This is a genomic window from Streptomyces aurantiacus JA 4570 (genome assembly GCF_000414115.1).
GTDB lineage: Bacteria > Actinomycetota > Actinomycetes > Streptomycetales > Streptomycetaceae > Streptomyces > Streptomyces aurantiacus_A.
In genome coordinates this window covers 1-45,469 of sequence record NZ_AOPZ01000055.1, presented here as the reverse complement: position 1 = coordinate 45,469, position 45,469 = coordinate 1, and the positions used below count along the sequence as shown (strand labels likewise).

Below are 45,469 nucleotides of genomic sequence, written 5' to 3'. Positions count from 1 at the left end.
GCGACGGCGGCGCCCAGGCCCTCCGGGCGGGCCGCGGGGACGCCCGTGCGGGCGGCGAGGGTGAGGGCGAGGCGGGCCGTGGCGGCGGCGAGCACGGTGGCGGTGGCGCCGCCCGTCCGGCTCTCGTCGTACAGCTCGGCGAGGGCCGCCACCTGGGCGAACAGCACGAGCACGAGGGTGATCACGCCGAACGGCCCGATGTCGGACTGCTTCATGACGCGCAGGGCGCCCTCGGCGTCCTTGCCGCTGCCGAGGCCGTCGGCGATGTCGGCGAGACCGTCCAGGTGGAGGCCGCGGGTGCCCGCGGCCGGCAGGGCGACCGCGGCGACGGCGGCGAGCAGGGGGCTCGCGCCGAGGGCGAGGAGGGCCGAGCCCGCCGCGGCGGCGGCCAGGCCCACGGCGAGCCCCGCGAGCGGGGCACACAGCATGCCCGCGCGGGCGGCCTCCCGGTCCCACCTGCGGACCCGGGCCGGGACCACGGTCAGCGTCCCGAAGGCGAACCGGAGGCCGTCGGCGGGGGTGGGTCTGGGCATCCGGTGAGGTTACCCGGGGGCCGGGGCACGGCCGCGGCCCGCCCTGCGAAAGCCCGCGGCGAAACGGAGGATGGCCTCATGAACGACTGGACGGGCCCATGACGAAGGACGGGACGGGCCCATGAACGACTGGTGGCACCGCGAAATCGTGGAGCCGGGGAAGCTGCCGCTGCTGCTCGCCCTTGCCGCCTTCGTGGGGTCCTTCCTGGTCACCCGGACCATCACGCGCCTCATCCGCGCCGGGAAGGGCCCGTTCCGCAACATCTCGACGGGCGACGTCCACATCCACCACGTCGTGCCGGGCATCTTCCTGATGCTGGTCGGCGGCTTCTGGGCGGTCGCCGCGGGACGGCACAGCTTCGGGTCGATGTGCGCGGCGGTCATCTTCGGCCTGGGCGCGGGCCTGGTCCTGGACGAGTTCGCCCTGATCCTGCACCTGGACGACGTCTACTGGAGCGAGCAGGGCCGCAAGAGCGTGGAGGTCGTCGTCCTCACGACGGCCCTGGTCGTGCTGATCCTCACCGGCTTCAGCCCGCTCGGCGTCAACGAACTCACCGCGGACGACCGCCACGACCGCGTCGCGTTCGCCCTGAACATCACCCTGAACTGCGGCTTCGCCGTGATCGCGCTGGCCAAGGGCAAGCTGCGCACGGCCCTGATCGGGATGGTCGTGCCGTTCGTCGCGCTGGTCGGCGCGGTCCGCCTTGCCCGGCCAGGCTCGGCGTGGGCGCGGAAGTTCTACCGCAACCGCCCCCGCGCGCGGGCCCGCGCCGGCCTGCGCGCGTTCCGCCACGACCGCCGCTGGACGGGGCCGCGGCGCAGGTTTCAGGACCTGATCGGCGGCAAACCGGACCCGGCGGTGCCCGAGCGGCCGGAACCGGAACGTCCGCCGCGCCCCCGGTGACGTACGTCGGAAATCACGCACACCACCAGCACCGCCGCGATGGCCGCCAGGTGCTCCTTGCCCGCGAGGTTGTTCTTGAACAGCACCTCGACGACCATCAGCACGACCACCAGCGCCGCCGTGAAGTACGCCCGGTAGCGCCAGCACACGAACACCGCGAGCCCGACCACTGCCGCCGACGGGCCGGTGTCGGCGACCTGCGCGTCCGACGCGGGCAGCCCGAACCAGTTGTCGTAGCCCAACGCGATGCCCACGCGCGCGTACAGCGTGCCCGCCAGCGTCGCCACGTACCCGATGACGAGCGTGCGCCACCAGCCGAGGCAGATCTCCGCGATGCCGAAGACCAGCAGGATCTGCGCCAGCGCGCCCCACACCGGCAGGTCGAGCGCGGGCACGAAGAGCGACAGCGGGGTGCGAAGCAGCGCGAGCCACAGCGGGTCCTCGGCCCGTACGCAGCCGATGTTCTGCACGAACTGGTAGCCCCAGGACTGGTTCTGCACGAACTGGAACGCCGCCGTGAGGCAGACGGCCGCCAGCGTCAGCGGGATCGCGCGCCATCGTCGGGCGACGAGCGCGCCCCGCACGGTGGCGTACAGCGGACCCCACTCGGCACGGGCCAGCCGGGTCAGGGTGCTCATCGTCGGGACTCCAGATGTGTGCGGTGCAGCCACTTCGGCAGACCCGGCGCCTCGAGAAAGCCCTCGGCGCGGGCGGCGGCGATGCCGATGCGCAGCAGGTCGCCGCTCTTCTCGAAGAGGAGGAAGCGGGGTTCCCAGATGGGCCGGTACTTGGCGTTGGCGCGGTACAGCGACTCGATCTGCCACCACCGGGAGAAGAAGCTGAGCAGCGAGCGCCACAGTCGAAGGACCGGGCCCGCGCCGAGCCGCGAGCCACGCTCGAAGACCGACCTGAACATCGCGAAGTTCAGTGACACCTGCGTGATCTGGATCTCCGCGGCGCGCTGGAGCAGCTCGATGACCATGAACTCCATCAGGCCGTTCTCGGAGTCGCGGTCGCGCCGCATCAGGTCGAGCGACAGGCCGTTCGGCCCCCACGGCACGAAGGAGAGCACCGCCCGCAGCGCCCCGTCGCCGTCCCGGCACTCCAGCATCACGCACTCCCCGTCCGCCGGGTCGCCGAGCCGGCCGAGCGCCATGGAGAAGCCGCGCTCGGTGGCGCCGTCGCGCCAGTCGTCGGCACGCTCCAAGAGGTACGCCATCTCGTCGGCGGGGATGTCGTGGTGGCGGCGGATGCGGACCTCGTACCCGGCGCGTTTCACCCGGTTGTACGCCTGCCGGACGGTCCGCATGGCCCGGCCCTCCAGGGTGAAGTCGCTGATCTCGACGATCGCTTCGTCACCCAGCTCCAGGGCGTCGAGGCCGTGCCGGGCGTAGATGGTGCCGGCCTCCTCGCTCGCGCCCATCACGGCCGGGGTCCAGCCGTGTTCGCGGGCCTCGGCCAGCCACGGCTCGATGGCGCCGGGCCATGCCTCCGGGTCGCCGATGGGATCGCCGGAGGCGAGGGACACCCCGCTCACCACCCGGTACGCGACCGCCGCCTTGCCCGTCGGCGACCACACCACGCTCTTCTCGCGGCGCAGCGCGAAGTACCCGAGGGAGTCGCGCTCGCCGTGCCGGTCGAGCAGCGCGCGCAGCCGGGCCTCGTCGTCCTCCGACAGCGGGTCGACGGCCCTGCGGGAGCGGAACGCGGCGTACAGGACGGCGCAGAGCAGCACCGTGCTCAGTACGTTGATGGTGACGTTGACCCAGCCAGGCGTGGCGATCCCGGCGAACCGGGAGTCGTCGGCGGCCAGCGACACGAGCCGCATCGTGCCGTAGCGCCAGCGGTCGAGGAACGTCGAGCGGTAGTCGTCGTGGGCGTGGTTGGTGACGGTCACCAGGAACGCGGCGAGCAGGGACGTCACCAGGAGCCCGCCGGCCGCGACGGCCGCCGCGAGCTTGGGGTTCGAGCGGTCGCCCTTCGCGTAGAACTCGCGGCGGCCCACCAGGAGCGCGGCCACGAAGAGCGCCGTGAGGCCGAGCGAGACCCAGTTCTGCGCGTACTGCCTGATCTCCGCGAAGCACATCGCGAAGGCGAAGAGCAGCAGGAAGAGGCCGCTGAGCACGAGGTTGAGGATCCAGGCGGCCCGTTTCCGGCGCCGCATGGTGATCGCCAGGAACATCGTGAAGACGCCGGAGGCGAAACCCGCGGTGAGCAGGTACGGGGTGAAGAAGTTCTCCGTGTTGTGGCGCCGCAGGTCCTGGCCGAGGGAGACCCACACGGCGCTGAGGAAGTTCACGAACGTGACGGCACGCAGATACCAGACGGCCACGGCCGCCCCCCGCCGCGAGGCCACCGTGGATGCCCGAACCCGCTCTTCCCCTACCCGCACATCTCCCATGAAACGGATCTTATGGGGCTGTCTGGTGTGATATGCGGCGACGGAACTCGCTTTCGCTAGCTCTGCTCGGCCTGTTCGGTCTGCTCGGCCTGTCCGGTCTGCTCGCCCTGTTCAGTCTGCTCGGCCTGCTCGGTCTCCTCGACGGGGAGCTCCGCGGACAGGGCGGCAGCGGCCCGCACCAACGGCACGGCCAGCAGCGCCCCCACCCCTTCGCCGATCTTCACGCCGTGCGTGAGCAGGGGCTCGAGGGCCATCCGGTCGAGCGCCTTCGCCTGCGCCGGCTCCCCGCTGTCGTGCCCCGCGAGCCACCAGTCCGGCGCCCGGAACGCGACCCGCTGGGCCACCAGCGCCGCGGCCGCCGACACCACCCCGTCGAGGATCACCGGCGTACGCCGCACCGCGCACTGCAGCAGGAACCCGGTCATGGCGGCCACGTCGGCCCCGCCCACCGCCGCGAGCAGCTGCATCTGGTCGCCGAGCACCGGCCGCGCCCGCCGCAGCGCGTCCCGTACGGCCGCGCACTTGCGCATCCACGCCAGGTCGTCGATCGGCTCCCCGCCCCGCCCGGTGACGACAGAGGCGTCCGTCCCGCACAGCGCCGCGATCAGGGTCGCCGCCGGTGTCGTACCCCCGACGCTGACGTCGCCGAGCACGATCAGGTCCGTGCCGGAGTCGGCCTCCTCGTCGGCGAGCGCGACGCCCGCCCGCACCGCCCGCTCGGCCTCCTCCTCCGACATGGCGTCCTCGATGTCGATGCGCCCGGAGCCGCGCCGCACCCGGTGCCCGGCGACCTCGGCGGGCAGCTCGTCCGCGTCGCAGTCAAGGGCCATGTCGACGACCCGCACGGGCACGTCGAGCCGCCGCGCGAGCACGGCCGCGGGGCTCGCGCCGGCCAGCACGGCGCGTACGAGCTCGGCCGCGCCGCCCGCCGCCCGCGCGGAGACACCGAGCTCGGCCACTCCGTGATCGCCCGCGAACAGCACGGCCTTCGGCCGCTCGACCGGCTTGACCGGGACCGCGGCCTGCGCCGCCGACAGCCATTCGGCGAGGTCGTCGAGGCGGCCGAGCGATCCGGGCGGCACGGCCTGGCGCTCCCTGCGCTCTTCGGCGTCACGGCGCACCCCGCCGTCGGGCCGCTCGATCAGGTCGGTGAAGTCGTCGAGAATCAGCGAGCTCATTCGGCGAACAGTACCGGCGGGGCGTGACGTTCGCGCGAACGGCCCCACGTGCCCGGGCCATGCGCGGCAGGCGCGCCGCGACGTCCTCGAACGTCATTGAATCGGCGTGGGGCATCCCTTACGGTCCGTACAGTCTGTTTGTCCAGAATTGCCGGTATCGCTTTTACGTACCGCGTCGTCGTATCGCTGGTTTACGTACCGCGTCGTCGTATCGCTGGCCGCAAGCATCCAGGAGTACGTCATGGACCTCGCGCGGCAGACCGCCGAACGCCGCCCGAGCTGCCTCGCCCGGCTCGCCTGCGGAACCGGCCCCTTCCACGCGCCGCGCCGCGCCGACTGCCCCTGGTGCGGCTCGCCCCGGCTGCGCGTGCGGCTGCGCACCGCCGACCTGATCCAGCGCAAGCCGGGCACCTTCACGCTGGAGCGGTGCGCGGACTGCGCCCACACCTTCCAGAACCCCCTGCTCAGCGCCGAGGGCCTGGACTTCTACCGTCTTGGCTCCGGCCGCCAGGACCTCGGCCACCGGGACTTCTGGCGGCAGGACCTGTGCCACGGGCTCGGCGGCGGCGCGGCCGCGCTGCTCGCCCGCGCCGGGGCGGGCCGTTCCCGGCGCCTCGCCGGCGTCCGCGCGCTGAGCCGGTTCGACGAGCCCGAGAGCTGGCTGGACGTGGGCACCGGCCGCGCCCGGTTTCCGGCGGAGGCCAGGGAGGTGCTGCCGTACACGGCCTTCGACGGGCTCGACAGCGACCCCGACCTGGTGGAGGGGGTGCGGCACGGCCGCATCGAGGAGGCCCACCGCGGCCGCCTCACCGACCTCGCCAGACACCTCGCGGGGCGCTACGACGCGCTCAGCATGGTCCACTACCTGCAACGCCGGCCGGATCCGCGCGGGGAACTGCGGGCGGCCGCCACCGTGCTGCGGCCCGGCGGGCATCTGCTGATCGAGGCGCCGGACCCGGAGAGCCGTTCCGCCCGGCTCCTCGGCAAGTGGTGGGCGTCCTACCGCCAGCCGCGCCATCTGCACTTCGTGCCGCTCGCCAACCTCTGCCGGGAGCTGGACGAGCTCGGCTTCACCGTCGTCGACGTCGACCGCCGCGCCCCGCACGTGCCGGCCGACCTGAGCACGGCCTGCGCCCTGCTCCTCAACCGGCTGCTGCCCGAGGCGGACGTGCCCTGGCGGGCGGAGCCGCCGAGCGGGCCGCGGCTAGCGCTGCGGCGCGCGGCCTCGTGGGCGGCCGCCCCGCTCCTCGCGCTGGCGTACGCGGCCGACGTACTGCTCGCCCCGCTGCTCACCCGCACCGGCTTCGCCAACGCGTACCGCGTGATCGCCCGCAAGGAGCCCGGCGCCTGAGACCGCGGGCCGTCAGCCGCGCAGGGCCAGCGCCTGCCCCGCCACCACGAGGAGCACATGCTCGCACTCGGCGGCGAACGCGGCGTTGAGGCGGCCGAGTTCGTCGCGGTAGCGGCGGCCCGACGCGGTCGCGGGCACGATGCCCGAGCCGACCTCGTTGGACACGGCGACGACAGTGCGCCGGGTGGCGCGCACCGCGTCCGTCAGCTCCGTGACCCGCTTGCGCAGCGACCGCTCCCCGCCGCCCGCCCACTCGGCGTCGTCCCACGCGTTCACCTCGTCCATCACATGCGTGAGCCACAGCGACAGACAGTCCACGAGCAGCGGCGGCCCGGGCTCCGCGAGCAGGGGCACGAGGTCGCAGGTCTCCGTGGTCCGCCAGGAACCGGGACGCCGCTCGCGGTGCGCCCGCACCCGCTCCGCCCACTCGGAGTCGCCGTTGCGGCTGCCGCCCGTGGCGACGTACAGCACGTCGGGGAACGCCTCCAGGCGCCGCTCGGCCTCCATCGACTTGCCGGAGCGGGCGCCGCCCAGGATGAGGGTGCGGCGCGGCAGGTCCGGTACGTCCTCGTAGGCGCCGACGATCAGCGTCGTACCGTCCGGGACCGCCCGTGCGCCGGCCGCGGCGAGCCGGCGCGTCAGCTCGGGCCCGGCGGGCGCCTCGTGCCCGATGTGGACGGCCAGGACGTCCGTCGTCGGGGTCACGCCGCCGGCCGCCCGCAGCCGGGCCAGGCCGTCCGGGCGCCCGACGACGTCGGCGACGACCATCTCGTACGGAGCCTGCTCCTCGGGGAAACCGGCGGGCGCGGCACCCGGCGGCAGATACATACAGCAGCCGGTCGCCGTCGGGCCCCGTCACCTCGTAGCCGGTGCCGGGCGCGTCCGTCGCGACCGCGCGCACCCGGTGGCCGGTCAGGAGCGCCAGCTCCCGGCCGTCGGGCACGCGACCGGGCTGCGGAAGGCCGGCCGGCACCTCCACGGCGGGGCCGTCGTGCGGGTGCGAGAGCAGCACCTGGCGCACCCCGCCGAGGGAGTGCCCGGCGCGCGCGGCGGCGAAGGCGGCGCCGGGCGTCAGGTCGAGCAGCAGCACGCCGTCGAGCAGCAGCGCGGTCGCGGCCCGCGCGGAGTCGCCGAGCGCGGTCGCGCACACGGCGCAGGGGCAGCCGGGAAGCGGCAGCCCTTCGGGGGCTCCGGTGCCGAGCAGAGTCAGTTCCACAGGAAGATCCTCCCGCGTCGCCCCCGGCGCCGCGCGCCCGGCTAGGCTTCAAGCGGCTCCGGCTCCCGCTCCGGGCGGCTGCCGGGACACCCACTGGACCTCGGGAGGCTGACATGGCGGCATGGACGTGGCGGTTCGAGAAGGCGGACGGGACGGAGGTCCAGCCTGCCGTGCAGCCCGAGGAGTTCACCACCCAGGGAGACGCGGAATCCTGGATCGGCGAACACTGGAAGGACCTCGCGGAGGGCGGCGCGGACCAGGTGGCGCTCTTCGAGGACACCACGAAGATCTACGGCCCGATGAGCCTGCACGCCGAGGGTGCCCTGTAAGGGGCACGGGGCTGTGTAGGACATGCGGCTCCGCCGCGTGGGCCGGGGCGTGATCAGCCCAGGAAATCGCGATCAGCCCAGGAAATGCCGCAGACGCGTCTGCCGAGACAGCGAGCAGACGCGTCTGCGGCTTGCTTGTGGTTGCTCGCGCAGTTCCCCGCGCCCCTTACGGGGCTTACGGCACATCCCGCGCCCCTTGGGGCCTACATCTCGCCGAGGGTGACCTCGGCCTTCCGCTCGTCGCCGTCGCGTACGTACGTCACCCGCTCCTTGTCGCCCGGTTTGACCGCTGCCAGGGCCTCGGAGAGGGAGGTGATCGTGGTGATCGGGGTGTCGCCGAGCGCGGTGAGGATGTCGCCGGGCCGCAGGCCCGCCTTGGCCGCGCCGCCGCCGTCCCGCACCTCGACGATCGCCACGCCCGCGGGGCGGTAGTCGTCGCCGAGCACCGTGCGCGCGGTGATGCCGAGCGCGGCACGGCCCGAGTCGGTGACCCGGCCGCTCTTCACGATCTGGTCGGCCACCGTCTTCACCATGGACGCGGGGATCGCGAAGCCGATGCCGGGCGCGGCGCTGTCGCCCATGTCCGGGTCGGTCGCCGCGAGCGTCGGAATGCCGATGACCCGGCCGTCGAGGTCGACGAGGGCGCCGCCGCTGTTGCCCGGGTTGATCGCGGCCGACGTCTGCACCATGTTCGCGATCGTCGCGCCGGTGCCGCCGCCCGCGCGGCCCTCGCTGACCGTGCGGCCGGTCGCCGACACGATGCCCTGCGTGACGCTCGACGAGAGGCCGAGCGGAGAGCCCATCGCGAGGACGATCTGGCCGACCTCGACCTTCGCCGAGTCCCCGAACTCCGCGGCCTTCAGGCCCTTCGGTACGGAGTCCAGCTTGATGACGGCGAGATCCTGTTCGGGGTACGCCGACACGAGCTTCGCGCCGAGCGGCTGTTCGCCGGTGGCCGTGGTCACCCGGAACGTCTTCTCGTTCCCCACGACATGGGCGTTGGTGACGATGTGGCCCTTGTCGTCGTACACCACGCCGGAGCCGAGGCTGTCGCCCGCGTCGATCTGTACGACGGACGGCAGCACGTCCTTGATCACCTTCTGGTAGTCGTCCTGAAGGTCGCTCGCCGCGGCGGGGGCGGCCTGCGTGGTCGAACGGTCCGCCCTCGGGCCGTCTCCGTCACCGTTGCCGGAACACCCTGAGACGAACGCGGCCAGGGCCACGGCCATCGACGTCACCGTCACTCGCGTACGCAGCACTCTCATACGCCGAGTTTCAGGCCCGCCCGTGGACCGGTCCTGCGTTGCACGCCCAAACAGGGGGCACCGCGCCCTGGAAGGGGCGCGGGGAACCGCGCGACAAGCCCCCACCGGCTCGCAGGATCAGCACCGCACATCCGGCGAAGCGCTCAGTCCCGCCCGCCGCAAAGATGCAGCATGCTCGCCACCCGCCGATAGGGCTCCGTCCGTCCGGCCCGCTCCTCGGCGGCGAGCAGCGCGTCAAGAGCGGCCCCGGCCTCCGGGATCTCGGTGGCTTCGGAGAAGACGCGAACCCCGTACCAGGCGACCAGCGGCGCGGCGATTCCCGCCAGCGCCTGGCTGAGGGCGTCGAGCCGATGCGCCCGCACCTCGCCCCCGGCCTCGTCCCGATACGTATGCGCGCCGAACGCGGCGAGCGCCCCGCCCCAGTCACCCCGCAGCCCGGGCCGCATGGCCAACGCGTCGGCGTTGCGCACCACCACGGACAGCAGCCCGCCGGGCGCCAGCATCCGCCCGAGGCCGGCGAGCAGCGCGTCGGGCTCCTCGACGTGCATCAGCACGCCGTGGCACAGCACGACGTCGAAGCTCCCGGGCAGGAAGTGCACCCCGGTGTCCCGCCCGTCGCCCTCGACGACCCGCATCCGCGACCGGATGCCCTCCGGCTCGGCGGCCGCGGCAGCCCGCACCGCGGCGAGATGCTCCGGTTCCCGCTCGACGCCCGTGACCTCGTGCCCGCCACGGGCGAGGCGCAGCGCCTGCGTCCCGCGGCCCATGCCGACGTCGAGCACCCGCAGCCGCTTTCCCAGGGGGAACCGCGCCGCGATCCGCTCGTCGAGCTGCCGTCCGACCAGCTCCAGCCGGACGGCCTCGCCGGCCCCAGGGCTCGCGCCCCGGTCCTCGCTCAGGGCCGCGCTCCGCGCTTGCCCTGCGGCTTCGGCAGCCGCAGCCGGCGCATCTGGAGGCTGCGCATCAGGGCGTACGCGACGGCGCCCTTCTTGTTCTCGTCCGGGAAGCGCTCGGCGAGACGCTTCTTCAGCCGGAAGACATTGGTGATCGAGTCGAGAACGATCAGGACGATCACGACGAGCCACAGCAGCAGCGCGATGTTCTGCAGCTGCGGGACGCGGACCATGCTCAGGACGAGGATGACCACGGCCATGGGCAGGAAGAACTCGGCGACGTTGAACCGCGAGTCCACGAACTCGCGGGCGAACTTGCGCACCGGGCCCCTGTCCCGCGCGGGCAGAAACCGCTCGTCGCCGCTGGCCAGCGCCTCGCGCTGCTTCGCCATCTGGATGCGGCGCTCCTCGCGCTGACGCTTCGCGGCCTCCTTGCGCGTCGTCGGCGTGTTCATCACGCTGCGGCGCTGGGACTGGGCCAAGGCGCGCTTGGGGGTGGGGCGGCCCTTGGGGGCCTGCGGGTCACGGGTCTGCGCGGACGAATCGTCGGTCACCGGGGCCTTGGCTGCCGGGGCCTTCTCGTCCTTGGATCGGCTACGGAACACAAAGACCAAGGGTACGTGGTGCCGGGGTATGGATGACCGTCGCACGGGGAACGATCCCGCAACGCCGAGCGTCTTGATTATGTGGCTAAAGGGGCCTTGCGGGCAGTTTCCCAGGGGCGCACCTACTCCTTGCGCCGGAGAGGCGGGCGGGGCAGTCGTCCTTGGGGATGAGCGCATCCGCTCGCGAACAGTGCGGTAATGGATACAGACCCCGTACCGTGGGTTCTGTCGCAGTAGCTGGAGCTGGAAGTCCGTCAGAAGGGGGCGCGCGAAGCCCATGAGCGGTGTCATGAAGCGTATGGGGATGATCTTCCGCGCGAAGGCGAACAAGGCCCTTGACCGGGCCGAGGACCCGCGCGAAACCCTCGATTATTCGTATCAGAAGCAGCTGGAGCTGCTGCAGAAGGTGCGCCGCGGCGTCGCCGACGTGGCGACCTCCCGCAAGCGTCTCGAGCTGCAGCTCAACCAGCTCCAGAAGCAGTCCTCCACCCTTGAGGACCAGGGCCGCAAGGCGCTGGCCCTCGGCCGCGAGGACCTGGCCCGTGAGGCCCTGTCCCGCCGCGCCGCCCTCCAGCAGCAGGTCAGCGACCTGGAGGTGCAGCACCAGACCCTGCAGGGCGAGGAGGAGAAGCTCACCCTCGCGGCCCAGCGCCTGCAGGCCAAGGTGGACGCCTTCCGCACGAAGAAGGAGACCATCAAGGCGACGTACACCGCCGCCGAGGCCCAGACCCGGATCGGCGAGGCGTTCTCCGGCATCTCCGAGGAGATGGGCGACGTCGGCATGGCGATCCAGCGCGCCGAGGACAAGACCGCGACGCTCCAGGCGCGGGCCGGCGCGATCGACGAGCTGCTCGCCTCCGGCGCCCTCGACGACTCCTCCGGGCTCGCCAAGGACGACATCCAGTCCGAGCTGGACCGCCTCTCCGGTGGTACAGATGTAGAGCTGGAGCTGCAGCGCATGAAGGCCGAGCTGGCCGGCGGATCCAGCACGTCGCAGCAGGCCATCGAGGGCGGCAAGGGCGCTCAGGGCCAGCAGGGGCAGCCGCAGGACACCCCCCGCTTCGACAAGCAGTAGGGCAAGCAGCATCCAGTAGCGCTGTGACCGAACCGCTCACGTCCGAGGAGGGCGTCATGATCGTACGGATCATGGGGGAGGGGCAGGTGAAGCTGGCCGACAGCCACTTCACCGAATTGAACACGTTGGACGACGAACTGCTCGAGGAGATGGAGAGCGGGGACGAGGCCGGCTTCCGCCGGACGCTGCACGCTCTCCTCGACGCGGTGCGCAAGCTCGGCGAGCCGCTGCCCGACGACGCGCTGGAGCCCTCGGAGCTGATCCTCCCCGCGCCCGACGCGACCCTCGACGAGGTCCGCGCCATGCTCTCCGACGACGGCCTGATCCCGGGCTAGCCCCCGGGTCCGGCGGCAGGCGTGTCAAGCGACGCGTCAACCCTGGTCCGGGGAACCCGCTTTCCGTTCCCCCTGCCGGAACGGCGCCGTACCGTTTAGCGCGTGACCAACTTTGAACGGTGCCGTGGCTGGGCCAGAACGCACCCGTTGGCCGTCGACGCGATTCTCGCGGCTGCCGCCCTCGTCTGCATGGTCATCGGCTCCTTCGCCGAGCCCTACAGCGAACGGGGCTCCACCTGGAACATGCACGCGCCGGGTGTCCTGAGCCTCACCCTCATGTTCCTCGCGGCCGCCGCCCTCGTCTTCCGCCGCCGCACCCCGTGGACCGTGCTCGCGACCACCTCCGCCTTCTCCCTCGTGGAGCTCGTGACGAGCGGCCCGCGCGCCCCGGTCGTGATGTGCGCCGTCATCGCCCTCTATACGGTCGCCGCCAGCACCAACCGCCCCACCACCTGGCGCATCGGCCTGGTCACCATGACGGGCCTGACCGGCGTCGCCATGCTGGCGGGCCCCCTGCCCTGGTACGCGCAGGAAAACCTCGGCATCTTCGCCTGGACCGGCATGGCCGCCGCCGCGGGCGACGCCGTCCGCAGCCGCCGCGCCTTCATCGACGCCATCAGGGAACGGGCCGAGCGCGCGGAACGCACCCGTGAGGAGGAGGCGCGGCGCCGCGTCGCGGAGGAGCGGCTGCGCATCGCCCGCGATCTGCACGACGTCGTCGCCCACCACATCGCCCTGGTCAACGTGCAGGCCGGAGTCGCAGCGCACGTCATGGACAAGCGGCCCGACCAGGCCAAGGAGGCCCTCGCCCACGTCCGCGACGCCAGCCGCTCCGCGCTCGGCGAGCTCCGCGCCACCGTGGGCCTGCTGCGCCAGACCGGCGACCCGGAGGCCCCCACCGAGCCGGCGCCCGGCCTCGGCCGCCTCGACGACCTCGTCGACACCTTCCGGCACGCGGGCCTGCCCGTGGACGTGGTCCGCGGCGACGCCGGCCCGACGCCCCCGGCCGCCGTCGACCTGGCCGCGTACCGCATCATCCAGGAGGCCCTCACCAACGTGCAGAAGCACGCGGGGGAGCACGCCAAGGCCGAGGTCAGCGTCGTACGCGTGGGCCCGAACCTGGAGATCACCGTCCTGGACGACGGCGCGGGCGACGACGCCCAGGCCGCCGACGACCCGGACCGCGGCGGCGGGCACGGCCTCCTCGGCATGCGCGAGCGCGTCAGCGCCCTCGGCGGGCGGTGCAGCGCGGGGCCCCGCTACGGCGGCGGCTTCCGCGTCCATGCGATCCTGCCGGTCGCGACCGCGAAACAGGGCGACCGGGGGAACTCCCCGGTCAAGGGAGGGACTTCCGCGTGACGATCCGGGTGCTGCTCGCCGACGACCAGGCGCTGCTGCGCAGCGCGTTCAAGGTCCTCGTCGACTCCGAACCCGACATGGAGGTCGTCGGCGAGGCGTCCGACGGGGCACAGGCCGTGCGGCTCGCGAAGGCCGAGTCGGCCGACGTCGTCCTGATGGACATCCGCATGCCCGGCACCGACGGTCTCGCCGCCACCCGGATGATCAGCGACGACCCGGCCATGTCCCACGTACGCGTGGTCATGCTGACCACCTTCGAGGTCGACGAGTACGTGGTGCAGTCGCTGCGGGCGGGGGCCTCGGGCTTCCTCGGCAAGGGCGCCGAGCCGGACGAACTGCTCGGGGCGATCCGGATCGCGGCGGCCGGCGAGGCACTGCTCTCGCCCGTGGCGACGAAGGGACTCATCGCCAAGTTCCTGGCGCAGGGCGACGGTTCCGACAGCGAGGCGCCCGCCCGCAGTGAGCGTCTGGACGCGCTCACCGGCCGCGAGCGCGAGGTCCTGGTGCAGGTCGCGGGCGGCCTGTCGAACGACGAGATCGCCGAACGCCTCGAGGTCAGCCCGCTCACCGTGAAGACCCATGTGAACCGCGCGATGGCCAAGCTCGGCGCCCGCGACCGGGCCCAACTCGTCGTCATCGCCTACGAGTCGGGGCTGGTGCGGCCACGGGGCGAGTAGTCCCGGGCCGGCCGCCCCAGAGGGGCGAGCAGCCCAGGGGCGGTCGCCTCAGACTCCCGTTTCCACCCGCACCGGCGCCACCTCCGACGCTCCCCGCGTAAGCCGCAGCGACGCCACCGCGAGCCCCCCGCACACCGTCATCCCCACGAACAGCGGCACCGCCGTGTCCTCGCCGCCGAGGCCGACCAGGGGGGCGACCACCGCGCCGAGCGCGCTCTGGGCCGTGCCGAGGAGCGCGGAGCCGGTGCCGGACGCGGCGGGCACCCGGGCGATGGCCAGCGCCGCCGCGTTCGCGACCACGAGGCCGAGGCCGCCGCACACCAGCGCCATCAGGGTCAGGCAGACGACCACGCCGAGGAACCCGGCCACGCTCATGGCGAGCAGCGCCGCCGTACCGGCGAACATGGTCAGCAGGCCGCCGCGCAGCAGCACTTCGGGGTCGACCCGCCCCACGAGCCGGGCCCCCGCCGCACTGGACAGCGTCGCGACCACGGCCCCGCCGGAGAACGCCACCGACGAGACGCCGACGCTCAGACCGAGGACGTTCTGGAGCAGGAACGGCGACCCGGCGATGTAGCAGAAGAGCATCCCGAAGCCGAAGGTGAAGGCCAGGGTGTACCCGACGTAGGCCCGGTCGCCCGCGACCTCCCGCACCGAGGCCATGAGCCGCCCCGCGCCGCCCGCCCGCCGCCGCTCCTTCGGCAGGCTCTCCGGCACCGCCACAAGGACGCCGACGGCCACCACCAGCGAGACCCCGGCGAGCACCCAGAAGACCCCGCGCCACCCGGCGGCCCCGATCACGGCCCCGCCCGCGAGCGGCGCGAGGATCGGGGCTATGCCGGCGAGCGTCATCAGGATCCCGAACATGCGGGCCGCCGCGGCCCCTTGGACGACGTCGGTCACCACGGCCCGGCTGATCACCACGCCCGCGGCCCCGCTGAACCCGGTCACGAACCGCAGCGCGACCAGCCAGCCCAGGGACGGCGCCACCGCGCACAGGGCCGTGCCCGCCGCGCACACGAAGGCGCCCACGAGCAGTGGCCCGCGCCGCCCGCACCGGTCGGAGAGCGCGCCGAACACCAGATGCCCGACCGTCATACCGACCAGGAACGCGGTGAGTGTGAGCTGCACCCCGGACGCGTCCGTGCCGAACTCCTCGGCCATGCGCGGGAACGCGGGCAGATACATGTCGGTCGACAGCGGACCGATGAAGGACAGCAGCGCGAGCGCCGCGGTGAGCAAGGGCATGGTGAAGGAACCCTTCAAGGGGGAAGAGGAGGGGATAGTTATATAACTATAGCTATAGGTATCATGGACGGGTGAGTGACGAGAAGCAGCAGGGGAAGCAGGGACGGTCGGCGGCCGGGGCGCGGGGCGGGAGCGGGGGCCGCGAGGCCGACAAGGAGCTCTTCGGGCAGGCCAGGGAGCTGACCCCGGCGCTCTACGCGCTCTCGCGGGTGCTGCGCTTCCAGGGCATGGACGAGGCGGGACTGTGGCGGCTTCCGCCCTCCGAGCTGGAGTTGATGCGCTACGTCCACGCCGAGCCGGGCGTCACGGTCGGCGCGCTCGCCCGCGAACTGGGCATGCAGGTCAGCAATGTGAGCGCGACCGTGCGCGGCCTGGTCAACGGCGGTCTGCTGGAGCGCGAGAAGGACCCGGACGACGGCCGGGTGTCACGGTTGAGGCCGACCCTCAAGGCGGAGCAGGGCATGGCCCTGATCGAGAACGCCTGGGCGGAGATCTTCGCCGACGCGCTGGCGGTACTGACCGAGGGGCAGCGGGAATCGCTGCTCGCGTCCGTCCCGGCGCTGGAGGCGCTGGGTGCGGCGCTGAAGGAGCGCCGCAAGGCGCCGTAGGGCGTGGTGGCTGACGCGGCCGCCGAGCCCACGTCGGTCCCGCAATGCACCGTAGAACGCCGTAAGGGGCGTCCGCAATGGCGGACGCCCCTTACCGGGTGGGTGGGAAGACGTCTACGGCAGCGCCAGCATCCGCTCCAGGGCCAGCTTCGCGAACTGCTCGGTCTCGCGGTCGACCTCGATGCGGTTGACGAGCTTGCCGTCGGCCAGCGACTCCAGGGCCCACACCAGGTGCGGCAGGTCGATGCGGTTCATGGTCGAGCAGAAGCAGACCGTCTTGTCGAGGAAGACGATCTCCTTGTCCTCGGCGGCGAACCGGTTCGCCAGCCGGCGCACCAGGTTCAGCTCCGTGCCTATCGCCCACTTCGAGCCGGCCGGGGCCGCCTCCAGGGTCTGGATGATGTGCTCCGTGGAGCCCACGTAGTCCGCGGCGGCCACGACCTCGTTCTTGCACTCCGGGTGCACGAGGACATTGACACCGGGGATGCGGGCCCGCACGTCCTCGACCGACTCCAGCGAGAAGCGCCCGTGCACCGAGCAGTGCCCGCGCCACAGGATCATCTTCGCGTTCCGCAGCTGCTCGGCGGTCAGGCCGCCGTTCGGCTTGTGCGGGTTGTAGACGACGCAGTCCTCCAGGGACATGCCCATGTCCCGCACGGCGGTGTTCCGGCCGAGGTGCTGGTCGGGCAGGAAGAGCACCTGCTCGCCCTGCTCGAAGGCCCACTCCAGGGCCCGCTTCGCGTTCGACGACGTACAGATCGTGCCGCCGTGCTTGCCCGTGAACGCCTTGATGTCGGCGGAGGAGTTCATGTACGAGACGGGGACGACGCGCTCGGCGATGCCGGCCTCGGCCAGCGCGTCCCAGCACTCCGCGACCTGCTCGGCCGTCGCCATGTCGGCCATCGAGCAGCCCGCGGCCAGGTCCGGGAGCACGACCTTCTGGTCGTCGCCGGTCAGGATGTCCGCGGATTCGGCCATGAAGTGCACGCCGCAGAAGACGATGTACTCCGCGTCCGGCCGGGCGGCCGCCTCGCGCGCCAGCTTGAAGGAGTCACCGGTGACGTCCGCGAACTGGATGACCTCGTCGCGCTGGTAGTGATGGCCGAGCACGAACACCTTGTCGCCGAGCTTCTCCTTGGCGGCGCGGGCGCGCTCCACCAGGCCGGGGTCCGAGGGAGAGGGCAGGTCTCCGGGGCACTCCACACCGCGCTCGCTCCTGGGGTCGGCCTCGCGGCCGAGCAGCAGCAGGGCGAGCGGCGTCGGCTGTACGTCCAGCTCGGTGCGGTCCACGGTGGACTGGGCGGTGGTCACGACACACACCCTTTCTTCTGTGACGGACGCGGCCGGGGCCGCGTTCGAGTGGGCCGGGGACCGGCACCACGGATCCTTTTCGTCGAATTGACGTTATCTATCATAACCGCTTCACGTCAGTTTGACGATGGCCATTGTGTCGATGTGACGCATCCCCCGCCCGGGCCTGTGTGCGAGCATGGGAATGAACACGCGGCCCCGCCGGTTGCAACCGTCGGCAAGCAGTCTCCGTACAACCCGGGAGAGAAGCAGATGTCCGTATCGGACGAGACCACCACCGTGAGCGACGGCATCCTCCTGTCCGACGCCGCCGCGGCCAAGGTCAAGGCCCTCCTTGACCAGGAAGGCCGGGACGACTTGGCGCTGCGCGTGGCCGTTCAGCCCGGCGGCTGCTCCGGCCTGCGGTACCAGCTCTTCTTCGACGAGCGCTCGCTGGACGGCGACGTGGTCAAGGAGTTCGACGGTGTGAAGGTTGTCACCGACCGCATGAGCGCTCCGTATCTGGGCGGCGCCTCCATCGACTTCGTGGACACCATCGAGAAGCAGGGCTTCACGATCGACAACCCGAACGCCACGGGCTCCTGCGCCTGCGGCGACTCCTTCAGCTGAGCGACGCTCAGCGAGCTGAACGGCACGTACGCACGAAGGCGGCGGCACCCCTCAGGGGCGCCGCCGCCTTCGTCGTGCCCGGGCCCCGCGGTCCGGGCACGCCGCTGCCGGCTGGTCACTTGCGGGGTGCGGGAACACCCTCGCGGGTGCCGTCGTCGCGCGGCACCGCCTTGCCGTCGCCGGTCACGACCTTCCGGTCGCCGAGCGGCTTGTCCAACGTCACCGACAGCTCGTAGAACTGCGCCATCGCGACGCACACGGTGTCCTTCTTCTCGGTCTCGGTGATCTTCACGGCGACCTGCCCGGCGCGCTCGTCCGCCGACACCGCGTACGTACTGCACACGCCGCCCGTGAAGTGCACGGTCAGCGTCCGGCCCGCCGTGCTGTAGCCGTCGGCCTTCACCTCGTCGGTCCGGGTGTCCGGATCGCCGGGCTCGACGGTCGGGCCGTGCGACGGGCCGACCGTGCCGGGCGCGGGCGCCCGCAGATACTTCGGGTCCACGGCCGGGTGCGTGACCGTGTACGCCTCCGGCGCGCCCTGCGGCTTCACCTGGAACAGCCAGGACGGCACGAGCGCGGTGCCGCCGTCCACGAACTGTGCCGCGAGGCCGAACTCGGCGTCCTCGACGGCGATCGGCTGCGGCTTCGGCGGCGCGGAGACCGGCTCGCAAGGGGCGTCCTTGCCGTCCCCCGCGCCGCCGTCCGCGTGCGGCACCGGCGTCGCGCAGCCGCCGATGCCCCCGCGTCCGTTGCCCCGGCCGGACTTGTTCAGCAGATCGAGTGTTTTCCGAGCGCCGACGACGGGGTACGTCGCGCCCTTCTCCGGCTCCGTCAAGTGGCCGCTGCCGCCTACCACTTGCCCGTCGGCGCCGACCTGGATCCCGGTCGACCAGCCGTACGTCGGCAGCCCGTCCACCTCGGGGTCGGCGTTCACCACCCGTACGGAACCCATGAGCTGGCCCGCGTCCAGCTTCGCGTCGTCCAGGCCGGCGGCCTTCAGGACGGGGGCGGCGGCCTTCTTCGCCGCGGCCTCGCTCACGGCGTCGCCGGAGTCGTCGGCGGTGCGGGTGCCGGCTCCCGGACACCGCTTGCCCTTCAGGCAGTTGTCGCTGCCGGGGGCCGCGTGCCGGGTGTAGGTCCAGGTGCCGGGCGCCGCCTTGCCGACCCGGAGCGAGGGGCCCGCGCCGTCGTTCGACGGGCCGACCCGCCAGGCGCCGTCCCCCGCGACCGGGGTGCCGGACAGGCCGAGCGCCTTCGCCAGGCGGCTCACCCGCTCCCGGGAGACCTCGTCGCGCACGTGGTGCACGGCCGCCGAACCGGGCCCGTCGGGCAGCTCGCCCACGGCCTTGTACGTCGCGCCGGTCGGGTCGGGCTCGCCCGGCGCGATGCCTTCGGTGGTCCCGTCGGGGCCCTGGTCCGAGCGGCCGTCGCGGTCGCCCGCGTACCCGTCGAGGGTGAGCGGAGGCGGACCGCCCCCGTCGCGCGCCGAGGCGTCCCGGCCCGTGTCGTCGGACGACGCCGCCAGATACGCCCCGCCGCCGCCCGCGAGCAGCACCGCGGCCGCCACCGAGGAGACCATCAGCGCCGACCGCCGCCGCTGTCCGTCCTGCGTCTGCTCGCTGCTCACCGCATCGCTCCTTAGAACGCCCAGGTGTCCCGGAAACCCCACTCATGAGGTTTCGGCGTACACCGCGTCCCCTCTGTAGGGGACAGCGGTGGGACGCGGCGGGGGAGCGCGCGGTTCCCTCAGCGCACGCCGGGGTGTACTCAGTCGCCGTACTCCGCCATGCCGTCGATGACGCGGGCGGAGGCGGCCGAAACCGTGACCCCGTGGATCAGCGACGGCGGCACGGGTGCGGCCGGCACGGCGGGCACCGCCCAGTGCGGGACCATGCGGACGCAGTCGCCGCGCAGCGACTCCAGGGTCTCCGGGGTCTCGGGGGCGCGCTCGGCGGAGTACTGCGGCATGCGGTGTTTCGCGTTGACGGCCATAACGGAACCGTATGCACCGCTTGCCCGACGAAGAAAGACCTACTATTGGGTATTTTTGGCCACTACAACGAGGGGTGTTCGACCGGATAGCGTTAACCGTCAACCGCTACCTCGCTGCAGGAGCTTCCAGCCGTGCGAATCGCAGTCACCGGCTCCATCGCCACCGACCACCTCATGACCTTCCCGGGCCGCTTCGCCGACCAATTGGTCGCCGACCAGCTCCACACGGTCTCCCTCTCTTTCCTGGTCGATGCCCTCGACGTCCGCCGCGGCGGCGTCGCCGCCAATATCTGCTTCGGCATGGGTCAGCTCGGTACCGGCCCGATCCTCGTCGGCGCGGCCGGCGCCGACTTCGACGAATACCGCGCCTGGCTCGACCGGCACGGGGTGGACACCGCCTCGGTCCGTATCTCGGAGACGCTGCACACCGCCCGCTTCGTGTGCACCACGGACGCCGACCACAACCAGATCGGCTCCTTCTACACCGGTGCGATGAGCGAGGCCCGCCTCATCGAGCTCAAGACGGTCGCCGACCGCGTCGGCGGTCTCGACCTCGTCCTGATCGGCGCCGACGACCCGGAGGCCATGCTCCGCCACACGGAGGAGTGCCGCTCCCGCAAGATCCCGTTCGCCGCGGACTTCTCCCAGCAGATCGCGCGCATGGGCGGCGACGAGATCCGCAACCTCCTGGAGGGCGCGACGTACCTGTTCTCCAACGAGTACGAGAAGGGGCTCATCGAGTCCAAGACCGGCTGGAGCGACGCCGAGATCCTGGCCAAGGTCGGCCACCGCGTGACCACCCTCGGCGCGAACGGCGTCCGCATCGAGGCCGTCGGCCAGGACCCGGTCGAGGTCGGCGTGCCCGAGGAGAAGGCCAAGGTCGAGCCGACGGGCGTGGGCGACGCGTTCCGCGCCGGCTTCCTCTCCGGCCTGTCCTGGGGCGTCTCGCACGAGCGCGCCGCCCAGATCGGCTGCATGCTCGCCACCCTGGTCATCGAGACCACGGGCACCCAGGAGTACGAGCTGCACCGTGCCCAGTTCATGGAGCGCTTCACCAAGCAGTACGGCCACGAGGCCGCCGAAGAGGTCAGGTCCCGCCTGCCGTAGCGCGACGGCCGGGTGCGGAAGCGACCGCTCCCGCACCCGGCCGCGCCACGCGGACCCACCGGCGGGCCGCCCGGCTACACCAGCCGCCGCACCACGTACGCCACCCCGCGCTCCCGCTCCCGCGGCCCCACGTACTCCTGCTTCCGCGTCCAGCACCACGCCGGGATGTCCACGGCCGCGACCTCGTCGTCCGACAGGACGGTGACCGTGCCGCCGACGCGGACCCGGGGGAGCGCCTTCGCCAGCTCGATCACGGGCAGCGGGCAGCGCTCGCCCAGGGCGTCGACGGTCAGCTCGTCCAGCGTGCCGGCGGCGGCGGGGGCGACGGGCGCGCCCAGCTTCTCGCGCACCCCGGCGACCGCGCCCGGCAGCACGTCCAGGAACCGCTCGACCTCGGCGGCGTCGGCGCCGAACGGCAGCGACACACGCACGTTGCCCTCGCTGACCACACCCATCGCCTTGAGCACATGGCTCGGCGTCAGCGTGCTGCTGGTGCAGGAGGAGCCGGACGACACCGAGAAGCCCGCCCGGTCCAGCTCGTGCAGCAAGGTCTCTCCGTCGACATAGAGACAGGAGAAGGTGACGAGGTGGGGCAGCCGCCGCACCGGATCGCCGACGACCTCCACATCCGGCACCAGGCCGGGCACCCGCGCCCGGATCCGCTCCGTCAGCTCACGCAGCCGCCCGGCCTCCGCCGCCGCCTCGGCCCGCACCGCCCGCAGCGACGCGGCGGCCGCCACGATCGCCGGAATGTTCTCGAATCCGGGCGCACGCCCCGACTCCCGCTCGTCCACCGGCCCGCGCGGCGCGAACCGCGCCCCCTTGCGCACGACGAGCAGCCCGACCCCCGCGGGCCCGCCCCACTTGTGGGCGCTCGCGGCCAGCAGCGACCAGTCCCCGTCCACCCGCCCCCACGGCAGCGACTGCGCCGCGTCCACGAGCAGCGGCACCCCGGCCGCCCGGCAGCCGTCCGCCACCTCGGCCACCGGCTGCTCGGTGCCCACCTCGTGGTTGGCGGACTGCAGACAGGCGAGCGCGGTGTCCGGGCGCAGCGCGGCCCCGTACGCCTCGGCCGACACCGCGCCGGCCCGGTCCACGCCGACCTCGGTCACCGTGCCGCCGCCCCGCTCGTGCGCGGCCGCCGCGTGCAGCACCGCCGAGTGCTCGACGGCCGACACCACCAGATGCCCGCCGACCCGCCGCCGCCCGGCCAGCGCCCCCGCGACCCCGTCGTACAGCGCCCGCGTCCCCGAAGGGGTGAACACCAACTCATCCGGCCGACACCCCACAGCCTCCGCGGCCGCCTCCCGAGCGGCGTCCAACAGAAGCCGGGCCCGCCGCCCCTCCCGATAGAGCCGCGAGGAATCGGCCCATCCCTCATCGAGCGCAGCAACAAGCGCCTGCCGAGCAACCGGATGCAGAGGAGCCGACGAAGCGACGTCAAAGTAAGCCACGGGGTCACGCTAAGGCGTGCGGCTAGGTGACCAACCTGAGGGGCGCGGGGAACTGCGCGACAGGCCACAACGAAACCCGCACCCGCCGACGAAGAGCTCCCGCCGAGCTCCTGGGCGACCCAATCCTCCGTCAGATACCGGCCGACGGAGGCCCATCCCACCCCGACAGAGTGACCCGCGGCGCGTTAGGCACCCTCCCCGCGCGACCCCAAATAGCGTCCAGTAGGGTTTGGTCCGCATAAACATCCAAACCCCTGCCCGACGCAGGGCGGCGACCGACCACCGAGAAGGCCGCAGCCAACAGCGCGGGCGAGACTCTCGGGAAGGCGCTACGTGAGTCCCAACGGCTCCGACCGCTCGCCGCGGCGCCCGATGCGGCGGAAGCTGCTGCAGGCATTGACTGCGGGCCTGGTCCTGGTAACCGCCACCGGTTGCACATACAAGGACTTTCCCCGCCTTGGTATGCCGACCCCGGTCACGGAGGAGGCCCCGCGGATCCTCTCCCTCTGGCAGGGCTCGTGGGCGGCTGCGCTCGCCACGGGCGTGCTGGTCTGGGGCCTGATCCTGTGGAGCGTCATCTTCCACCGGCGCAGCCGCACCAAGGTGGAGGTCCCTCCGCAGACGCGTTACAACATGCCCATCGAGGCGCTGTACACGGTGGTCCCGCTCATCATCGTCTCGGTGCTCTTCTATTTCACGGCACGTGACGAGTCCAAGCTCCTCGCGCTCGACGAGAAGCCCGCCCACACCATCAACGTGGTCGGCTTCCAGTGGAGCTGGGGCTTCAACTACGTCGAGAACGTGCCCGGCTCCGACAAGGCCGACGCCAGGACCGCCAAGGAACTGGACGCCATCCCGGAGCGGTTCCGCAAGGACTTCCCGGCCAACGCCGGCGGCGTCTACCAGGTCGGTACGCCCGGCGAGCGGAACCCGCAGAACGGCAACCCGGGCCCGACCCTCTGGCTCCCCAAGGGCGAGAAGGTCCGCTTCGTCCTGACTTCGCGTGACGTCATCCACTCCTTCTGGGTGGTTCCGTTCCTCATGAAGCAGGACGTCATCCCGGGTCACACCAACGCCTTCGAGGTCACTCCGAACAAGGAGGGCACCTTCATGGGCAAGTGCGCCGAGCTGTGCGGCGTCGACCACTCCCGGATGCTCTTCAACGTCAAGGTCGTCTCTCCCGAGCGCTACAAGCAGCACCTCGAAGACCTCGCGAAGAAGAACCAGACCGGTTACATCCCGGCCGGCATCGAGCAGACGGACCGCGAGAAGAACCGGGAGACGAACCAACTGTGAGCATCCTCAACGAACCCCAGGGTGCCGCGGCAGCGGAGGACTCGTACGAGAACGAGCTGCCGGTCAGGCGCAAGCAGCCGGGCAACGTCGTCATCAAGTGGCTGACCACCACTGACCACAAGACGATCGGCACGCTCTATCTGGTCACGTCGTTCGCGTTCTTCTGCATCGGCGGCGTCATGGCGCTCTTCATGCGCGCCGAGCTCGCCCGCCCGGGTACGCAGATCATGTCGAACGAGCAGTTCAACCAGGCGTTCACGATGCACGGCACGATCATGCTGCTGATGTTCGCGACGCCGCTGTTCGCGGGCTTCGCGAACTGGATCATGCCGCTCCAGATCGGCGCCCCGGACGTGGCCTTCCCGCGTCTGAACATGTTCGCCTACTGGCTGTACCTGTTCGGCTCGCTGATCGCGGTCGGTGGCTTCCTCACCCCGAACGGCGCCGCCGACTTCGGCTGGTTCGCCTACTCGCCGCTGTCGGACGCGGTCCGGTCGCCGGGCATCGGCGCCGACATGTGGATCATGGGTCTGGCCTTCTCCGGCTTCGGCACGATCCTCGGCTCGGTCAACTTCATCACCACCATCATCTGCATGCGCGCCCCCGGCATGACGATGTTCCGCATGCCGATCTTCGTGTGGAACGTGCTGCTGACCGCCGTGCTGGTGCTGCTCGCCTTCCCGGTTCTGGCCGCCGCGCTGTTCGCCCTGGAGGCGGACCGTAAATTCGGTGCCCATATCTTCGACGCCGCCAATGGCGGGGCCTTGCTATGGCAACACCTCTTCTGGTTCTTCGGCCATCCAGAGGTGTACATCATCGCCCTGCCATTCTTCGGAATCATTTCCGAAGTCATCCCGGTCTTCTCCCGCAAGCCGATGTTCGGCTACATGGGCCTGATCGGCGCGACGATCGCCATCGCCGGTCTTTCGGTGACGGTGTGGGCGCACCACATGTACGTCACGGGCGGCGTACTCCTACCGTTCTTCTCCTTCATGACGTTCCTGATCGCCGTGCCAACAGGCGTGAAGTTCTTCAACTGGATCGGAACGATGTGGAAGGGGTCCCTGTCCTTCGAGACCCCGATGCTCTGGGCGGTCGGCTTCCTGATCACCTTCACCTTCGGTGGTCTGACGGGTGTCATCCTGGCCTCGCCGCCGATGGACTTCCACGTGTCGGACTCGTACTTCGTGGTCGCGCACTTCCACTACGTCGTCTTCGGCACCGTGGTGTTCGCGATGTTCTCCGGATTCCACTTCTGGTGGCCGAAGTTCACCGGCAAGATGCTCGACGAGCGCCTCGGAAAGATCACCTTCTGGACGCTGTTCGTCGGCTTCCACGGCACGTTCCTCGTCCAGCACTGGCTGGGTGCCGAGGGCATGCCGCGCCGGTACGCGGACTACCTGGACGCCGACGGCTTCACCGCCCTGAACACGATCTCGACGATCTGCTCGTTCCTGCTCGGTCTGTCGATCCTGCCGTTCTTCTACAACATCTGGAAGACGGCCAAGTACGGCAAGAAGATCGAGGTCGACGACCCGTGGGGCTACGGCCGTTCACTCGAGTGGGCGACCTCGTGCCCGCCGCCGCGGCACAACTTCCTCACGCTGCCGCGCATCCGCAGCGAATCCCCGGCGTTCGATCTGCACCACCCGGAGATCGCCGCGATCGACCAGCTTGAGAACGCGGGTCACGGCGGCTCACAGAACGCCGCCCTGGCCGGCGGCAAGGAGGCCGGCAAGTGAAGATCCAGGGCAAGATGTTCATCTGGCTGAGCGTCTTCGTGCTGATCATGGCCATCGTGTATGGCTGGTGGTCGAAGGAGCCCGCCGGAACCACCGCGCTCTTCCTGGCCTTCGGCCTGTGCATCATGATCGGCTACTACCTGGCCTTCACGGCCAGGCGGGTCGACGCCGCGGCACAGGACAACAAGGAGGCCGACGTCGCGGACGAGGCCGGCGAGGTGGGCTTCTTCAGCCCGCACAGCTGGCAGCCGCTGTCCCTGGCCGTCGGCGGCGCGCTCGCCTTCCTGGCCATCGCCATCGGCTGGTGGCTGCTGTACTTCTCCGCCCCGCTCCTCCTGATCGGTCTGTGGGGCTGGGTCTTCGAGTACTACCGCGGTGAGAACCAGACCCAGTAGGTCTGCCGCATCGCAGGGCCCCGGGGCCCGGACGCTCCTGACGGAGAGTCCGGGCCCCGGGGCCTTTTCCGTTCGGCCGTCCGGGGGAACTCGTACGGATCACTCGGCGCGCCGTACATGCTGAACCTTCATACCGTGTGCTCATGAGGAATTCACCGCGTATCCGCACGGTACTGAGCTGCACGTCGCTGGTGGTCGCCCTCGGTGCGGGGGCCGCGGCCTGCGGCAGCGACGGCCATCCGCTCTCGGCCAAGCCGTACGACGCGGCGAGCCAGATCGCGTTCAACGGGCCCGCGGGCAGCCAGAAGGCCGACCCCGACAAGCCGCTCGAAGTCACCGCCCAGGGCGAGGACGGACGCATCACCGATGTGACCGCCACCGACGCCATGGGCCGCTACGTGGCGGGCGAACTCTCCGCCGACGGCTCCCGGTGGCACAGCACCGCCCCGCTGGCGGCAGGCGCGCATTACACGGTGCGGGTGAGCACGGAGGACGACGACGGCTCACCCGGCCGCAAGGTCCTCGACTTCGCCACGAACCAGGCCGCCAAGAAGAAGCAACTCAAGGTCACCTTCGGCCCGCAGGCGGGCAAGTACGGCGTCGGCCAGCCCGTCACCGCGAAGCTCAGCGCCAAGGTCAAGGGCAAGGAGGCCCGGGCCACCGTGGAGCGGGCGCTGCAGGTGCGCTCCAAGCCCGCCACGGAGGGCGCCTGGCACTGGGTGGACAGCCAGACGCTGCACTACCGCCCCAAGGACTACTGGCCCACCAACGCCACCGTGGACGTCCACAGCAACCTCGACGGCATCAAGGTCGCCGACAGGCTCTGGGGCGCCGCGGCCAAGCCCCTGCGGTTCACCACCGGCGACAAGGTCGTGGCCGTGACGGACGCCGGCTCGCACTGGATGACCGTCTACCGCAACGACCAGCAGATCAACTCCATCCCCGTCACCACCGGCAAGCCCGGCTATGCCACCCGCAACGGCATCAAGGTGGTCCTCGGCAAGGAGTACGTCGTCCGCATGACCAGTGCCAGCATCGGCGCGTCGGACTTCTACGACAAAATGGTCTACTACGCGACCAGGGTCACCGACAGCGGTGAGTACGTCCACGCCGCCCCCTGGTCGGTGGGCTCCCAGGGCAGCGCGAACACCAGCCACGGCTGCACCGGCATGAGCACCGGCAACGCCGCCTGGTTCTACGAGACCGTCCGCCAGGGCGACATCGTGAAGGTCGTCAACAGTTACGGCGCCGACATGGACCCGTTCGGGAACGGTTTCGGGGACTGGAACGTGAGCTGGGACAAATGGCGCAAGGGCAGCGCCCTCCTCAAGAACACAAAGGAGGGCCGATCCTCCGTCGACCGGGCAAGGCTCCGCCCGGAGTCGGCCTGAGCCCCGTCAGGGACGCTCAAGCGCTCAGGGCCGCCTTGCTGCGCAGCAAACCGGCCAACGCCGAGGCGAACTCCACCGGCTCGACCGGCAGGGTCACCGCGGCCTCGGCCCGGCTCCACGTGGCCAGCCAGGCATCCTGCGGCCGCCCGATGAGCAGAAGCACCGGCGGGGCCTGGAAGACCTCGTCCTTGATCTGCCTGCACACGCCCATGCCACCGGCGGGAACGGCCTCCCCGTCCAGCACGCAGGCGTCGACCCCACCGCGGTCCAGCTCCTGGAGAACCGCCGGGAGCGTCGCGCACTCGATGAAGCGGACCTCCGGGACGTCGGAGGCCGGCCTGCGCCCGGTGGCCAGGCGAACCTGCTCACGGGTGTTCGCGTTGTCGCTGTAGACAAGGACCGTGGCGGTCGGCTGCATGGTTCCTCCGCTTCGTCGAGGTGATCTCGCGCGGATGCTACTCCTCCCGACACCTCGTCAACACCGGTTCGGACACCGCTCCGATGGGCCATACGGGCAGGACACACCCCGCAGACACTCCGAACGGCACCCCCCGGGGTGAGGGCGGGATAAGCGACCGACATAATGTCGGTCGTGGCGACAGCAACGACAGTAGATACCGGGCACGCGCACCCGCCGGTCAATCGACCGAACCTCACCAGCGTCGGAACCATCATCTGGCTGAGTTCCGAGCTGATGTTCTTCGCGGCCCTCTTCGCGATGTACTTCACCCTGCGATCGGTGACCGGTCCAGATCACTGGAAGGAAATGGCGTCAAGCCTGAACTTCCCGTTCTCTGCGACGAACACCACGATCCTGGTGCTCTCCTCTCTCACCTGTCAGCTCGGCGTGTTCGCCGCCGAGCGCGGGGACGTGAAGAAGCTCCGGATGTGGTTCATCGTCACCTTCATCATGGGTGCGGTCTTCATCGGCGGTCAGGTCTTCGAGTACACGGAGCTGGTCAAGCACGAGGGCCTCTCGCTCTCGTCGGACCCGTACGGCTCGGTGTTCTACCTGACCACCGGTTTCCACGGACTGCATGTGACAGGCGGACTCATCGCCTTCCTGCTGGTCCTAGGCCGTACCTACGCGGCTCGGAGGTTCACTCACGAGCAGGCGACCGCCGCCATCGTCGTGTCCTACTACTGGCACTTCGTCGATGTCGTCTGGATCGGCCTCTTCGCCACGATCTACATGATCAAGTAATCGGCACCGGGGACCGCGGCGGCTCTCGGCCGCCCCGACGCACCCGACGTACCGACACATTCCAGAAGCATCGACGCAGAAGATCCTGACACCGGGGTAATCCGTGAAAAAGCTCTCCGCACGACGACGCCATCCGCTGGCGGCGGTCGTCGTCCTACTCCTCGCGCTGGCGGCCACCGGGGGGCTGTACGCCGCGTTCGCTCCGGCGGACAAGGCGCAGGCCGACGAAACCGCTCAGTCCCTCGCCATCGACGAGGGCAAGAAGCTCTATGCCGTGGGCTGCTCCAGCTGCCACGGAACCGGCGGTCAGGGCACCTCCGACGGCCCGAGCCTGGTGGGCGTGGGCGCCGCCGCTGTCGACTTCCAGGTCGGCACCGGCCGGATGCCGCTCCAGCAGCAGGGCGCCCAGGCGCCCAAGAAGAAGGTCATCTACAACCAGGCCCAGATCGACCAGCTCGCCGCGTACGTCGCCTCTCTCGGCGCCGGACCGAACATCCCGACGGAGAAGCAGGTCAGCCCCGAGGGCGCCGACATCGCCAAGGGTGGCGAGCTGTTCCGCACCAACTGCGCGCAGTGCCACAACTTCACCGGTGAAGGCGGCGCGCTGACGCACGGCAAGTTCGCTCCGAGCCTGGAGGGCGTCAGCCCCAAGCATGTCTACGAGGCCATGCAGACCGGCCCGCAGAACATGCCGTCCTTCCCCGACACGACGATGCCGGAGAAGAGCAAGAAGGACATCATCGCGTACCTCGACGCGGTCAACGGTGAGAAGACCGAGAGCCCCGGCGGTCTCAAGCTGGGCGGTCTCGGACCGGTCAGCGAGGGCCTGTTCGCCTGGATCTTCGGCCTCGGCGCGCTGATCGCGGTCGCCGTGTGGGTCGCCGCCCGGACCGCAAAGGCCAAGAAGTCATGAGTAGCCAAGAGATTCCAGAAGAGAACCTGCCCAGCGAGCAGGAATCCGCCCACGGCGCGGTAGCCGTGGCCGACGAGGCCGACCCGTTCGCGGACCCGGGGCTGCCGCCCCACGAGAACCGCGTCCAGGACATCGACGAGCAGGCCGCCCGGCGCTCCGAGCGCACGGTCGCGCTCCTGTTCACCATCTCGATGCTGGCCACCGTCGGCTTCATCGCCTCGTTCGTGGCCTTCCCGGTCGACAAGAGCGTCTACATCTGGCCCATCGGCCACATCAGCGCGCTCAACTTCGCCCTGGGCATGACCCTCGGTGTGGCGCTCTTCTGCATCGGCGCGGGCGCGGTCCACTGGGCCCGCACCCTGATGTCCGACGTGGAGGTCGCCGACGAGCGGCACCCGATCGAGGCCGAGCCCGAGGTCAAGGCCAAGGTCATGGCGGACTTCGCGGCGGGTGCGAAGGAGTCCCAGCTCGGCCGGCGCAAGCTGATCCGCAACACGATGTTCGGCGCGCTGGCCATGGTCCCGCTCTCCGGCGTCGTCCTGCTGCGCGACCTCGGTCCGCTGCCCGAGGACAAGCTGCGGCACACCCTGTGGTCCAAGGGCAAGCTGCTCGTGAACATGAACACGAACGAGCCGCTGCGCCCCTCGGACGTCCCGGTCGGTTCGCTCACCTTCGCCAAGCCCGAGGGCCTGGAGGAGCACGACCACGACTTCCAGAAGGAAATCGCCAAGGCGGCCCTGATGATCGTCCGGATCCAGCCGGACAACATCAAGGACAAGCGTGAGCTCGAGTGGTCCCACGACGGCATCGTCGCGTACTCCAAGATCTGCACCCACGTGGGCTGCCCGATCTCCCTGTACGAGCAGCAGACGCACCACGCTCTCTGCCCGTGCCACCAGTCCACCTTCGACCTCTCCGACGGTGCCCGAGTGATCTTCGGCCCGGCCGGTCACGCGTTGCCGCAGCTGCGCATCGCCGTGAACGAGGAGGGCTACCTCGAGGCGCTCGGCGACTTCGAAGAGCCCGTCGGTCCTGCCTTCTGGGAGCGCGGATGAGCACCGAGAATCAAGCAAAGACGGCGCCGGCCGGCGCGTCGACGGACACCCGCAAGCAGGCGCCCGCCGGCGAGCGGGTCGCCGACTGGGCCGACGGCCGCCTGGGGATCTACTCCCTGGCCAAGGCCAACATGCGCAAGATCTTCCCGGACCACTGGTCCTTCATGCTCGGTGAGATCTGCCTCTACAGCTTCATCATCATCATCCTCACGGGTGTGTATCTGACGCTGTTCTTCCACCCGTCGATGAACGAGGTGGAGTACCACGGCAGCTACGTGCCCCTGCAGGGCCAGCTGATGTCCGAGGCGTTCAACTCGACCATGCACATCTCCTTCGATGTGCGCGGTGGTCTGCTGATCCGGCAGATCCACCACTGGGCGGCGCTGATCTTCCTCGCGGGCATGTTCGTGCACATGATGCGCGTGTTCTTCACGGGCGCGTTCCGCAAGCCGCGCGAAGTCAACTGGGTGTTCGGCTTCCTGCTGTTCGTCCTCGGCATGTTCACCGGCTTCACCGGCTACTCGCTCCCGGACGACCTGCTCTCCGGCACCGGTGTCCGCTTCATGCAGGGCGCGATCCTGTCGGTGCCGATCGTCGGAACGTACCTGTCGATGTTCCTGTTCGGCGGGGAGTTCCCCGGCGGCGACTTCGTGGGGCGCTTCTACTCGGTGCACATCCTGCTGCTGCCGGGCATCATGCTCGGCCTCGTGGTGGCGCACCTGATCCTGGTCTTCTACCACAAGCACACGCAGTTCGCGGGTCCCGGCAAGACCAACAAGAACGTCGTCGGCATGCCGCTCCTTCCGGTCTACATGGCCAAGGCCGGAGGCTTCTTCTTCCTGGTCTTCGGTGTCATCGCGGCCATCTCGGCGATCGCCACGATCAACCCGATCTGGGCGCTCGGCCCCTACCGGCCGGACCAGGTGTCCACGGGCGCCCAGCCCGACTGGTACATGGGCTTCTCCGAGGGCCTGATCCGTGTCATGCCGGGCTGGGAGATCAACGCCTGGGGTCACACGCTCGTCCTGGGCGTGTTCATCCCGCTGGTGATCTTCCCGCTGGTCCTGGTGGCGATCGCGGTCTACCCGTTCATCGAGTCCTGGGTCACCGGCGACAAGCGCGAGCACCACATCCTGGACCGCCCGCGCAACGCGCCGACGCGCACGGCCTTCGGCGTCGCGTGGATCACCTGGTACATGGTGCTGCTGATCGGTGGTGGAAACGACCTCTGGGCCACCCACTTCCACCTGTCGATCAACGCCATCACCTGGTTCGTGCGCGTCTCGTTCTTCGTCGCACCGGTCGTCGCGTTCATCGTCACCAAGCGGATCTGCCTCGGCCTCCAGCGGCGCGACAAGGACAAGGTGCTGCACGGACGCGAGTCCGGCCTCATCAAGCGCCTGCCGCACGGTGAGTTCATCGAGGTGCACGAGCCGCTCGACAAGGACCAGCTGCACACCCTCACCGCGCACGAGCAGTACAAGCCGGTCGAGATCGGCCCGACCGTCGACGAGAACGGTGTCGAGCGCAAGGTGAAGGGCTCGGAGAAGCTGCGGGCCAAGCTCTCCAAGGGCATGTACGGCGAGGAGAGCCAGATCCCCAAGCCGACCGCCGAGGAGTACAAGGAGATCACGAGCGGCCACGGCCACCACTGATCACCGAGAGCGCGGTGACGCGCTGACCTGAAGGTCGCCACGGCAGGAGCCCCGTCCAGGGCATGGACGGGGCTCTTCGCCGTCCCCCGGGCTGGATAGGGTGGTGGCCACCCCATGTGTCGGGGTGCCATCGTCTACGAACCCAGGAGCGGCCATGAGCGCTGTGACCCCCGCAGGAGGCGACACCGCGGCGGCCCGTTCCTGGCCCGACGTGCTGAACGGGCTGCTCGACGGGCGCGACCAGAGCGCGGACGACACGGCCTGGGCCATGGACCGCATCATGCGCGGCGAGGCCACCGACGCCCAGATCGCGGGCTTCGCGGTGGCGCTGCGGGCCAAGGGCGAGACGGTCGAGGAGATCTCCGGGCTCGTCCGGGCGATGTACGAGCACGCCCACACCATCGAGGTGCCGGGACCGAGCGTCGACATCGTCGGCACCGGCGGCGACGGCGCCAAGACCGTGAACATCTCCACCATGTCGGCGATCGTCGTCGCCGGGACCGGCGCGAAGGTCGTCAAGCACGGCAACCGCGCGGCGTCCTCCGCCAGCGGCGCCTCCGACGTCCTGGAGAAGCTCGGCGTCAACCTGGAGCTGACCCCGCAGCGGGTGCGGCAGGTCGCCGAGGAGGCCGGGATCACCTTCTGCTTCGCCGTGAAGTTCCACCCCGCGCTGCGGCACGTGGCGCCCGCGCGGCGCGAGCTGGGCATCCGGACCACCTTCAACTTCCTCGGTCCGCTGACCAACCCCGCCAAGGTGCGGGCCCAGGCCACCGGGGTCGCGGACGCGCGGATGGCGCCGATCCTCGCCGGCGTGCTCGCCGAGCGGGGCTCGTCGGCGCTCGTCTTCCGCGGTGACGACGGACTCGACGAGCTGACCACGACGGCCACCTCGCGGGTGTGGGTGGTACGGGACGGGGGCGTCCGCGAGGAGGCGTTCGACCCCCGGGACGTCGGCATCGACCTCGTCCCCGTCGAGGCCCTGCGCGGCGCCGACGCCTCGTACAACGCCGAGGTCGCGCGCCGGCTCCTGGACGGCGAGACGGGGCCCGTGCGGGACGCGGTGCTCCTGAACGCCGCCGCGGCGCTGGTCGCCCTGTCGCCGGGCGCGGGCCCGCTCGCGGACCAGATCCGCGCGGGCATGGCCAAGGCGGCCGAGGCCATCGACTCCGGCGCGGCGAAGTCCGCGCTGGCGCGGTGGGTGGCGGCCAGTAACAGCTGAGCCCCGTAAGGGGCGCGGGGAACTGCGCGACCAGATCCCGGCAGCCGCGGCTGCGGCTTTTCGCGCGCTGAGCGCGCAGTTCCCCGCGCCCCTTACGGGGCTTGTGGTGTACGCCGCAGTCCGGATCCTGGACTGCGGTGTTGCGCTTCCAAGATCGTGTGGCAAGATGCTGCGCAGGTCATGAGTGACAGCGACTACGGCCCCGGCCCGCTGTCCGGCAACCCTCCGTCCGTGGCGGGGTGCCCCGGGTGAAGACCAGGCCGTACGCAACAAGGCGTATGGCAAGCGCGGACCCCTTTGAACCCTGGGGTCCTGGTCCTCAAGGGAGCAGTCTCGTGAGTCAGCGAATGCGATAGGGCGTCGACGCCCCTTTTCCGCGCACCTCTTCTCCTTCATCGCTGAGCCGGTCGCCGTACGCGCGTCGCGCAGCGAATTCGCTTACCTCTTACGGGAGTTCGTCATGCCTGCCACCACCGTTGCCGCCGACCCCTCCGTCTGTGCCCCGCTGCCCGTCCTCGGGCGCGACGTCACCGTCCCCCTCGTCACCGGCGGCGAGGTCACGTACGTCGCGCTCGACTACGCCGCCAGCGCGCCGGCCCTGCAGCGGGTGTGGGACGACGTGGCCGCGTACGCGCCCTACTACGGGAGTGTGCACCGCGGCGCGGGGTACCTGTCGCAGCTGTCGACCGACCTGTTCGAGAACGCGCGGAAGACCGTCGCCGAGTTCCTGGGGTGCCGCGAGGGCGACCAGGTGGTGTTCACGCGGTCGACCACCGACTCGCTGAACCTGCTGGCCGCCGCGCTGCCCGCCGACTGCCAGGTCTTCGTGTTCGAGACCGAGCACCACGCCTCGCTGCTGCCCTGGCGCGACGCCCGCGTCACCTACCTCGACGCCCCGCGCACCCACGACGAGGCCGTCCACACCCTGGAGCGCGCCCTCGCCGACCGCGACCCCTACGGGCCCGCCCTGGTCTGCGTGACCGGCGCCTCGAACGTCACCGGCGAGCTGTGGCCGGTGCGCGAGCTGGCCGCCGCCGCGCACGCCCACGGCGCCCGCATCGTCCTCGACGCCGCCCAGCTCGCGCCCCACCACCCGGTGGACGTACGGGAGTTGGACGTCGACTGGATCGCCTTCTCCGGGCACAAGCTGTACGCCCCGTTCGGCTCCGGAGTGCTCGCGGGCCGGGCCGACTGGCTGCAGGGCGCCGAGCCGTACCTCGCGGGCGGCGGCGCCTCGCGGAAGGTCGCGCGGCGCGCCGACGGGGGAGTGGACGTCGAGTGGCACGACACGGCCGCCCGGCACGAGGCGGGGTCGCCCAACGTCATCGGCGCGTACTCCATCGCCTCCGCCTGCAAGGCCCTCGACGAGGCCGGGTTCGACGCGCTCGTGGAGCGGGAGCGGCACCTGATCGGCACGGTCCGCGCCGGTCTCGCGGCGGTGCCGCAGGTGCGGGTGCTCTCGCTGTTCGGGGACGACGCGCCGCGCGTCGGCGTCATCTCGTTCGTGGTGGACGGCTGGAACAGCTCGCACTTCGCGGCGGCGCTGTCCGCCGAGTACGGCATCGGGGTGCGCGACGGCCTGTTCTGCGCGCACCCGCTCGTGCGCACCCTGCTCGGCGGCGAGTCCGACGAGCCCGGTGAGTGCGGCGCCCCGGAGGCCGCGCCCGGCGAGCGGTCGCTGAACGCGATCCGGGTGAGCTTCGGCGCGGGCACCCCGGACGAGCACGTGGAGCGCTTCGTACGTGCCGTCAAGGAGCTGGTGACCGACGGCGCCCGGTGGAACTACCGCACCGAGGACGGGCGTTGCGTGCCGGACACCGGCGCCGTGGAAACAGGGGACACCGGTGCGGCCGCCGAGGCCACGGCCGCCTGACGCCGCAGCCGGGACCCCAGGACGATCATGCGCAGGGCGCGTTCCGTCGCGTCCGTCAGGAACTCGCCGCCCCGGTTCAGCGCCTCCGTGAGCGACACCGGGGCGGGCAGGATCGCGCTGTAGGCGTCCACGCCCAGGCCCCGCACGTCCTGCGCGCCCTCCCCGATGGTGCCCGCGAGCACCAGGACCGGGCGGCCGAACCGCTTGGCGCGGCGGGCCACCTCGGCCGGCACCTTGCCGTGCGGCGTCTGGTGGTCCAGGGCGCCCTCGGCGGTGACGACCAGGTCGGCGCGGGCCAGGCGGGCGTCCAGGTCCAGGTGGTCGAGGAGCACGTCGAAGCGGGGGAGGAGCCGGGCGCCGAGCGCGGCGAGACCCGCGCCGAGGCCGCCCGAAGCGCCGGTCCCGACGCCGCCGTAGAGGTCGGTGGTGACGTTCAGGTCGCGGGTCAGGACGTACGCCCAGTGCTCCAGGCCCGCCGCGAGCTCCTCCACCTGCCTCGGCGTCGCGCCCTTCTGCGGGCCGAACACCCGGGCCACGCCGCGCTCGCCGCACAGCACGTTGTGCGGGTTGCAGGCGACCAGCAGCTCGGTCTCGGCGAGGCGCGGATCGAGACGCGTGGTGTCGATGTGGTGCAGCCGCGTCAACTCCCGTCCGCCGTACGGCAGTTCCCAGCCGTCCGCGTCCAGGAGGCGGGCGCCGAGGGCCTGCAGCGCGCCCGCGCCGCCGTCCGAGGTGCCGGAGTCGCCGCAGCCCACCAGGATGCGGCGCGCGCCCGTGTCGAGGGCGGCGCGGATCAGCTCGCCGACGCCGTACGTCGTGGTGGCGCCCGGGTCCCGCAGGTCCCGCGGGACCAGGCTGAGGCCCGCCGCCGCGGCCATCTCCACGACGGCGGTGCCGGAGCCGAGCAGCGCGAAGTGGGTGCCGATGCGCTCGCCCACGGGGCCCGTCGCGGGCAGCGCCACCAGCCGGCCGCCGGTCGCCGCGGCCAACGCCTGCGCGGTGCCCTCGCCGCCGTCGACCAGCGGGATCAGATCGACCTCGGCGTCCGGCACCACGCGCCGCACACCGTCGGCGATGGCCTCCGCGGCGGACTGGGCGGACAGGGACTCCTTGAAGCCGCTGGGCGCGACGGCGAAACGGGTGAGGGGCATGGACGTACTCCTTGAGTGGGGTGAGCGGGCGGGGCTCAGCGGACGACCGGCACGCCGAGCAGCGGCCACACCGCGAGCGCGAACAGCAGGACGAGGGCGGCCGTCAGGGGAGCCAGGACGGCGGACAGGCGCAGCAGGTCGCGCGAGGTGTAGGTGGGCGTCCCGGGTATCTCGGCGAAGAGCGTGACGGGCTTCGCCGACGCGGGCAGCGTGTGGCAGAAACCGGCGGCCGCCGTGGACGCGAGCGCCGCCGCGACCGGATTCACGCCGGCGCCCACGGCCGCCGCGACCACCAGCGGCACCAGGACGGACGAACGGGCCGAGCGGGACTGCAGGACCAGGTGCGCCGCCGTGCTGACGGCGATGACGACGGCCAGGAACAGCCAGGGCGACAAGTCGACGGGAAGCCCCGACACCAGCCACTTCGCCGCGCCCGAGTCGGCGAGCGCCACGCCCATCGCCATCGTCGCCGCCATGAAGAGCAGCAGCGACCAGGGCACGGTCTTCAGCGCGTCCTTCAGGCGTACGGTGCCGAGCGCGGGCGACGACGCGACGACCGCGCCGATCAACGCGACCACGGCGGGCGGCACTTGGTGCAGCGGCTCGCTGCACCACAGCGCGACGACGGTGGCCAGGAGCAGGGCGCAGCGGGTCTCGGCGGGCTCCCAGGGGCCGGTGACGGGCTGCTCACTGTGCGCCTGTATGTCGTCGGCGGTGATGTGGACGGGACCTTTCCGGTCGGCCTTGCGGGTCGTCGTCCACAGCACGGCCTCGGCCGCCAGATGGGACGACGCGATCGCCAGCGGCAGGCCGAGCAGCAGCCACTGCGTGAAGCCGATCCGCTCCCCGGTGCTCTCCCACAGCACCGACACCGTGATCAGATGCGCGCCCGCGCCGATCAGGGTCGCGACCGCCGAAAGCAGGATCACCGTCGGGAAGAGCAGCGCCAGCATCACCACAAGGCGCCTCCGGTCGGCCAGGACCTTGGCGAGCGCGAGGAAGACGGGCAGCGCCAGCGCGGCCCGGCCGGAGGTGGCCGGCACCGCGAAGGCCGTGACGACGAGCGCGGCGGTCGTCAGGTGCGTCAACTGCCGGACGCTGCGCGCCCCGCTGACCAGGAACGCCGCCGCCCGCCCCGCGAGCCCGCTGCGCGCCACCGCGGCCGCGAGCACGAACGCGCAGATCAGCAGCCACACCGTCTCGTCGCCGAGAGTCCCGAAGAGGGTCTCGCTGCTGATCACACCGGTCGCGGTGAGGGCGAGGCCGGCGCCGAGCGCGATGTACGTGTCGTCGATCGGCGTGCCGATCCAGGCACAGGTGGCCAGCGCGAAGACGGCGAGCGTGAGGCGGGCGTCACCGCTCAGGCCGGGGAAGTTGCCCGGCACGACGAGGAGCGCGCACAGGCTCAGGGCCAGGCAGAGCAGCATCGTGTGCCGCGGGGTCAGTGTCACGGCATCCAGCGTTCCGGCGCGCCGTGAGCCCCCAATGAGCCGCAGATGAAAGGAACTTCACCGCCCCGCGAGGCGGAACCCGGGCGGGCCCCCGCAGGGCGGCACGCTCACGCAGGCAGCCGGTACCCCATCCCGCGCACCGTCTCCACCCGCTCCGCCCCCAGCTTCTTGCGCAGCGCCCGCACGTACACATCCACGATGTTGGAGCCGGGATCGAAGTCGTAGCCCCACACGTGGGACAGGATCTGCTCGCGCGAGAGGACCTGCCCGGGGTGGCGCAGGAACAGCTCCAGGAGCACGAACTCACGCGCCGTCAGGTCCACCGTCCGCTCGCCCGAGCGGGCCCGGCGCGTGCGCAGGTCGAGCGTCACCTCGCCGCCGCGAAGGACCGTCACCTCCGGCGCCCGGGCCGCCGTGCGCAGGCGCAGCCGCACCCGCGCGAGCAGTTCCTCGAAGCGGAACGGCTTGGTCATCCAGTCGTCCGCGCCGCCCTCCAGACCGGCGACGGTGTCCCGCACGGAGTCGCGGGCGGTCAGCACGATCACCGGCGCCGACACGCGGGCCTCGCGCAGCTCCCGCAGCACGGTGAAGCCGTCCCGGCCCGGCAGCCCGATGTCCAGCAGGATCAGGTCGAAGCCGCCGGTGAGGGCGTAGTCGTACGCGGCGTCGCCGTCGCCCACGATGGTCGTGGTGAAGCCGTTGGCGCGCAGTCCCTTGTCGACGAAGGAGGCGATGCGCTCCTCGTCCTCCACGATCAGGACGCGATTCATGTCCGCTCCCCGGTGGTCGGTGCAGGGTTCACGTCTGGTCCTCCAGTACGAGTACGAAAGTGGCGCCGCCGCCCTCGGTGGCGCGCAGGCGGACCTCGCCGCGGTGGCCGTGGGCGATCGCGCGGACGATCGACAGGCCGAGGCCCGCGCCGCTGGTGCGCGCCCCGCGCCGGGACGTGCCGCGCCGGAAGCGTTCGAAGATGACCTCGGCGTCCTGTGCCTGGACGCCGGGGCCGCTGTCGGCGACGTACAGCTCGATCCGCCCGTCCGTGACCCGGGAGCCGACGCGGACGCGCTGCCCTGCCACCGTGTGCTGGACGGCGTTCTGGGCGAGCTGGACCATCGCCTGGGTGATGCGCTGGGGGTCGAGCCGGGCCTCGCTGTCGGCGGTCTCGGCCAGCTCCCAGCGGCGGTCGCCGAGGGTGCGGGCCTTCACGAAGACGTCGGCGGTCAGCTCGGCGAGCTGTACCGGCTCGGGCCTGATGAAGTCCGGGCGCTCGGCCTTGGCGAGGAGCAGCAGGTCCTCGACGATGCGGCTCATCCGGTCCAGTTCGTCGGTGACGAGCCGGACCGTTTCCTCGCGCTCGGACGGGTCGTCGCCCATCAGCTCCAGGTGGCCGCGGACGATGGTGATGGGGGTGCGCAGCTCGTGCCCGGCGTCGTCGACGAACTCGCGCTGCGCGGCGAAGGCCCGCTCCAGGCGGTCCAGCATGCCGTTGAAGGTCTCCGCGAGCGCGGCGATGTCGTCCTTGCCGTGCACCGGGATGCGCCGGGTCAGGTCCTGCTCGGTGAGCTGGGCGGCGGCGGTGCGCACCACCCGTACGGGCTTGAGGATGCGCCCGGCCACGGCCCACGCGATGCCCGTCGTCAGGACGAGCGCGACGCCGGAGATGGCGAGCAGGATGCGGAACACGTCGTCCGCCTTGGCCTGTTCGGCGGCCGGGTGGAAGGCCACGACGAACGCCGCCTCCGGCTCGTCGCCGTGCCGGGCCACCTCGACCTTGGCCCAGCGCAGCTCGCCGGACGGGCGGTCCAGGGTGCCGGTGGAGCCGTCCGCCGCGAAGATCGCGCGGCGGGCCCCGGGGTCGCGGTGCAGCGGGTGGCGCACCGACAGCTCGCGGGGCTGGGTGTACTGGGCCGGGCCCGCGCCCTCGCGGCGCACCAGGCCGATCAGTTCCTCGCCCGGGTCCGCGTACTGGCGCTCCAGGAAGACCTTGAGCAGCCGGCGCGGGTCGTTGAAGCGTCTGCCGGTGTCCGGGTCGACGCCCCGGTCCACGAAGTTGGTGAACTCGCCGGTCTCCTGCGTGAGCAGCCGGTCGACGCGGTGGTCGACGTCGCGCAGCAGGATCGAGCGGGTGGTCGCGGCGACCGCGGCCAGGGCGACGGCCATCACCAGGAGCAGCCACAGCAGGATGCGGACGCGCGCGGAGACGCGGTGGTGCGCGGCACCGGGCGGCTCAGCCGTCGTCGCCCGGTCCGTCGTCGGCTCCGTCGTCACCTGCTCCGTCGTCATCGTCACCCGCGTCACCCGCATCGCCCCGGTCGTCGCCGCTGCCGGTCCGGCCCGTGCCGTCCGTGGAGTTCTCGCCGACCGGCGGCGGGGAGACCACCTGGTCGCTGGGGGTGGGCTGCGGCCTGCTCGGCGCCGTCGACGGGGAGCCGCTGTCCAGCTCGACCTTGGGAGGCACCTTGGGGGTGGAGGGGCTGTCGGTGAGGGCGTAGCTCGTCACGGCGATGCCCAGCGGAATCGCCACGACGGCCGCCAGGGCCGCGATGCGATGGGAGAAGACCATGGCAGCGATGGTCGGCGGCGTACCGATTCATCAGGATGAGGCGCGGATGAGGAAACCCTCATCCAGGGGCGGGCCGGGGGCCGGACTACGAGTCGAGGCCGATCGCGAACGCCGCTTCCAGGTCGTGCTGCGAGTACGTACGGAACGCCACGTGCGTGTCCGTCCCCTCCACGCCGGGGATCTTGCTGATCCGGCCGGGGATGATGTCCGCCAGGTCGTCGTGGCGGGCCACCCGGACCATGGCGATCAGGTCGTACGTACCCGTGACGGAGAAGACCTCGCTGACGCAGTCGAGGGCGGCGATCGACTCGGCGATCTCGGGGATCCGGTCCACGCTGGTCTTGATGAGCACGATCGCGGTGATCACGGCTGACTGTCTCCCTCGGTGGCCGTTCCAGAGGCTTTCACTCTACTTGGCCGGTGACGACACCCCCATGCGTAGACGAACCCCAGGGAGAACCCCACCAGGTGCGCCAGATAGGCCACCCCGGGCCCCTGCCGCTCCTGCCCCGCAGCCGCCCACTGCAGCGCCACCCAGAACGGCAGCACCACCCATGCCGGAAACCGCAGCGGCAGGAAGAACAGGAACGGGAAGAGGCTGGTGACCCGCGCCTTCGGGAAGAGATACAGAAAGGCGCCGAGCACGGCGGAGATCGCCCCCGAGGCGCCCACGAGGGTCTGGCCGGAGTCCGCGTGCGCGATCGCGTAGGCGAGCAGGGCGAGGCATCCGCAGCCGAGGTAGAAGAGCCCGTACTGGAGGTGGCCCATGCGTTCCTCGACCATCATCCCGAACACGTACAAAAACAGCATGTTGCCGAGCAGATGCAGCCAGCTCCCGTGCACGAACAGCGCCGTCACGGGAGTGAGCGCGGCCCGCGGCTTGCCGCTGAGGAGTTCGACGGGTACCACCCCCCAGCGCTCGAAGTAGGCCCGCTGCGCGGTGATGAGCGCGTCGCCGGTGCCGTAGGCCGGGTTGAGTCCGGAGTTCGGAGAGATCAGGAAGACCAGGCAGCACGCGACGATCAGCGCGTACGTCACCGGAGCCGCCTGTTGCCTGACCTTCCGGCCCGTGCCCTGCACCCACGCAGCGATCATGGACAGAGCATGACGTAACGACGGCAAACAGCCCAGACCGCCTCGCCCACTCGAGTGCGTACGGAGCCCCTTACCCAGGCCGTAGGGTTACGGGCAATACGCACCACGGTTCCCGAAGGAAAGCGAACGTCACGATGACGGTTCCCCTGCCGACCGACACCACCCGATGGCGCTGCACCCTCTGCGGCAACCTCACGCGCTTCGACGTGACGCGTTCGTCGAAGGTCGTCGAGTACGTGCACCTCGACCTGGCCGGGGCGCCCAAGGTCGAGGAACGCGAGGTGGTCAGTGAGACCATCGAGTCGGTTCGCTGCCGCTGGTGCAACGCGGTGGACCAGGTGGAACTCGTGGACAGGCCCGGGGCCGGCTCCTGAGGGAGCGGGCCCCGCACAGCTAGTGGGGTGACCGATGGTGGAGAGCGCGGGCGGAACGCCGGAGGACGGCGCCGCTGAGGTGCTCGACCGTCCGCTGCCCGACGGCGTGCGGCGGGCGGTCGTACAGATCGTGTCGGACGGCTTCGGCGGCCTGACGGTCGCCGAACTGCCGCCGCAGTTGCGTCAGTACGCGCGCTTCACCCCGACCCGGCGGGTGAAGTTCGCGGCCAACGCCATGGCCGCCGCCCTGGAGAGCGACCCGCTGTTCCGCCAGCGCATCGGCGAACGCCTCCGCGAGGCCCAGCCCGAGCTGGCCGGGGCCCTCGACGCCGGCACCCCGCCGCCCGCCGCGGACCCGCTGGACGTGGCGGCCGCCGCCTATGTGCTGCGCCCACCCGGCTGGGTGAAGCTGGTCACCGCGGCCGGCGAGGAGGCCCAGCGCGCCGACGCCGAGCGGGCCGACGAGGAGACCCGGGCCGAACTGGACCGGCTGCGCGCCGAGCTGACCGCCGCCCGCGCCCACACCAAGGCCGAGACCGAGCGGCTGCGCGCCGAGCTGGACGCGGCGAAGAGGGAGGCCGAGTCGGCGCACCGCAAGCTGCGCGGCGCGCTCAGCGACATCAAGCGCGGCGAGGCGGCGCTGCGCAAGGCCGCCGCCGAGGCCGACACCGCGCGCGCCGAGAGCCAGGCCCAGCTCTCCGCCGCCGAGAGCGAGGCGCGCCGCCTCAAGGCGCGGCTCGGCGAGGCCGAGGCCGCCCTGGAGGCCACCCGCAGGGCCGCCCGCGAGGGCCGCAGCGTCGAGGACATGCGGGTGCGGCTGCTGCTCGACACGGTGCTCGACGCCGCCCAGGGGCTGCGCCGCGAACTCGCCCTGCCGCCGGTGTCGGTGCGGCCCGCCGAGACCGTCGACGCGGTCGAGCCGGGGCGGATGACGCCGAAGGACATCGCCGCCCGCGCGCTGTCCGAAAACGATCCGGCCATTCTCGACCAATTGCTCGCACTCCCACAGGCCCATCTGGTCGTGGACGGATACAACGTCACCAAGACCGGCTATCCCACGATGCCCCTCGAGAAGCAGCGGCTGCGGCTCCTCGGCTCGCTCTCGCAGCTCGCCCTGCAGACCGGGGCCGAGGTGACCTGCGTCTTCGACGGTGCCGAGCTGGCCGCGCCGGTGCTGCTCGCGCCGCCGCGCGGGGTCCGGGTGCTGTTCTCCAAGCCCGGCGTGACGGCGGACGAACTGATCCGGCAGCTGGTGCGCGCCGAGCCGCCCGGCCGCCCCGTCATCGTCGTGTCGACCGACCGCGAGGTGGCCGACGGGATCGCCAAGGCGGGGGCACGCCCGGTGGCGTCCGCGGTGCTCCTGAAGCGGCTTTCGCGCGGCTAGTCGGCTTTCGCGGGGCTGGTCGTCTTTCGCGCGACTGGTCGGCGTACGCAACTCCCGTTCCCTATGACCGAATTGGTCCGTTGTCGTGCGCGACGGAGCGTCAAGTGGTCGTTACCGGCCGTCGATTATCCGTAAAGAAAACGCTCGTTGACCGACTTTTTCATGGTCAGGATTTGATCTGATCACATGAGGGTCACTAGGGTCGCGCCCAGACCTCCGCTCTGTTGATCACTCATCGAAGGAGCCGCCTTCGTGGCGTCCCACCGTCGACCCAAGCAGCCGGGCCGCGCCCGTGTGACCGTGCTCACCGCGACCGCCGCCGCGGCCGTCGCGCTCACGTCGCAGTCGGCGAACGCCGCCCCGAGTGAGAAGCCGAGCAAGGACGAGGTCAAGTCCAAGGTCGACAAGCTCTACGAAGAGGCCGAGAAGGCGACCGAGAAGTACAACGGCGCCAAGGAGAAGCAGCAGAAGCTGGAGAAGCAGGTCGACACCCTGCAGGACAAGGTCGCCCGCGGCCAGGACGACCTCAACGAGCTGCGCAGCGGCGTCGGTTCGCTCGCCAGCGCCCAGTACCGCTCCGGCGGCATCGACCCCTCGCTGCAGCTGTTCCTCTCCTCGGACCCGGACAACTACCTCGACAAGGCGTCCGCGCTCGACCAGTTGAGCAGCAAGCAGGCCGAGGCCCTGAAGAAGATCCAGGCCAAGCAGCGCACGCTCGCGCAGCAGCGCAAGGAGGCCGCGGACAAGCTCGAGGACCTCGCCACCACGCGCACGGAGCTCGGCAAGAAGAAGCGCGAGGTGCAGGGCAAGCTCGGCGAGGCGCAGCGCCTGCTGAACTCCCTGTCCGCCAAGGAGCGGGCCGCCCTGAAGGCCAAGGAGGACCGCGCGTCGCGCGCCTCCGAGCGCAAGGCCCTCGACAAGCCCGACACCTCGGCGGGCACGGACACGAGCACGGGCACCGCCCCCAAGGGCTCCGGCCGCGCCTCGTCCGCGTACGCCGCCGCGCAGAGCAAGATAGGTTCGCCGTACGTCTACGGCGCCAGCGGCCCGAGCTCCTTCGACTGCTCCGGCCTCACCTCCTGGGCCTACGCCCAGGCAGGCATGACCATCCCGCGCACCTCGCAGGCCCAGGCCAACTTCGGGACGCGCATCGCATCGCAGAGCGACCTCAAGGTCGGCGACCTGGTCATCTTCTACGGCGACCTGCACCACGTCGGCTTCTACGCGGGCAACGGCCAGGTGCTGCACGCCCCGCGCAGCGGCACCGTGGTCCGCTACGAGTCGATCAACAACATGCCGTTCCAGTTCGGCGTCCGCATCTGACCCGCCGCGCCGGATCCGTCCGATCGAGCGAATTCCGGTAACTTCCGCTGACCCCGCGCCCCGCCGATGACCTGCGTCAGAGGCGGGGCGTCAGCATGCGCGGACGGCAAGGGTCTTTGGCCGCGACGTGATCACGCCGCTACTGTCGCGCGCGTTCCCCGACATCCGGGGCGCAGCCCCCGCCCGTTCGCGGGGGACCGGCAGTCCTCCGCCTCGCGCGGAGGTCGAGTTCCAGCGGAAGGGAGAGCGGCTGCCCGTGGGATCCCATCGCCGTCCCGCAGCACCCACCGGTCCCGACCGGTGCGTACGCACCGCCACCATCACCGTCCTGTCCGCCGCGGCCACCGCGGCGGCCCTGGCCGCACCCGCGGGCGCCGCCCCGCAGGACCCCCGGTCCGACACCAAGGCCAAGGTGGACCGCCTGTACGAGCAGGCCGAGCAGGCAACGGAGGCGTACAACAAGGCGGATGAGCGCGCGGACACCCTGCGCGGCCAGGTCGACCGTGCCAAGGACAAGGTCGCCCGCGGCCAGGAGCGCATCAACACGATGCGCGGCGCCCTCGGCTCACTGGCCGGCGCCCAGTACCGCGCGGGCGGCATCGACCCCGCGCTCGCCCTGATGCTGTCCTCCGACCCGGACGGCTATCTCGACAAGGCATCGGCCCTGAGCCGCCTCACCGCCCGGCAGAGCGGCGAACTCACCAAGCTGCAGCGCGCCCAGCGCGACCTCGCCCAGGAACGCGCGGAGGCCACCCGCAAACTCGCCGAGCTGGAGAAGAGCCGCAAGACGGTCGCCCGGCACAAGCGCACCGTGGAGAGCAAGCTCGCCAAGGCCCGGCAGCTGCTCAACTCGCTGCCGAAGGAGGACCGCGACGCGCACGACAGGTCCTCGCGCTCCGGCCGCGGCGAGCTGCCCGACCTCGCCGGAGCGGGCG

The 45,469-nt window shown here is 71.4% G+C and carries 44 protein-coding genes, 1 pseudogene and 1 riboswitch; of the genes and pseudogenes, 24 read left to right on the top strand and 21 right to left on the bottom strand.

The annotated features are described in order from the left end of the window. Positions 1-533: adenosylcobinamide-GDP ribazoletransferase (locus STRAU_RS07230; RefSeq protein ID WP_037657972.1), on the bottom strand; the 533-nt coding region annotated here is incomplete at its 3' end. Positions 534-654: 121 nt separating this feature from the next. On the opposite strand from STRAU_RS07230, the gene STRAU_RS07225 reads away from it, so the two are divergent. After that, positions 655-1,437 carry a hypothetical protein gene (locus STRAU_RS07225; protein WP_037657970.1) on the top strand — a complete coding sequence of 261 codons (783 nt, stop codon included), beginning with the start codon at positions 655-657 and terminating at the stop codon, positions 1,435-1,437. Here the strand turns inward: STRAU_RS07225 and STRAU_RS42285 are convergent. The 3 genes from STRAU_RS42285 to cobT are packed head-to-tail and all read right to left on the bottom strand — an operon-like array spanning position 1,359 to position 5,016. Beyond that, a complete protein-coding gene (locus STRAU_RS42285; RefSeq protein WP_016639603.1) occupies positions 1,359-2,075 on the bottom strand; it encodes a hypothetical protein in 717 nt (238 codons plus the stop codon). The genes STRAU_RS07225 and STRAU_RS42285 overlap by 79 nt on opposite strands. Further along, the gene (locus STRAU_RS07215; RefSeq protein WP_037657968.1) at positions 2,072-3,838 is read right to left on the bottom strand and encodes a phosphatidylglycerol lysyltransferase domain-containing protein; all 1,767 of its coding nucleotides are present in this window, start codon (positions 3,836-3,838) and stop codon (positions 2,072-2,074) included. The genes STRAU_RS42285 and STRAU_RS07215 overlap by 4 nt, the downstream gene beginning before the upstream one ends. Before the next feature lie 56 nt (positions 3,839-3,894). Next, positions 3,895-5,016 (bottom strand): nicotinate-nucleotide--dimethylbenzimidazole phosphoribosyltransferase, encoded by a 1,122-nt coding sequence (gene cobT / locus STRAU_RS07210; RefSeq protein ID WP_016639601.1) that lies wholly within the window; start codon positions 5,014-5,016, stop codon positions 3,895-3,897. 241 nt (positions 5,017-5,257) lie between these two features. Here cobT and STRAU_RS07205 point away from each other — a divergent pair, with 241 nt between their 5' ends. Continuing rightward, entirely contained in the window at positions 5,258-6,367 is a 1,110-nt protein-coding gene (locus STRAU_RS07205) for a class I SAM-dependent methyltransferase (RefSeq protein ID WP_016639600.1), read from the top strand. Positions 6,368-6,379: 12 nt separating this feature from the next. Here STRAU_RS07205 and STRAU_RS07200 read toward each other — a convergent pair. Then, positions 6,380-7,583: pseudogene (locus STRAU_RS07200) on the bottom strand (bifunctional adenosylcobinamide kinase/adenosylcobinamide-phosphate guanylyltransferase). Between the two features lie 113 nt (positions 7,584-7,696). On the opposite strand from STRAU_RS07200, the gene STRAU_RS07195 reads away from it, so the two are divergent. After that, the gene (locus STRAU_RS07195) at positions 7,697-7,912 is read left to right on the top strand and encodes a hypothetical protein (RefSeq protein ID WP_016639599.1); all 216 of its coding nucleotides are present in this window, start codon (positions 7,697-7,699) and stop codon (positions 7,910-7,912) included. 203 nt (positions 7,913-8,115) lie between these two features. Here STRAU_RS07195 and STRAU_RS07190 read toward each other — a convergent pair whose 3' ends face one another. From STRAU_RS07190 to STRAU_RS07180, 3 genes are all read right to left on the bottom strand, one after another. Next, positions 8,116-9,177, bottom strand: a complete 1,062-nt coding sequence (locus STRAU_RS07190) for a S1C family serine protease (protein ID WP_037657967.1) — start codon at positions 9,175-9,177, stop codon at positions 8,116-8,118. A 143-nt stretch (positions 9,178-9,320) separates the two neighbouring features. After that, positions 9,321-10,076: a class I SAM-dependent methyltransferase gene (locus tag STRAU_RS07185; protein WP_397892058.1), complete on the bottom strand. Its 756-nt coding sequence runs from the start codon at positions 10,074-10,076 to the stop codon at positions 9,321-9,323. Further along, positions 10,073-10,720 (bottom strand): DUF3043 domain-containing protein, encoded by a 648-nt coding sequence (locus STRAU_RS07180; RefSeq protein ID WP_397892057.1) that lies wholly within the window; start codon positions 10,718-10,720, stop codon positions 10,073-10,075. The genes STRAU_RS07185 and STRAU_RS07180 overlap by 4 nt, the downstream gene beginning before the upstream one ends. Before the next feature lie 232 nt (positions 10,721-10,952). Here STRAU_RS07180 and STRAU_RS07175 point away from each other — a divergent pair, with 232 nt between their 5' ends. The 4 genes from STRAU_RS07175 (at position 10,953) to STRAU_RS07160 (ending at position 14,121) form a co-directional block, all read left to right on the top strand. Then, the gene (locus STRAU_RS07175) at positions 10,953-11,750 is read left to right on the top strand and encodes a PspA/IM30 family protein (protein WP_016639594.1); all 798 of its coding nucleotides are present in this window, start codon (positions 10,953-10,955) and stop codon (positions 11,748-11,750) included. Between the two features lie 56 nt (positions 11,751-11,806). After that, on the top strand, positions 11,807-12,085 hold the full coding sequence (gene pspAA, locus STRAU_RS07170; RefSeq protein WP_037657987.1) for a PspA-associated protein PspAA: 279 nt from the start codon (positions 11,807-11,809) through the stop codon (positions 12,083-12,085). Between the two features lie 102 nt (positions 12,086-12,187). Next, positions 12,188-13,444 carry a sensor histidine kinase gene (locus STRAU_RS07165; RefSeq protein ID WP_037657962.1) on the top strand — a complete coding sequence of 419 codons (1,257 nt, stop codon included), beginning with the start codon at positions 12,188-12,190 and terminating at the stop codon, positions 13,442-13,444. Further along, positions 13,441-14,121, top strand: coding sequence for a response regulator (locus tag STRAU_RS07160; protein ID WP_016639591.1), 681 nt, complete (start codon positions 13,441-13,443; stop codon positions 14,119-14,121). The genes STRAU_RS07165 and STRAU_RS07160 overlap by 4 nt, the downstream gene beginning before the upstream one ends. A gap of 48 nt (positions 14,122-14,169) precedes the next feature. Here the strand turns inward: STRAU_RS07160 and STRAU_RS07155 are convergent, their stop codons facing one another. Beyond that, entirely contained in the window at positions 14,170-15,369 is a 1,200-nt protein-coding gene (locus tag STRAU_RS07155) for a multidrug effflux MFS transporter (protein ID WP_052028984.1), read from the bottom strand. A 71-nt stretch (positions 15,370-15,440) separates the two neighbouring features. Here STRAU_RS07155 and STRAU_RS07150 point away from each other — a divergent pair, with 71 nt between their 5' ends. Further along, positions 15,441-15,977 carry a MarR family winged helix-turn-helix transcriptional regulator gene (locus STRAU_RS07150; protein WP_016639589.1) on the top strand — a complete coding sequence of 179 codons (537 nt, stop codon included), beginning with the start codon at positions 15,441-15,443 and terminating at the stop codon, positions 15,975-15,977. Between the two features lie 114 nt (positions 15,978-16,091). Here STRAU_RS07150 and nadA read toward each other — a convergent pair whose 3' ends face one another. Continuing rightward, positions 16,092-17,297, bottom strand: coding sequence for a quinolinate synthase NadA (nadA, locus tag STRAU_RS07145; protein WP_397892056.1), 1,206 nt, complete (start codon positions 17,295-17,297; stop codon positions 16,092-16,094). A gap of 243 nt (positions 17,298-17,540) precedes the next feature. On the opposite strand from nadA, the gene erpA reads away from it, so the two are divergent. Continuing rightward, positions 17,541-17,897 (top strand): iron-sulfur cluster insertion protein ErpA, encoded by a 357-nt coding sequence (gene erpA, locus STRAU_RS07140; RefSeq protein ID WP_016639588.1) that lies wholly within the window; start codon positions 17,541-17,543, stop codon positions 17,895-17,897. Positions 17,898-18,012: 115 nt separating this feature from the next. Here erpA and STRAU_RS07135 read toward each other — a convergent pair whose 3' ends face one another. Together STRAU_RS07135 and STRAU_RS07130 are read right to left on the bottom strand one after the other, a co-directional pair. Next, positions 18,013-19,524, bottom strand: a complete 1,512-nt coding sequence (locus STRAU_RS07135) for a hypothetical protein (protein WP_016639586.1) — start codon at positions 19,522-19,524, stop codon at positions 18,013-18,015. Positions 19,525-19,664: 140 nt separating this feature from the next. Then, positions 19,665-19,865 carry a hypothetical protein gene (locus tag STRAU_RS07130; protein WP_037657980.1) on the bottom strand — a complete coding sequence of 67 codons (201 nt, stop codon included), beginning with the start codon at positions 19,863-19,865 and terminating at the stop codon, positions 19,665-19,667. Positions 19,866-20,021: 156 nt separating this feature from the next. On the opposite strand from STRAU_RS07130, the gene STRAU_RS07125 reads away from it, so the two are divergent. After that, the gene (locus STRAU_RS07125; RefSeq protein ID WP_016639583.1) at positions 20,022-20,996 is read left to right on the top strand and encodes a carbohydrate kinase family protein; all 975 of its coding nucleotides are present in this window, start codon (positions 20,022-20,024) and stop codon (positions 20,994-20,996) included. 74 nt (positions 20,997-21,070) lie between these two features. Here STRAU_RS07125 and STRAU_RS07120 read toward each other — a convergent pair whose 3' ends face one another. Further along, positions 21,071-22,450 (bottom strand): cysteine desulfurase/sulfurtransferase TusA family protein, encoded by a 1,380-nt coding sequence (locus STRAU_RS07120; RefSeq protein ID WP_037657960.1) that lies wholly within the window; start codon positions 22,448-22,450, stop codon positions 21,071-21,073. A 333-nt stretch (positions 22,451-22,783) separates the two neighbouring features. Here STRAU_RS07120 and ctaC point away from each other — a divergent pair, with 333 nt between their 5' ends. From ctaC to STRAU_RS07100, 4 genes are all read left to right on the top strand, one after another. After that, on the top strand, positions 22,784-23,746 hold the full coding sequence (gene ctaC / locus STRAU_RS07115; protein WP_037657958.1) for an aa3-type cytochrome oxidase subunit II: 963 nt from the start codon (positions 22,784-22,786) through the stop codon (positions 23,744-23,746). Continuing rightward, positions 23,743-25,488, top strand: coding sequence for an aa3-type cytochrome oxidase subunit I (gene ctaD, locus STRAU_RS07110; protein ID WP_016639580.1), 1,746 nt, complete (start codon positions 23,743-23,745; stop codon positions 25,486-25,488). The genes ctaC and ctaD overlap by 4 nt, the downstream gene beginning before the upstream one ends. Continuing rightward, on the top strand, positions 25,485-25,883 hold the full coding sequence (locus STRAU_RS07105) for a cytochrome c oxidase subunit 4 (protein ID WP_016639579.1): 399 nt from the start codon (positions 25,485-25,487) through the stop codon (positions 25,881-25,883). Before ctaD ends, STRAU_RS07105 begins: the two co-directional genes overlap by 4 nt. Before the next feature lie 143 nt (positions 25,884-26,026). Further along, complete coding sequence (locus STRAU_RS07100; RefSeq protein ID WP_037657978.1) at positions 26,027-27,274, top strand: L,D-transpeptidase; 1,248 nt, start codon at positions 26,027-26,029, stop codon at positions 27,272-27,274. Positions 27,275-27,290: 16 nt separating this feature from the next. On the opposite strand, the gene STRAU_RS07095 is transcribed toward STRAU_RS07100, so the two are convergent. Then, on the bottom strand, positions 27,291-27,692 hold the full coding sequence (locus tag STRAU_RS07095; RefSeq protein WP_016639577.1) for a hypothetical protein: 402 nt from the start codon (positions 27,690-27,692) through the stop codon (positions 27,291-27,293). A 165-nt stretch (positions 27,693-27,857) separates the two neighbouring features. Between STRAU_RS07095 and ctaE the strand changes: the two genes are divergently transcribed. The 6 genes from ctaE (at position 27,858) to STRAU_RS07065 (ending at position 35,193) form a co-directional block, all read left to right on the top strand. Next, positions 27,858-28,478: an aa3-type cytochrome oxidase subunit III gene (gene ctaE, locus STRAU_RS07090; RefSeq protein ID WP_016639576.1), complete on the top strand. Its 621-nt coding sequence runs from the start codon at positions 27,858-27,860 to the stop codon at positions 28,476-28,478. 103 nt (positions 28,479-28,581) lie between these two features. Beyond that, the gene (gene qcrC / locus STRAU_RS07085) at positions 28,582-29,391 is read left to right on the top strand and encodes a cytochrome bc1 complex diheme cytochrome c subunit (RefSeq protein ID WP_016639575.1); all 810 of its coding nucleotides are present in this window, start codon (positions 28,582-28,584) and stop codon (positions 29,389-29,391) included. Continuing rightward, a complete protein-coding gene (gene qcrA, locus STRAU_RS07080; RefSeq protein ID WP_016639574.1) occupies positions 29,388-30,446 on the top strand; it encodes a cytochrome bc1 complex Rieske iron-sulfur subunit in 1,059 nt (352 codons plus the stop codon). The genes qcrC and qcrA overlap by 4 nt, the downstream gene beginning before the upstream one ends. Further along, positions 30,443-32,101, top strand: a complete 1,659-nt coding sequence (gene qcrB, locus STRAU_RS07075) for a cytochrome bc1 complex cytochrome b subunit (protein ID WP_016639573.1) — start codon at positions 30,443-30,445, stop codon at positions 32,099-32,101. The genes qcrA and qcrB overlap by 4 nt, the downstream gene beginning before the upstream one ends. Positions 32,102-32,255: 154 nt before the next feature. Further along, entirely contained in the window at positions 32,256-33,320 is a 1,065-nt protein-coding gene (trpD, locus tag STRAU_RS07070) for an anthranilate phosphoribosyltransferase (protein WP_037657957.1), read from the top strand. 176 nt (positions 33,321-33,496) lie between these two features. Then, positions 33,497-33,614: riboswitch (SAM riboswitch) on the top strand. 166 nt (positions 33,615-33,780) lie between these two features. Further along, entirely contained in the window at positions 33,781-35,193 is a 1,413-nt protein-coding gene (locus STRAU_RS07065) for an aminotransferase class V-fold PLP-dependent enzyme (protein WP_052028983.1), read from the top strand. Here the strand turns inward: STRAU_RS07065 and STRAU_RS07060 are convergent. The 7 genes from STRAU_RS07060 to STRAU_RS07030 form a co-directional block, all read right to left on the bottom strand. Further along, on the bottom strand, positions 35,103-36,344 hold the full coding sequence (locus tag STRAU_RS07060) for a glycerate kinase family protein (RefSeq protein WP_016639570.1): 1,242 nt from the start codon (positions 36,342-36,344) through the stop codon (positions 35,103-35,105). The two genes, STRAU_RS07065 and STRAU_RS07060, sit on opposite strands and share 91 nt — an antisense overlap. Positions 36,345-36,379: 35 nt before the next feature. After that, positions 36,380-37,795, bottom strand: a complete 1,416-nt coding sequence (locus STRAU_RS07055) for an SLC13 family permease (protein WP_016639569.1) — start codon at positions 37,793-37,795, stop codon at positions 36,380-36,382. 107 nt (positions 37,796-37,902) lie between these two features. Next, on the bottom strand, positions 37,903-38,565 hold the full coding sequence (locus tag STRAU_RS07050; RefSeq protein ID WP_016639568.1) for a response regulator transcription factor: 663 nt from the start codon (positions 38,563-38,565) through the stop codon (positions 37,903-37,905). Positions 38,566-38,593: 28 nt separating this feature from the next. Continuing rightward, the gene (locus STRAU_RS07045) at positions 38,594-39,955 is read right to left on the bottom strand and encodes a sensor histidine kinase (protein WP_037657974.1); all 1,362 of its coding nucleotides are present in this window, start codon (positions 39,953-39,955) and stop codon (positions 38,594-38,596) included. Between the two features lie 67 nt (positions 39,956-40,022). Beyond that, positions 40,023-40,358, bottom strand: coding sequence for a hypothetical protein (locus tag STRAU_RS07040; protein WP_016639566.1), 336 nt, complete (start codon positions 40,356-40,358; stop codon positions 40,023-40,025). A gap of 85 nt (positions 40,359-40,443) precedes the next feature. Next, positions 40,444-40,725, bottom strand: a complete 282-nt coding sequence (locus STRAU_RS07035) for an Lrp/AsnC family transcriptional regulator (protein WP_016639565.1) — start codon at positions 40,723-40,725, stop codon at positions 40,444-40,446. Next, positions 40,722-41,453, bottom strand: coding sequence for a rhomboid family intramembrane serine protease (locus STRAU_RS07030; protein WP_016639564.1), 732 nt, complete (start codon positions 41,451-41,453; stop codon positions 40,722-40,724). The genes STRAU_RS07035 and STRAU_RS07030 overlap by 4 nt, the downstream gene beginning before the upstream one ends. 134 nt (positions 41,454-41,587) lie before the next feature. On the opposite strand from STRAU_RS07030, the gene STRAU_RS07025 reads away from it, so the two are divergent. From STRAU_RS07025 to STRAU_RS07010, 4 genes are all read left to right on the top strand, one after another. Continuing rightward, complete coding sequence (locus STRAU_RS07025; protein WP_016639563.1) at positions 41,588-41,827, top strand: hypothetical protein; 240 nt, start codon at positions 41,588-41,590, stop codon at positions 41,825-41,827. A gap of 34 nt (positions 41,828-41,861) precedes the next feature. Continuing rightward, complete coding sequence (locus tag STRAU_RS07020; protein ID WP_016639562.1) at positions 41,862-43,211, top strand: NYN domain-containing protein; 1,350 nt, start codon at positions 41,862-41,864, stop codon at positions 43,209-43,211. 252 nt (positions 43,212-43,463) lie between these two features. Next, entirely contained in the window at positions 43,464-44,534 is a 1,071-nt protein-coding gene (locus STRAU_RS07015) for a C40 family peptidase (RefSeq protein ID WP_037657955.1), read from the top strand. A 256-nt stretch (positions 44,535-44,790) separates the two neighbouring features. Then, positions 44,791-45,469, top strand: a 679-nt coding sequence (locus tag STRAU_RS07010) for a coiled-coil domain-containing protein (protein ID WP_037657953.1), incomplete at its 3' end; no start/stop codon positions are given.

What these genes read in the sequence shown, in the direction of transcription:
- qcrA (WP_016639574.1), top strand. Translation starts at nt 29,388, where the DNA reads ATGAGTAGCCAAGAGATTCCAGAAGAGAACCTGCCCAGCGAGCAGGAA.
- trpD (WP_037657957.1), top strand. Translation starts at nt 32,256, where the DNA reads ATGAGCGCTGTGACCCCCGCAGGAGGCGACACCGCGGCGGCCCGTTCC.
- STRAU_RS07155 (WP_052028984.1), bottom strand. Translation starts at nt 15,369, where the DNA reads ATGCCCTTGCTCACCGCGGCGCTCGCGCTGCTGTCCTTCATCGGTCCG.
- STRAU_RS07130 (WP_037657980.1), bottom strand. Translation starts at nt 19,865, where the DNA reads ATGCCGCAGTACTCCGCCGAGCGCGCCCCCGAGACCCCGGAGACCCTG.
- qcrB (WP_016639573.1), top strand. Translation starts at nt 30,443, where the DNA reads ATGAGCACCGAGAATCAAGCAAAGACGGCGCCGGCCGGCGCGTCGACG.
- STRAU_RS07030 (WP_016639564.1), bottom strand. Translation starts at nt 41,453, where the DNA reads ATGATCGCTGCGTGGGTGCAGGGCACGGGCCGGAAGGTCAGGCAACAG.
- STRAU_RS07100 (WP_037657978.1), top strand. Translation starts at nt 26,027, where the DNA reads ATGAGGAATTCACCGCGTATCCGCACGGTACTGAGCTGCACGTCGCTG.
- STRAU_RS07225 (WP_037657970.1), top strand. Translation starts at nt 655, where the DNA reads ATGAACGACTGGTGGCACCGCGAAATCGTGGAGCCGGGGAAGCTGCCG.
- STRAU_RS07020 (WP_016639562.1), top strand. Translation starts at nt 41,862, where the DNA reads ATGGTGGAGAGCGCGGGCGGAACGCCGGAGGACGGCGCCGCTGAGGTG.
- STRAU_RS07025 (WP_016639563.1), top strand. Translation starts at nt 41,588, where the DNA reads ATGACGGTTCCCCTGCCGACCGACACCACCCGATGGCGCTGCACCCTC.
- pspAA (WP_037657987.1), top strand. Translation starts at nt 11,807, where the DNA reads ATGATCGTACGGATCATGGGGGAGGGGCAGGTGAAGCTGGCCGACAGC.
- STRAU_RS07040 (WP_016639566.1), bottom strand. Translation starts at nt 40,358, where the DNA reads ATGGTCTTCTCCCATCGCATCGCGGCCCTGGCGGCCGTCGTGGCGATT.
- STRAU_RS07060 (WP_016639570.1), bottom strand. Translation starts at nt 36,344, where the DNA reads ATGCCCCTCACCCGTTTCGCCGTCGCGCCCAGCGGCTTCAAGGAGTCC.
- ctaE (WP_016639576.1), top strand. Translation starts at nt 27,858, where the DNA reads ATGTCGGTCGTGGCGACAGCAACGACAGTAGATACCGGGCACGCGCAC.
- cobT (WP_016639601.1), bottom strand. Translation starts at nt 5,016, where the DNA reads ATGAGCTCGCTGATTCTCGACGACTTCACCGACCTGATCGAGCGGCCC.
- STRAU_RS07095 (WP_016639577.1), bottom strand. Translation starts at nt 27,692, where the DNA reads ATGCAGCCGACCGCCACGGTCCTTGTCTACAGCGACAACGCGAACACC.
- STRAU_RS42285 (WP_016639603.1), bottom strand. Translation starts at nt 2,075, where the DNA reads ATGAGCACCCTGACCCGGCTGGCCCGTGCCGAGTGGGGTCCGCTGTAC.
- STRAU_RS07065 (WP_052028983.1), top strand. Translation starts at nt 33,781, where the DNA reads ATGCCTGCCACCACCGTTGCCGCCGACCCCTCCGTCTGTGCCCCGCTG.
- STRAU_RS07205 (WP_016639600.1), top strand. Translation starts at nt 5,258, where the DNA reads ATGGACCTCGCGCGGCAGACCGCCGAACGCCGCCCGAGCTGCCTCGCC.
- STRAU_RS07215 (WP_037657968.1), bottom strand. Translation starts at nt 3,838, where the DNA reads ATGGGAGATGTGCGGGTAGGGGAAGAGCGGGTTCGGGCATCCACGGTG.
- STRAU_RS07050 (WP_016639568.1), bottom strand. Translation starts at nt 38,565, where the DNA reads ATGAATCGCGTCCTGATCGTGGAGGACGAGGAGCGCATCGCCTCCTTC.
- STRAU_RS07045 (WP_037657974.1), bottom strand. Translation starts at nt 39,955, where the DNA reads ATGGCCGTCGCCCTGGCCGCGGTCGCCGCGACCACCCGCTCGATCCTG.
- erpA (WP_016639588.1), top strand. Translation starts at nt 17,541, where the DNA reads ATGTCCGTATCGGACGAGACCACCACCGTGAGCGACGGCATCCTCCTG.
- STRAU_RS07190 (WP_037657967.1), bottom strand. Translation starts at nt 9,177, where the DNA reads ATGAGAGTGCTGCGTACGCGAGTGACGGTGACGTCGATGGCCGTGGCC.
- STRAU_RS07175 (WP_016639594.1), top strand. Translation starts at nt 10,953, where the DNA reads ATGAGCGGTGTCATGAAGCGTATGGGGATGATCTTCCGCGCGAAGGCG.
- STRAU_RS07195 (WP_016639599.1), top strand. Translation starts at nt 7,697, where the DNA reads ATGGCGGCATGGACGTGGCGGTTCGAGAAGGCGGACGGGACGGAGGTC.